Source organism: Gordonia sp. NPDC003424 (genome assembly GCF_053588655.1).
Genome location: NZ_JBSFQJ010000026.1, coordinates 1 through 57,416 on the forward strand (window position 1 = coordinate 1; position 57,416 = coordinate 57,416).

At 66.3% G+C, this 57,416-nt stretch carries 50 protein-coding genes and 1 pseudogene (1 of these 51 running past the window's edge); 24 read left to right on the plus strand and 27 right to left on the minus strand.

The features are described from left to right. Positions 1 to 462: 462 nt before the first annotated feature. Genes ACWDTI_RS25035 through ACWDTI_RS25050 form a run of 4 tightly spaced genes read right to left on the minus strand, consistent with a single transcriptional unit; the run spans position 463 to position 6,480 of the window. Complete coding sequence (locus ACWDTI_RS25035) at positions 463 to 1,734, minus strand: acyl-CoA dehydrogenase family protein (RefSeq protein ID WP_449740839.1); 1,272 nt, start codon at positions 1,732 to 1,734, stop codon at positions 463 to 465. A gap of 14 nt (positions 1,735 to 1,748) precedes the next feature. Further along, positions 1,749 to 3,170, minus strand: a complete 1,422-nt coding sequence (locus ACWDTI_RS25040; protein WP_449740840.1) for a phosphotransferase family protein — start codon at positions 3,168 to 3,170, stop codon at positions 1,749 to 1,751. Between the two features lie 8 nt (positions 3,171 to 3,178). After that, complete coding sequence (locus tag ACWDTI_RS25045) at positions 3,179 to 4,687, minus strand: CoA transferase (protein WP_449740841.1); 1,509 nt, start codon at positions 4,685 to 4,687, stop codon at positions 3,179 to 3,181. Further along, on the minus strand, positions 4,684 to 6,480 hold the full coding sequence (locus ACWDTI_RS25050) for an acyclic terpene utilization AtuA family protein (protein WP_449740842.1): 1,797 nt from the start codon (positions 6,478 to 6,480) through the stop codon (positions 4,684 to 4,686). Before ACWDTI_RS25050 ends, ACWDTI_RS25045 begins: the two co-directional genes overlap by 4 nt. 297 nt (positions 6,481 to 6,777) lie before the next feature. Between ACWDTI_RS25050 and ACWDTI_RS25055 the strand changes: the two genes are divergently transcribed. Beyond that, positions 6,778 to 7,704: a LysR family transcriptional regulator gene (locus ACWDTI_RS25055; protein ID WP_449740843.1), complete on the plus strand. Its 927-nt coding sequence runs from the start codon at positions 6,778 to 6,780 to the stop codon at positions 7,702 to 7,704. Position 7,705: 1 nt separating this feature from the next. Further along, entirely contained in the window at positions 7,706 to 8,683 is a 978-nt protein-coding gene (locus ACWDTI_RS25060; protein WP_449740844.1) for an aldo/keto reductase, read from the plus strand. A gap of 30 nt (positions 8,684 to 8,713) precedes the next feature. Here ACWDTI_RS25060 and ACWDTI_RS25065 read toward each other — a convergent pair whose 3' ends face one another. From ACWDTI_RS25065 to msrB, 3 genes are read right to left on the minus strand one after another with little or no spacing between them, the layout of a single operon-like run. Then, positions 8,714 to 9,577 carry an SDR family NAD(P)-dependent oxidoreductase gene (locus ACWDTI_RS25065; RefSeq protein WP_449740845.1) on the minus strand — a complete coding sequence of 288 codons (864 nt, stop codon included), beginning with the start codon at positions 9,575 to 9,577 and terminating at the stop codon, positions 8,714 to 8,716. 32 nt (positions 9,578 to 9,609) lie between these two features. After that, on the minus strand, positions 9,610 to 10,125 hold the full coding sequence (gene msrA, locus ACWDTI_RS25070) for a peptide-methionine (S)-S-oxide reductase MsrA (RefSeq protein ID WP_449740846.1): 516 nt from the start codon (positions 10,123 to 10,125) through the stop codon (positions 9,610 to 9,612). Next, complete coding sequence (gene msrB / locus ACWDTI_RS25075; RefSeq protein ID WP_449740847.1) at positions 10,122 to 10,595, minus strand: peptide-methionine (R)-S-oxide reductase MsrB; 474 nt, start codon at positions 10,593 to 10,595, stop codon at positions 10,122 to 10,124. The genes msrA and msrB overlap by 4 nt, the downstream gene beginning before the upstream one ends. A gap of 112 nt (positions 10,596 to 10,707) precedes the next feature. On the opposite strand from msrB, the gene ACWDTI_RS25080 reads away from it, so the two are divergent. After that, on the plus strand, positions 10,708 to 11,568 hold the full coding sequence (locus ACWDTI_RS25080; protein WP_449740848.1) for an LLM class F420-dependent oxidoreductase: 861 nt from the start codon (positions 10,708 to 10,710) through the stop codon (positions 11,566 to 11,568). Here the strand turns inward: ACWDTI_RS25080 and ACWDTI_RS25085 are convergent, their stop codons facing one another. Beyond that, the gene (locus tag ACWDTI_RS25085; RefSeq protein WP_449740849.1) at positions 11,569 to 11,982 is read right to left on the minus strand and encodes a (R)-mandelonitrile lyase; all 414 of its coding nucleotides are present in this window, start codon (positions 11,980 to 11,982) and stop codon (positions 11,569 to 11,571) included. 26 nt (positions 11,983 to 12,008) lie between these two features. Then, a complete protein-coding gene (locus ACWDTI_RS25090) occupies positions 12,009 to 13,028 on the minus strand; it encodes a zinc-dependent alcohol dehydrogenase family protein (protein WP_449740850.1) in 1,020 nt (339 codons plus the stop codon). A gap of 106 nt (positions 13,029 to 13,134) precedes the next feature. On the opposite strand from ACWDTI_RS25090, the gene ACWDTI_RS25095 reads away from it, so the two are divergent. The 6 genes from ACWDTI_RS25095 (at position 13,135) to ACWDTI_RS25120 (ending at position 17,534) form a co-directional block, all read left to right on the plus strand. Next, a complete protein-coding gene (locus tag ACWDTI_RS25095) occupies positions 13,135 to 13,668 on the plus strand; it encodes a Uma2 family endonuclease (protein WP_449740851.1) in 534 nt (177 codons plus the stop codon). 100 nt (positions 13,669 to 13,768) lie between these two features. Further along, a complete protein-coding gene (locus ACWDTI_RS25100) occupies positions 13,769 to 14,539 on the plus strand; it encodes an enoyl-CoA hydratase (RefSeq protein WP_449740852.1) in 771 nt (256 codons plus the stop codon). 393 nt (positions 14,540 to 14,932) lie between these two features. After that, a complete protein-coding gene (gene tpx, locus ACWDTI_RS25105; protein WP_449740853.1) occupies positions 14,933 to 15,427 on the plus strand; it encodes a thiol peroxidase in 495 nt (164 codons plus the stop codon). Positions 15,428 to 15,550: 123 nt separating this feature from the next. Continuing rightward, positions 15,551 to 16,195 carry a HEAT repeat domain-containing protein gene (locus tag ACWDTI_RS25110; RefSeq protein WP_449740854.1) on the plus strand — a complete coding sequence of 215 codons (645 nt, stop codon included), beginning with the start codon at positions 15,551 to 15,553 and terminating at the stop codon, positions 16,193 to 16,195. A gap of 20 nt (positions 16,196 to 16,215) precedes the next feature. After that, positions 16,216 to 17,202, plus strand: a complete 987-nt coding sequence (locus ACWDTI_RS25115; protein WP_449740855.1) for a HEAT repeat domain-containing protein — start codon at positions 16,216 to 16,218, stop codon at positions 17,200 to 17,202. A 113-nt stretch (positions 17,203 to 17,315) separates the two neighbouring features. After that, entirely contained in the window at positions 17,316 to 17,534 is a 219-nt protein-coding gene (locus tag ACWDTI_RS25120) for a hypothetical protein (RefSeq protein ID WP_449740856.1), read from the plus strand. An 18-nt stretch (positions 17,535 to 17,552) separates the two neighbouring features. Here the strand turns inward: ACWDTI_RS25120 and ACWDTI_RS25125 are convergent, their stop codons facing one another. Together ACWDTI_RS25125 and ACWDTI_RS25130 are read right to left on the minus strand one after the other, a co-directional pair. Next, positions 17,553 to 20,153, minus strand: a complete 2,601-nt coding sequence (locus ACWDTI_RS25125; protein ID WP_449740857.1) for a LuxR C-terminal-related transcriptional regulator — start codon at positions 20,151 to 20,153, stop codon at positions 17,553 to 17,555. Between the two features lie 306 nt (positions 20,154 to 20,459). Further along, a complete protein-coding gene (locus ACWDTI_RS25130) occupies positions 20,460 to 21,485 on the minus strand; it encodes a PucR family transcriptional regulator (RefSeq protein WP_449740858.1) in 1,026 nt (341 codons plus the stop codon). Between the two features lie 422 nt (positions 21,486 to 21,907). On the opposite strand from ACWDTI_RS25130, the gene ACWDTI_RS25135 reads away from it, so the two are divergent. The 6 genes and pseudogenes from ACWDTI_RS25135 to ACWDTI_RS25160 all read left to right on the plus strand — a co-directional run bounded on the left by ACWDTI_RS25135 (position 21,908) and on the right by ACWDTI_RS25160 (position 28,932). Continuing rightward, positions 21,908 to 23,227, plus strand: a complete 1,320-nt coding sequence (locus ACWDTI_RS25135; RefSeq protein ID WP_449740859.1) for an MFS transporter — start codon at positions 21,908 to 21,910, stop codon at positions 23,225 to 23,227. 70 nt (positions 23,228 to 23,297) lie between these two features. Then, entirely contained in the window at positions 23,298 to 24,077 is a 780-nt protein-coding gene (locus ACWDTI_RS25140) for a class II aldolase/adducin family protein (RefSeq protein WP_449740860.1), read from the plus strand. Positions 24,078 to 24,090: 13 nt separating this feature from the next. Beyond that, on the plus strand, positions 24,091 to 25,362 hold the full coding sequence (locus ACWDTI_RS25145) for a M20 family metallo-hydrolase (protein ID WP_449740861.1): 1,272 nt from the start codon (positions 24,091 to 24,093) through the stop codon (positions 25,360 to 25,362). Beyond that, positions 25,359 to 26,258 (plus strand): 2-hydroxyacid dehydrogenase, encoded by a 900-nt coding sequence (locus ACWDTI_RS25150; RefSeq protein WP_449740862.1) that lies wholly within the window; start codon positions 25,359 to 25,361, stop codon positions 26,256 to 26,258. Before ACWDTI_RS25145 ends, ACWDTI_RS25150 begins: the two co-directional genes overlap by 4 nt. Before the next feature lie 137 nt (positions 26,259 to 26,395). Then, positions 26,396 to 27,013, plus strand: a pseudogene (locus tag ACWDTI_RS25155) (TetR/AcrR family transcriptional regulator C-terminal domain-containing protein); the annotation flags it as partial. A 236-nt stretch (positions 27,014 to 27,249) separates the two neighbouring features. Next, positions 27,250 to 28,932, plus strand: a complete 1,683-nt coding sequence (locus tag ACWDTI_RS25160; RefSeq protein ID WP_449740863.1) for an acyl-CoA dehydrogenase family protein — start codon at positions 27,250 to 27,252, stop codon at positions 28,930 to 28,932. Positions 28,933 to 29,231: 299 nt separating this feature from the next. Here the strand turns inward: ACWDTI_RS25160 and ACWDTI_RS25165 are convergent, their stop codons facing one another. Next, on the minus strand, positions 29,232 to 30,605 hold the full coding sequence (locus tag ACWDTI_RS25165) for an FAD-binding oxidoreductase (protein ID WP_449740864.1): 1,374 nt from the start codon (positions 30,603 to 30,605) through the stop codon (positions 29,232 to 29,234). A 39-nt stretch (positions 30,606 to 30,644) separates the two neighbouring features. On the opposite strand from ACWDTI_RS25165, the gene ACWDTI_RS25170 reads away from it, so the two are divergent. The 3 genes from ACWDTI_RS25170 to ACWDTI_RS25180 all read left to right on the plus strand — a co-directional run bounded on the left by ACWDTI_RS25170 (position 30,645) and on the right by ACWDTI_RS25180 (position 33,729). Beyond that, a complete protein-coding gene (locus ACWDTI_RS25170) occupies positions 30,645 to 31,067 on the plus strand; it encodes a nitroreductase family deazaflavin-dependent oxidoreductase (RefSeq protein WP_449740865.1) in 423 nt (140 codons plus the stop codon). 13 nt (positions 31,068 to 31,080) lie between these two features. Beyond that, positions 31,081 to 32,067 carry a serine/threonine-protein kinase gene (locus ACWDTI_RS25175; protein ID WP_449740866.1) on the plus strand — a complete coding sequence of 329 codons (987 nt, stop codon included), beginning with the start codon at positions 31,081 to 31,083 and terminating at the stop codon, positions 32,065 to 32,067. Positions 32,068 to 32,223: 156 nt separating this feature from the next. After that, a complete protein-coding gene (locus ACWDTI_RS25180; RefSeq protein ID WP_449740867.1) occupies positions 32,224 to 33,729 on the plus strand; it encodes an amino acid permease in 1,506 nt (501 codons plus the stop codon). A 226-nt stretch (positions 33,730 to 33,955) separates the two neighbouring features. On the opposite strand, the gene ACWDTI_RS25185 is transcribed toward ACWDTI_RS25180, so the two are convergent. After that, positions 33,956 to 35,077, minus strand: coding sequence for an amidohydrolase family protein (locus ACWDTI_RS25185; protein ID WP_449740868.1), 1,122 nt, complete (start codon positions 35,075 to 35,077; stop codon positions 33,956 to 33,958). Positions 35,078 to 35,219: 142 nt separating this feature from the next. Between ACWDTI_RS25185 and ACWDTI_RS25190 the strand changes: the two genes are divergently transcribed. Then, positions 35,220 to 36,377, plus strand: coding sequence for an FAD-binding oxidoreductase (locus tag ACWDTI_RS25190; RefSeq protein ID WP_449740897.1), 1,158 nt, complete (start codon positions 35,220 to 35,222; stop codon positions 36,375 to 36,377). 525 nt (positions 36,378 to 36,902) lie between these two features. Here ACWDTI_RS25190 and ACWDTI_RS25195 read toward each other — a convergent pair. The 5 genes from ACWDTI_RS25195 to dnaK all read right to left on the minus strand — a co-directional run bounded on the left by ACWDTI_RS25195 (position 36,903) and on the right by dnaK (position 42,286). Then, positions 36,903 to 37,991, minus strand: coding sequence for a hypothetical protein (locus ACWDTI_RS25195; protein WP_449740869.1), 1,089 nt, complete (start codon positions 37,989 to 37,991; stop codon positions 36,903 to 36,905). Positions 37,992 to 38,058: 67 nt separating this feature from the next. Further along, positions 38,059 to 38,457 (minus strand): heat shock protein transcriptional repressor HspR, encoded by a 399-nt coding sequence (locus ACWDTI_RS25200; protein ID WP_449740870.1) that lies wholly within the window; start codon positions 38,455 to 38,457, stop codon positions 38,059 to 38,061. Positions 38,458 to 38,460: 3 nt separating this feature from the next. After that, entirely contained in the window at positions 38,461 to 39,651 is a 1,191-nt protein-coding gene (gene dnaJ, locus ACWDTI_RS25205; RefSeq protein ID WP_449740871.1) for a molecular chaperone DnaJ, read from the minus strand. A 149-nt stretch (positions 39,652 to 39,800) separates the two neighbouring features. Continuing rightward, positions 39,801 to 40,352, minus strand: coding sequence for a nucleotide exchange factor GrpE (gene grpE, locus ACWDTI_RS25210; RefSeq protein WP_449740898.1), 552 nt, complete (start codon positions 40,350 to 40,352; stop codon positions 39,801 to 39,803). An 83-nt stretch (positions 40,353 to 40,435) separates the two neighbouring features. Continuing rightward, positions 40,436 to 42,286, minus strand: coding sequence for a molecular chaperone DnaK (gene dnaK / locus ACWDTI_RS25215; protein WP_449740872.1), 1,851 nt, complete (start codon positions 42,284 to 42,286; stop codon positions 40,436 to 40,438). A gap of 303 nt (positions 42,287 to 42,589) precedes the next feature. On the opposite strand from dnaK, the gene ACWDTI_RS25220 reads away from it, so the two are divergent. Further along, complete coding sequence (locus ACWDTI_RS25220) at positions 42,590 to 43,216, plus strand: TetR/AcrR family transcriptional regulator (protein ID WP_449740873.1); 627 nt, start codon at positions 42,590 to 42,592, stop codon at positions 43,214 to 43,216. A 63-nt stretch (positions 43,217 to 43,279) separates the two neighbouring features. Here ACWDTI_RS25220 and ACWDTI_RS25225 read toward each other — a convergent pair whose 3' ends face one another. From ACWDTI_RS25225 to ACWDTI_RS25240, 4 genes are all read right to left on the minus strand, one after another. Further along, positions 43,280 to 44,410: an FAD-dependent monooxygenase gene (locus tag ACWDTI_RS25225; RefSeq protein ID WP_449740874.1), complete on the minus strand. Its 1,131-nt coding sequence runs from the start codon at positions 44,408 to 44,410 to the stop codon at positions 43,280 to 43,282. 90 nt (positions 44,411 to 44,500) lie between these two features. Further along, positions 44,501 to 44,773, minus strand: a complete 273-nt coding sequence (locus tag ACWDTI_RS25230) for a hypothetical protein (RefSeq protein WP_449740875.1) — start codon at positions 44,771 to 44,773, stop codon at positions 44,501 to 44,503. A 17-nt stretch (positions 44,774 to 44,790) separates the two neighbouring features. Further along, positions 44,791 to 45,171: a LysR family transcriptional regulator gene (locus ACWDTI_RS25235; RefSeq protein ID WP_449740876.1), complete on the minus strand. Its 381-nt coding sequence runs from the start codon at positions 45,169 to 45,171 to the stop codon at positions 44,791 to 44,793. 49 nt (positions 45,172 to 45,220) lie between these two features. Then, a complete protein-coding gene (locus ACWDTI_RS25240) occupies positions 45,221 to 45,925 on the minus strand; it encodes a TetR/AcrR family transcriptional regulator (protein WP_449740877.1) in 705 nt (234 codons plus the stop codon). Between the two features lie 245 nt (positions 45,926 to 46,170). Between ACWDTI_RS25240 and ACWDTI_RS25245 the strand changes: the two genes are divergently transcribed. The 3 genes from ACWDTI_RS25245 to ACWDTI_RS25255 are packed head-to-tail and all read left to right on the plus strand — an operon-like array spanning position 46,171 to position 49,811. Then, the gene (locus tag ACWDTI_RS25245) at positions 46,171 to 46,935 is read left to right on the plus strand and encodes an SDR family NAD(P)-dependent oxidoreductase (protein ID WP_449740878.1); all 765 of its coding nucleotides are present in this window, start codon (positions 46,171 to 46,173) and stop codon (positions 46,933 to 46,935) included. A gap of 45 nt (positions 46,936 to 46,980) precedes the next feature. Then, a complete protein-coding gene (locus ACWDTI_RS25250) occupies positions 46,981 to 48,594 on the plus strand; it encodes a phytoene desaturase family protein (protein WP_449740879.1) in 1,614 nt (537 codons plus the stop codon). Next, positions 48,591 to 49,811 carry an FAD-dependent oxidoreductase gene (locus ACWDTI_RS25255; RefSeq protein WP_449740880.1) on the plus strand — a complete coding sequence of 407 codons (1,221 nt, stop codon included), beginning with the start codon at positions 48,591 to 48,593 and terminating at the stop codon, positions 49,809 to 49,811. The genes ACWDTI_RS25250 and ACWDTI_RS25255 overlap by 4 nt, the downstream gene beginning before the upstream one ends. A 55-nt stretch (positions 49,812 to 49,866) precedes the next feature. Here ACWDTI_RS25255 and ACWDTI_RS25260 read toward each other — a convergent pair whose 3' ends face one another. Continuing rightward, a complete protein-coding gene (locus tag ACWDTI_RS25260; RefSeq protein ID WP_449740881.1) occupies positions 49,867 to 50,772 on the minus strand; it encodes an extracellular catalytic domain type 1 short-chain-length polyhydroxyalkanoate depolymerase in 906 nt (301 codons plus the stop codon). A 77-nt stretch (positions 50,773 to 50,849) separates the two neighbouring features. Continuing rightward, the gene (locus ACWDTI_RS25265; protein ID WP_449740882.1) at positions 50,850 to 51,212 is read right to left on the minus strand and encodes a hypothetical protein; all 363 of its coding nucleotides are present in this window, start codon (positions 51,210 to 51,212) and stop codon (positions 50,850 to 50,852) included. 135 nt (positions 51,213 to 51,347) lie between these two features. Between ACWDTI_RS25265 and ACWDTI_RS25270 the strand changes: the two genes are divergently transcribed. Continuing rightward, positions 51,348 to 52,199 carry a DUF5995 family protein gene (locus ACWDTI_RS25270; RefSeq protein ID WP_449740883.1) on the plus strand — a complete coding sequence of 284 codons (852 nt, stop codon included), beginning with the start codon at positions 51,348 to 51,350 and terminating at the stop codon, positions 52,197 to 52,199. A gap of 16 nt (positions 52,200 to 52,215) precedes the next feature. On the opposite strand, the gene ACWDTI_RS25275 is transcribed toward ACWDTI_RS25270, so the two are convergent. The 3 genes from ACWDTI_RS25275 to ACWDTI_RS25285 form a co-directional block, all read right to left on the minus strand. Beyond that, positions 52,216 to 53,016 (minus strand): hypothetical protein, encoded by an 801-nt coding sequence (locus ACWDTI_RS25275; RefSeq protein WP_449740884.1) that lies wholly within the window; start codon positions 53,014 to 53,016, stop codon positions 52,216 to 52,218. A gap of 132 nt (positions 53,017 to 53,148) precedes the next feature. Continuing rightward, positions 53,149 to 55,452 carry a hydantoinase B/oxoprolinase family protein gene (locus ACWDTI_RS25280; protein WP_449740885.1) on the minus strand — a complete coding sequence of 768 codons (2,304 nt, stop codon included), beginning with the start codon at positions 55,450 to 55,452 and terminating at the stop codon, positions 53,149 to 53,151. A gap of 43 nt (positions 55,453 to 55,495) precedes the next feature. Continuing rightward, a protein-coding gene (locus ACWDTI_RS25285) for a hydantoinase/oxoprolinase family protein (RefSeq protein ID WP_449740886.1) crosses the window boundary here: on the minus strand, positions 55,496 to 57,416 show its 3' portion. The gene runs 209 nt beyond the window's last position; the window shows 1,921 of its 2,130 coding nt (coding positions 210-2,130); its start codon lies beyond the right edge, outside the window; it ends in the stop codon at positions 55,496 to 55,498.

Here is a 57,416-nt window from a genome sequence, read left to right on the forward strand (position 1 = left end):
AACCCTTGGATTCCGCACTCCCGCACACGAACTCAATGAGCTACTCTTAGCACCGAAACAACACGACGGTGTTGCGTCGACCCCCTGAATTCGCCTAGGCGGTCGATCTCGATGCGGCGCCTCGCTGCGCTCGGGGCCTTACTCCTTGGATCGAGTAAGGGAGGAGCTTGCGACGACCGCATCGAGATCGATCAGCGAAAGGGTGATGCGGCGCTGCGCTCGGAGCCTTACTCGAAGAGTCCCTCCCCGCTGATCGAGTAAGCGAGCGAGCTTGCGAGCCCGCGCATCGAGATCTCCTGCCGCAGTGATCTCGATGCGGCGCCTCGCTCGGAGCCTGGTCCGAGGAGTCCCTCCCCGCTGATCGAGTAAGGGAGGAGCTTGCGACGACCGCATCGAGATCGATCAGCGAAAAGGGCTGCGACGCTTACTAGCTCACGCAGGCGACCCAGATTTCCTACGCGATCAGCGCACCCCCACACCTTTCGGCGCACCTGCGGACATGAACCCGAACAGATACCCGGCAACGCGGCGCATCTGGATCTCGTCGGCTCCCTCGGTGATGCGGTAGCGGCGATGGTGTCGGTAGATGTGTTCGAACGGTTCGTGGCGTGAGTAGCCGCGCCCACCGAACACCTGCATCGCCTGATCGGCCGCCTCGCAGCACAGACGGTTGGCCTGGTAGTTGCACATCGACACTTGCTGAGACGCCTCGAACGGCCCGTATGTGTCCATCTTCCAGGCGGTTTCGCGGATGAGGGCGCGAAGCATCGCGGCTCGGGTGTGCAGATCGACCAACGGGAACTGGATCGCCTGGTTTGTCGACAGCTTCTTCCCGAACGGCGCTCGCTCGTTGGCGTACGCCACCGCCCGGTCGATGCAGTACTGCGCGGCACCGAGACTCGACGCGGCCTGCCGAATCCGGTTCTCGTTGAAGAAATGTTGCACGATCTGCAGGCCGCGGCCCTCCTCGCCGAGGATCGCCGAGTGCGGTACCCGGACCTCCCGTAACGAGATGTGAGCGTGATCGGTGGGCATGTTGAACGTCCACAGGTACTCTTCGACGGCAAATCCCTCGGCCTGGGGATCGACCAGGAATGCGGTGATGCCTCGGGCGTCGCCGGCCTCTCCACTGGTGCGCGCGAAGATGATGTCGCGATGTGCCGCATGGATTCCGGTGTTCCAGGTCTTCTCGCCGTTGATGATCCACGTGTCGCCGTCACGGACCGCGGTGGTCTCCATGTAGGTCGCGTCCGAGCCGTGGTCGGGTTCGGTGATGCCGAACGCGAAGAACCGTTTGCCGGCCGCGAGGTCGTCGACCCACTCGGCCTTCTGGTCCTCCGACCCGTATTCCAGCATCAGCAGCAGTCCGATGTTGTTGCCGACGATCGCGTGCTCGTTCTGCAGGTCGCAGTGCAGACCAAGGCCTTTCGATGCGAGGTGTTCGCGGATGACGGCCATCGACAGATTGGATCCGTCGCGGCCACCGAACTCGGCCGGGAACGGGTACCGGAAATGTCCTGCGGCATCGGCACGACGACGCGCCTCACCCAGCAATGCCTCCCACTCGGGAGTGGGCAATCCGCCTCGCTCCCAATCGGTTCGGGCGTCTTCCCGGCGGTGGTCGAAGAACCGGATGTTGTCGTCGGCCTGCTCGAGCGGTTTGATCTCCGCCTCGATGAACTCGTCGAGTTCGGCCAGGTAGTCGGTCAGCGAGGTCGGTAGTTCGAAGTCCACGTGGAGAAGTCCCCTCAGCAGTCGGGTTGGGACAGGTGACGGGGGTTGGCGACCGTCAGACGATCGATGACCTCGGCGGTCACAGCCGCCTGAACGGCAGGATCGTCGGCACCGAGTGTCCCGGCACGCAGGGCGTCGGCGAGTTGCGCACTGCCGGCGACGCCGAGGTCGGCGAGGCGCTGGCGACTGGCCTGCGCCTGCCGGTCGCCCACCAGAAGTTGCCGTCGAACGGTCGCGAGCACGTTGCCGGCGACACGGGTATGGAAACGCACCTGTGCGCTCACGCCCGGATCGGCCGCCACCTCGTCGCCGAGGTACAGCGTCACCGATTCGAGGAGGTCCAGCATGCTCGGTGACAGGTGCGGGTCCTCGGCCGGTCGGGTGATCGCGTCGTCGGCGAGCGGATCGGGCACCGACATCGGCGTGGCCAGCCCGAGTGCCAGCAATGCGTCGAATTCCTGTTCCGCGCTGCGTCTTCCGATGGCCGCCAACTCCATGGATCGCTCGCTGCCGTCGAGGTACCGGTTGGCCTGCTTGCCGCAGATCAACCCCCACCGCACGGTCGCGTACAGTTCCCACCAGCGCAGCGCCTCGTCGGCTGGCCGCCATCCGGCGACGTCGGCGTAGGCGTCGAGCAGGTCTGATCGCGACCCCATTCCGGCGACCGGTTCGGTGACCCCGAAGCGCCACGCCTTGGCGCACAGCCACCCGAGATCCTCGATGGGATCGCCGAGATGCGCGAGTTCCCAGTCCAACACCGCCGACACGCCGTCCGGTCGGATCAGAAGGTTGCCCAGTCGGAAGTCGCCGTGCACGACGGTCTCCCCCGACGATTCGGGCCGGTTGCGCCGCAGCCAGTCAATCGCCAGGACGAGCCCGGCGGGCGCCTGCTCGTACTCGAGCGGGAACAACGTCTGCAGCGCGTCGAGCGGATCGCCGATGGCATTCAGATCGGTCGCGGACGCGTCCATCGCGTGGATACGTGCGAGGACCGCGCCGGCCTCCCGGGCGAACCCGCGGCGCGCGGGCGCAAATGCCTCATCGCGCAGAACACGTCGGGGAATGGATTCGCCGTCGACGAAACTCATGACGGTGTACGGGAATCCGAGCACCCCGGCATCGTCGACGGAATCGCTGAGGTCGAGGACCTCGGGGACCGGGACCTCGGCCGCGAAGGCTGCCCGCAAGACCTGCACCTCGGCGGTGAGACCACTGGCGCCTGGTTCCGCGGCGGGCGCGGCCCGCACGATGATCGGAGTCGACTCGCCGGTGTCGTTGTCGGCGACGGTCACCGCGTACGTGGTGCGGCTCGCACCGGCCGGCAGCACGCGCGCCTGCTGCACCGAGATCGAACGCCCCCAGAGGCTGCCGAGCCGGTCGGCGATTCGCTTGCCGACCACATCGGGTTCGGTTGACTGACTCACGGTGTCACCCATGGTCGTCATCATGCCTCATCGGTCCAGGCCGGCCGGCACGATCCCTTGGGTACCAGCACGGTCCGATACCGTCCCGGGGTCCGACTCATCGAAACCTGCTCGGTGACACCCTGATAGCGGCCCAGTCCGGTGTCGGCGGTGAAGGTCTCCGGATCGAGGTAGCGGTGCCGCTCGTCGCCGGTGCCGCCGTTGGCGGTCACGGAGGCGTATTCCTTGTCGAAGACGCCCATCCCGACGATCCACAGCGCGGCGCGGGTGAGCGACACATGCACCTTGTAGCTGCCGCCGTCGCGGGCCCGGCGGGTCAGCGCCTCGACGATGCCGGCGGTCATCAGCCAGGAGACGATGTAGTCGTTGACGACGAGGATCGGCGGCAGCTTGGGCTTCTCGCCGCCACCTTCGAGGAGCATCATGCCGGCCAGGCTGCCTGCCGTCTGGTCGAAGCCCACCCACGACGACCAGGGTCCGGTCTCGCCGTTGAGTGACGCGGTGGCATAGATGAGTCCGCGGTGGTCCGCGGCGGCCTCCTCGGGGGACAGGCCGATGTCGGCCAGATATCCGGGGCGGCGGTTCGCGTAGAAGATGTCGGCTCCGCCGAGAAGCCGTCGAATGTGTTGTGCGCCTTCCTCGGTGTACGGACTGAGCGTGGTCGACCGCACACCCACGTTGGCACTGACGTAGGTCGCATCGTGTTCGAGTTCGTTGGGCCGCCACACGTTCAGCGTGTCGGCGCCGTGCAGGGCGAGCGCCCGACCCACCCCGGCCCCGGCGATGACGTGACCCATGCCGAGCGCCCGAACACCGTCGAGCGGCAGATCCCCGTTCGCGGGCAACGGAATCGGGTCGCCATCGGCGATCTTGGTGATCTCGACGAGCGGCATGTCGGCGAGCACGTCGCGGTAGTGCGGTTCGGCGAGTACTTCGGGAACGGTGCGCAGCATGGGCATCACCACACCCGCCTCGGCGCCGGCCGCCTCGAGTTCCGCGCCCTTCCAGGTGGCGATCGCGTCGGCGACCGCCGCCTCGTCGTCGGGCACACCCAACAGCTTCTGCGCACCGACCTTGATCTTCGGGTACGGGTTGAGCGGCATCATCCAGCGGCCGTCGCCGGTGCGGTAGAACCGGAATCCTAACGCATTGGACGGATTCGACGGCGTGCCGGCCGGATACCCGTTGAGCAGTTCCCACTTCCGATCGTAGAACGGGCACAACCGGTGCGGTGCCGTCCGCAGGTCGACGGCGATGTCCTGGCCTTCGCCGGTGCGCAGTCGCCAGAGTTTCGCCACCGCAGCCGATTTCGCGGCCAACGCGATCGTGGCCGAGCCACCCAGCCGCAGCGTGCTGGACACCACCGGGTCGGCGCCGAGGAAGGAGATGCTGCCGCCGGTGTCGGCGGCGGACATGCCGATGCCCGCGAGGACCCCGTCGAGTTCACCCGATATGTCGAACGCGTTGTCGGTGGCCGGGGTTTCGGCAGCCGCCGTGAGCCGTTCGGTCAACGAGGTTGATGGGCTCACCGTGCGTCCTCCAGTTCGTCGTCGATGGCGCCGGTCAGCAGGTCGTCGGGAATCAGGACCTGGCGTGACCGGATGTATTCGCCGATTGCCTTGCCCACCTGATCGATTCGCGTGTTCGACGATCCGCCGGTGCCGAGGAGGCCGCGCAGCACGAAGTGAACGGCGCGCAGATCGGGGAACTCGTGCCGCACGACGTCGAGATCCTTGGCCTCGGGGACAAGTCGTTTGATCTCGTCGGTGGTGAGGAAACGTCTGAGCCACAACCACACTCGCGGATCGTTGGTCCAGATGCCGACGTTGCTGTTGCCGCCCTTGTCGCCGCTGCGGGCGTGCACCACGGTGCCCAGAGGTGCGCGGGTGACCCGGTCGGGCAACGGCGCCTCCTCCGGTTCGCGGTGGAACGGCTGGTCGATCATGGCGCTGTCCGGTGGCACCTCGATGGCGATGCTTCGGGCGTCGTCGAGTACCACCCGATGGTCGAGTGCGGTCATCGGCAGTAGTCCCGGCCAGTAGTCGACGCGCGGGCGCGGCGTGGACGTCAGCCCGGCATGGACGTCGTTGAAGAAGCCGGGAATGCTCTGCAGGTACAGACTGCCGATGCGTTTGGTCATGTCGGCGGCCGCGAGTGCCTTCGCCGATTCGGCGATGGCCATGATCCGCATGGCGACGGTGGCAGCCCACTGCGACTCCGGGTCGTCGGCGGGCACGCCGACCTGGGTCAGGTCGATCCTCACGCCTTCCGGCAGGTCGTGCTCGAGCTGGGCGCGGATCAACGCGATCTTCTCCGCGACGTGCGGGGAGGTGACGTACACGGTGTTGACGACGGTGAAGCCGACCGGCCCGAAGACGGCGACCTTCGTGGTCGGCGGTGGCGGTGCGCCCGTGGTGCCCGACACCTGCACCCGGTCGGGGGCGATCCGGTCGACCCGCACGTGGTCGAGGCGGACGGTGACATCCGGGTTGAGGTAGACCGGTCCCTGGATCTCGTAGACGAGTTGGGCGGTGACGGTGTCGGGCGTGACCGCGCCCTCGTCGCGTGTGTGCTTGGTGATCACGCAGCTGCCGTCGGCGGCGATCTCGGCGATCGGATAGCCGGGGACGATGGCGTGACCGATGTCGAGGAACCCGGAGAAGTTGCCGCCGGTCGCGTGCGGACCGCACTCGATGATGTGCCCGGCCACCACGGCCCCGGCCAGTGCGTCCCAGTCATCGAGGGCCCAGCCGTGCCACCAGGCCGCCGGCCCCACGGTCAACGAGGCGTCGGTGACTCGCCCGCAGACGACGATGTCGGCGCCCTCGCGCAGCGCGGTCGCGACACCCCAGCCGCCGAGGTAGGCGTTGGCGGCGAACGGTTTCGCCACCCAGTCGGACATCGGCGCACCGCCGTCGAGGTTCTCGAACGCGTAACCGTCGTCGGCGAGCCGCGGGAGGTCGGACAGGATGTTGTCGCCTTCGATGTGCGCGACGCGCAGATCTGCTCCGGCAGAGGCAATTTCGTCGCGAAGGACCTGAGCGAGCCGCGCCGGGTGGAAGCCGCCGGCGTTCGTGACGACCTTGATGCCGCGCTCGGCGATCGTCGTCAGGTGTGGCCGTATCTGTTCGACGAAGTACTCGACGTATCCCTTGCCGGGGTCTCTCTGATAGGCCGCCGACAGCGAGGCCAGCGTGATCTCGGCGAGGTAGTCGCCGATCATGGCGTCGACCGGATCTCCGTCCATGACCTCGTCGATCGCGGTCCGGCGGTCGCCGAGATAGCCGGAAAAGTTGGCGATCCTGATCGGTTGACGGCCCACGGGGCACCTCCTTGTGACTCCATCCGTTGTTCGTGAGGCTAGGGACGGCTGCGCGCGAGCACCAGAATCAATCCGCGAACGCGGAGATGACCACAACGGTCATCGCCCACACGGGCAGCACCAGGGCATGTCTCTCAATTCCACTGCGAGGGATTGGCGGAATCGTTGTTTCTCTGGCAAGGCGGAGGAGGGAGCGATAGCGGCAGCCATCGTGACCGACGACAACGCCGCCGGGGGGACAAACGAGCCGCCAAGACCCGCAAAGGGAATTGGGAGACATGCCCTAGGCTGGCCGGTGTGGACGTCCTCCATCTACGCTATTTCGTGGCGGTGGCCGAAGAGCAGAGCTTCAGCCGCGCCGCGCGGCGACTGCACATGGCGGCGTCCCCGCTGAGCCAGCGGATCAAGGACCTCGAACGGGAATTCGGGGCGATGCTGTTCATCCGCGCCCACCACCGCATCGACCTGACCGACGCGGGTGAGGCGCTGTTACCGCGGGCGATCGACATCCTCGACCGCATCGATGCGCTGCCCGACATCGTGCGGGACGCCGACGACCACACTGCGCGGCAGGCGACCGTCGGCATCGCGCCGGAGGTGACGGCGACCGTTCGTGACACGTTCCTCGCCGAGCTCGCCGAGGCACATCCCGACATCCGCCCGCGACTGGTGCCGGCCAGCACGGAGCCGCTGCTGCGTGACCTGCGGGCCGGTCAGATCGACATCGCGCTCGTCCACGGTCCGGTCACCGGTGTGGGGATGGCGAGCAAGTTCCTCGACCGTCAGCCCGTCGGGGTGGCGGTGGGCAGCAAGGCGATCCCCGACGACCGCGCATCCGTGGTGCTGGCGGAACTCGCGGGGCTGCCGTTCGCGTCGATCAGCCACGACTCCGCCCCCGAGATCTACCGCAACATCGATGACCTGTTGAACCGGCACGGTATTCGCAAACGCATCACGCTCACCGGCGACAATTTCGTCGGCCTCGCCCACCTCGTCGCCACCGGGCAGGCGTTCACCTTCGTCGGTCTCGGTAACGGTATGGCCAGCAGACTGTTCCACGACGAGCCGGTGCGAATCCTGCCGCTCGACGGTCTGCACCCGACGATCACCACCGTCGCCGCCTGGCGGACCAACCGGGCCGATTCCGATCGGCTCGTCGCCGATCTCGTGGCGACGGTGTCGGCGATGGACCTCTCGGACAGCCCACGCGCGGAAGGACACTGACATGCGCACACAACGGTTGGGGGTCTCCGGGCTCGCGGTCTCCGAACTCGTCCTCGGCTGCATGAGCTTCGGCGAACCGGACCGCGGAACCCACCCGTGGACGCTCGACGAGGAGGCATCCCGCCCGTTGATCCGGGCCGCACTCGACGCCGGGATCACCACCTTCGACGTCGCCGACATGTACTCCGCGGGCTCGAGTGAGGAGATCGTCGGACGAGCGTTGGCGGAGTTCGCGAATCGCGACGAGATCGTGCTCGCGACGAAGGTCTTCTACCCCACCGGCGAGGGTCCCAACGCAAAGGGGTTGTCACGCAAGCACATCATGAGCGCCATCGACGCCAGTCTGCGCCGGCTGGGCACCGACTACGTCGACCTCTACCAGATTCATCGGTTCGATCCTCTTGTCCCGGTGGAGGAGACGATGGAGGCACTGCACGACGTCGTCAAGGCCGGGAAGGTGCGTTACCTGGGTGCGTCGAGCATGTGGACCTGGCAGTTCGCGAAGTTGCAGTACACCGCCGAGATGCATGGCTGGACGCGGTTCGTCTCGATGCAGGACCAGTACAACCTGATTCAGCGCGAGGAGGAACGCGAGATGCATCCCTTCGCCCGGGATCAGGGCGTGGGGGTGCTGCCGTGGAGCCCGCTGGCCCGCGGTCGGCTCACCCGGCCGCCCGGCGAATCGACCGCGCGCAGCACCAGCGACCATCTGTTGGCACGGATCTACCGGCAGGCCGAGGATGCCGACCGCGCCATCATCGACGCCGTGGCCTCGATCGCCGAAAAGCGTGGTGTGTCACGGGCCCAGGTGGCGCTCGCCTGGGTACGGCAGCAGCCGGCGGTGACCGCACCGATCATCGGTGCCACCAAGCTTGCTCACCTCGACGACGCGGTGGCCTCGCTGTCCCTGGTCCTCGACGAGGATGAGCTCGCGGCCCTGGAGGCGCCGTACACACCCCGCTTGCCGGAAGGTTTCTGACCCACACCGCTCCCTGAGCTTGTCGAAGGGTCACCCGAGACCCACGAGTTCGGCTGACCGCGACCACAATCCGTCGATCAGATCTTGGTCATGCGCCTGCGAGTTCTCCCGCCCGTCGGCCTTGAGTTTGTCGAAGTAGACCCCGTTGATAGATGGGTCGGCACCGCGCTCGGCCAGCGCGATCAGCGGTTCGGCGCCCTTCTCGGGTGTGATGGTCACGAATCGTTTGAGGGGTGTGCGGTAGGCGAGTCCGATGAACCACGAATCCCGTCCGAAGCTGGTGGCGGCCGGGCCGGGATGGACTGCGGCCGAATAGATCTTGTCGTCGGACCAGCGTTGGGCGATGCCGCGGGTGAACATGATGTTCATCAATTTGGCTGTGCCATAGGCCCGCATGGCAATCGCGCGACGCCGGTGCCAGTCGAGGTCGTCGAGATCCACCTGGCCGAACAGGTTGCCGACGCTGGCGGTGTTGAGTACCAACGACGCCTCGGCCGCCGCGAGCCGCTCCCGGAGCAGGTTGGTCAGCAGAAACGGTGCCAGATGGTCGATCTGGAAGTTGGGCTCGTGCCCGTCCGGGGTCCGGTCCCTCGGGTCGAAGGTGCCGCCCGCATTGTTCATCAGCACGTCGATCGAGGTGACCGCGGAGGCGATGTCGTCTGCGAGTTCTCGCACCTCGGACAGGCGCGAGAAGTCGGCGGTGAAGGACCGGGCACCCGTCGCCTCGGCGATCGGCGCGAGTTTGCTCGCGGACCGTCCGACGACGATCAGGTCGACGTCGGGGCCCGCGAGCGCTCGCGCCGCGACGGCTCCGATGCCGTCACTTGCTCCCGTGAGCACAATCGTCTTCGTCGTCGGCACGTGGTCTCCCTGGCTCGTCGGGTCAGTGGTCATACGTCAACCATGCCCGACGAGCCGATCGGCGGCTACTGCGTCGCGGAGTCCTGCCGCTTCGGCAGCACCCACATCGCCCGCGGGAAGTGGCAGGTGTAGCCGGTCGGATACCGGAGCAGGTAATCCTGGTGCTCGGGCTCGGCCTCCCAGAACGGGCCCGCGGGCTCGATCGTGGTGGCGGCCTTGCCCGGCCAGAGTCCGGACGCGTCGACATCGGCGATGGTGTCGCGCGCGATCCGCTCCTGCTCCGGCGTCTGCGGGAAGATCGCGGACCGGTAGCTGGTGCCCACGTCGTTGCCCTGCCGGTTGACCGTCGTCGGATCGTGGATCTGGAAGAAGAACGCCAGAATGTCGCGATACGTCGTCTGCGTCGGGTCGAACACGATCTCGACCGCCTCCGCGTGCCCGGGGTGGTAGCGGTAGGTGGCGTGATCGTTCTGCCCACCCGTGTAGCCGACGCGGGTGTCCAGGACACCCGGCTGCCGGCGGATGAGATCCTCCATGCCCCAGAAGCATCCGCCTGCCAGGACGGCGGTCTCGGTGGTCATCGTGCGTCCTCCTCGGTGGTGGTGGTGGTGTCGAACAGTGCTCGGTACTCGCCGTAGCCTTCGGCTTCGAGCTCGCCGACCGGGATGAACCGCAGCGCCGCCGAGTTCATGCAGTAGCGCTGGCCGCCGGCGTCGGTCGGTCCGTCGTCGAAGACGTGGCCGAGGTGACTGTCGGCGCCCGCGGACCGCACCTCGGTGCGGCGCATGAACAGCTTGCGGTCGGTCTTGGTGGTCACGGCGTCGGAGTCGATCGGCTTGGTGAAGCTCGGCCATCCGGTGCCGCTGTCGTACTTGTCGGTCGAGGAGAAGAGCGGCTGTCCGGAGACGACATCGACGTAGATGCCCGGCTCGTGGTTGTCCCAGTATTCGTTGCGGAAGGCCGGCTCGGTCCCGTCCTGCTGGGTGACCCGGTACTGGGCGTCGGTCAGACCGCGCACGGCGTCCGGGGTCTTGCGGTAACTGTTGGTCACTGTGTCCTCCTTGCTGCGCCGCCCCGATCTGAGCTATGTCGAAGGCGGCGTCACCCTCCACAACAACGCCGTGCCGCGTTTTGGTCCCGGGCCGCCCGGTACCGTCGAAACCATGAATCTCACGGGGGTCGGAATCTGGAGTTCACCACTGCGCTACGGCGACGCCGGGGAGGCCGCCGACGCCGCGGCCGAGCTGGACGAGCTCGGTTTCACCGCGTTGTGGATTCCCGACGTCGGCGGACCGGTGCTCGACGCGGTGGAGAATCTGCTGGGCGCCACACAGAAGGCCGTTGTCGCGGCCGGCATCCTCAACATGTGGATGCATGAGCCGGCCGATGTCGCCGCCACGTTCGCCCGCCTGACCGCCGAACACGGACCGCGTTTCCTCCTCGGCCTCGGCATCAGTCACGCCCCGCTGATCGATGCCGGCGAGCCCGGGCGCTATCGCAAACCTCTGGCGACCACCACGGCGTTCCTCGACGGCCTCGACGCCGCCCCGCAGCCGGTTCCGGCCGACAGCCGGGTGCTGGCCGCGCTCGGCCCGAAGATGCTGGCGCTCGCGGCCGAACGCACCCGCGGCGCCCACCCCTATCTCGTCACACCACAGCACACCGCCGACGCCCGTGCGGCCCTCGGCGAGGGCCCGCTGGTGGCGCCGGAACAGACCGCGATCCTCGCCGCCGACCGCGACGAGGCACGGTCGATCGGCACCAGGTGGTTGCGGGGCTATCTCTCGATGCCCAACTACGCCAACAACCTTCGCCGCCTGGGCTTCACCGACGACGACTTCGAGTCGGTCAGCGACCGGCTGTTCGATGCGATGATCGTGTGGGGTGACGAGGCCGCGGTGCTCGCCCGCATCGACGAGCACCGCGCCGCCGGAGCCGACCACGTGTGCGTCCAGCTCCTGACGGCCGACAAGAAGGCGATGCCGCGTGAGGAGTGGCATCGGCTGGCGGCCGCGCTGGGATGATCAGTCCACGACGGCCGGCGTCCGGCCGTAGTCGTCGTCGCTGACCGGTTCGAGCCATTCGACGGCCGGGTTGTTCTCGTCGGCCTCGTTGATCGCCAGGTGCACCATCAGCCGGTCGGGTGATGCACCGTGCCAGTGCTCTTCGTCGGCCTCGAACAGCACCCGATCGCCCGGCCGAATCACCTCGACCGGCCCGCCGCGACGCTGACACAGCCCGACACCCTCGGTGACGAACACGGTCTGGCTCAGTGCGTGCTTGTGCCAGAAGGTGCGGGCACCGGGCATGAAGTGGACCAGATTGGCCGACATGCGCGAGGGCGGCGGCGCTGCGGCGACCGCGTCGATGTAGACATCGCCGGTGAACCAGTCCGCGGGTCCTTTCACGGTGTCGGTCGAACTCCGCACGATCTGCATGGTGATTCCGCTCTCGATGCCGAATATCAGAGTGTCAGAAGCACTTTGGTGGCGCGACGTTCGTCCATCGCCCGGTATGCCTCGGCGGCGTCGTCGAGCGGCAAGGTCAGGTCGAACACCTTGCCCGGATCGATGGTGCGGTTCCAGATGAGGTCGATCAGTTCGGGGAGGAATCGGCGGACCGGCGCCGGTCCGCCGATCAGATGCACCTCGGCGACGAACAACTCACGGCCCGGCAGCTCCACCCCATGCGCCACGCCGACGAACCCGATGTGTCCGCCGGGTCGCGTGGAGCGGATCGCCTGCATCATCGACTCCTGGGTGCCGACGGCCTCGATGACCGAATGCGCGCCCAGCCCGTTGGTGAGTTCCTTGATCTTGGCGACACCCTCGTCGCCGCGCTCCTCGACGATGTCGGTGGCGCCGAACTCCCGCGCCAGCGCCTGCCGGTCGGCGTGTCGGCTCATCGCGATGATCCGCTGCGCACCAAGCTGTTTGGCGGCCAGAACACCGCACAGTCCGACGGCGCCATCGCCCACCACGACGACCGTCTTGCCCGGGCCGGCGTGTGCCTCGACCGCGGCGAACCAGCCGGTGCCCAGCACGTCGGATGCAGCCAGCAGCGACGGAATGAGCTCCGGGGCAGGCTGTCCCGGGGTCGCGACGAGGGTGCCGTCGGCCCACGGAATCCGGGCGTACTCGGACTGGGTGCCGATCCCGCCCATTCCGACGACGTGCACGCAGCGGGACTGGTAGCCGTCCAGGCAGATCTCGCAGGTGTTGTCCGACGCCATGAAGGAGCCGACGACGAAGTCGCCGACCTTGATGGTGGTGACGGCATCACCGATCTCGGTGACGGTGCCGACGTACTCGTGACCCATCGGCGCATGATCGACGTCCGTGACGCCGCGGTAGGGCCAGAGATCCGATCCGCAGACGCAGGTCGCGGCGAGTTTGATGATGGCGTCGGTGGGCTCGACAATCGTCGGGTCGTCGCGTTCGCCGACGCGCACATCACCGGGGGCGTACATGGTCACTCCACGCATGAGGTTCTCTCCTACTGTCAATGTGCTCGTCCTCCACGTAACCGTATTCCTCATGCGGGTGCTCGACGATCCCCGACTGTCAGCGGCGGCCGATAGAATGTCGACCATGACAGCTGCCCACGCCCGTCCCGAGCTTCTCTCGCTCGCGGACTGGCGTGCCCTTCCTGAGGACGAGAACTCGCGCATCGAACTCCAGGAAGGTCTTCTCGTCGTGCAGCCAAGCCCTACCAAGGTCCACGCGCTGATCGTGGCGAAACTGATGTTGCAGTTGCAGTTGCAGTTGCCGAACGGGGTAGTGGCGCTCACCGACCTCGAGGTGGTGGTCGATCCAGAAACACCGGCCACCGTCCGAATCCCGGATGTGGTCGTCTGCCCAGACACGCCGAGCGCGCGACTCGACCTCGCCGATGTCTTTCTGGTCGTCGAAGTCCTCTCCCCGGGCACCCGTCGCACCGATCTGGTGACCAAGCGCAGCGAATACGCCGATGCCGGCATCGTGCACTACTGGATCGTCGACCCCCGAGATCGATCACTCACGGCACTCGAACTCGGTTCGAACGGTTACGAGGGGCACACGCAGACCGGCGAGTTCTCGACCCAGCGACCGTTCCCGGTCACGATCGACCTCGACGCTCGGTGAGTGACCTCAGCCCGCTGCCGTGAGACCCCGATATGCGGCGAGCGCCGCGCAATGAGGTCATGCTTTGACACCATCCGGCAACGGGCGCTACCACTTGATCATGAGTGATCCGGTGCTGGTCGAGGTGGACGATGCGATGGCGATCGTGACGTTGAACCGGCCGGAGGCCCGCAACTCGCTGAGCGTCGAGTTGGTCGAGGAGCTGAGCTCGGCACTGCGTGACCTGGATGAGACCAGCACCGTACGCGCGATCGTCCTCACCGGTGCCGATCCGGCGTTCTGCGCCGGCCTTGATCTCAAAGCTCTTGCGGCGGATGGTCAGCGCTACCTCGAGCGGTATCGGGAGTCGGACTGTATCTCGCTGATCGGCAGACTTGCCACACCAATCGTCGGCGCGATCAACGGGGCGACGTTCACCGGCGGCCTGGAGATCGCGCTTGGCTGCGACTTCCTCATCGCCAGCGAACGAGCCCTGTTCGCCGACACCCATGTCCGTGTCGGCGTCCTCCCCGGCGGAGGGCTGACGGCGCGACTGCCCGATCGGGTCGGCAGTGGATGGGCACGCCGCATGTCGTTCACCGGCGAGATCGTCGACGCCGCCCTCGCGTGCCGGATCGGCCTGGTCACCGAGGTGGTGCCCCACGACCGGTTGCTGCGCCGCGCCCGCGAACTGGCCGGCCGGATTGCGGATGCCGAGCGCGACAGTCTCCGTGCGCTGAAGCAGGTCTACGCGCAAGGCTGGGCGGCGGGCCCGGGCCGCGGCCTGGAGCTGGAATCGCAACTGGCTGCGGCCACGCCACCCGACTGGGGTCAGCTCGAGTCGAACCGTCAGCAGGTGTTGGCGCGCAACAGGTCTCAGCTGGGCGGTTGAGACTCTGCTCCCTCCGTTTGCGGTTGCGTTCCTGGCGTCTGCGGGCATGTTTGTCCGCACCCGACTCCGTGAGCGGGTGGGAGGCGTCGGCCGTTCGGCCACCTGCGGGAGCCGGTCCCGCAGGGCGACCGCACGCCGCAGGAACTGTTCGGCCTCGCGCTGGGAGATCGCCTTCGACTGCGCGATCCGCACCGCGCAGTCGGCGAACCCGTCCACCAACACCAAGTCAATCCACGAGGGCCGGATCTGGCCGCCCCACGACGATGCGCCGGAGAATGCTCCGTGTAGCAAGACCAGGGGCTCTCCGTCGCCGTGGACTTCTTGCCGGACGCGAGAGTCGAATCAAGTGGACTTCTTGCCACCGTCGCCTCGTCTGTTTGGCAGACTGTGGACATGGCACAAATCATTCTGGGCGGAAATCCGATCAACACCGTTGGCGAACTCCCTGCAGTCGGCTCCCCGGCTCCCGAGTTCACATTGACCGGCGGCGACCTGTCCCCGGTCGTCAGCAGCAGCTACAAGTCGCAAGCCCTGCTGCTGAACATCTTTCCGTCCATCGACACCGGAGTCTGCGCCGCGAGTGTGCGGACCTTCAATCAGCGCGCCGCCGAAACCGGCGCCACCGTGCTGTGCGTGTCCAACGACCTCCCCTTCGCCCAACAGCGCTTCTGTGGCGCCGAGGGCATCGAGAACGTCACGGCGGCTTCCGCATTCCGGGACTCGTTCGGCAAGGACTACGGCGTCACCATCGTCGATGGTCCGATGGCCGGACTCCTGGCACGTGCGGTCGTGGTGATCGCGGCCGACGGCACTGTGGCGTACACGGAATTGGTCCCCGAGATCGGCAAGGAGCCGAACTATGACGCAGCGATGGAGTTCATGAAGTAGGTGTTGCGGCAGATCGTCGCCACCGATCGCCACTGATCGCAGGGGCCGACTGGATTCCGATCCTCTGCGTTTGACCTTGTCATCGTGACAAGCTGTCTACTGGTCGGTGAGGAGGTGGTTCGAATGAACACCGTTGACCGACACGAGTCCGATACTCGTCTCACCCTTGCGCTGACCTGTGATGATCCGTCGACCCGTCTGCGTGCCGCGCTGGCTATCGGCTCTGTCGCGGACGCCGGAACGGTCGAACTGCTCATCGGCCGGTGCGGCGTCGAAGCGGACTTCTTCGTCCGTGACATGCTCACCTGGGCGTTGTGCCGCGCGCCGGCCGATCTCACCGTGCCGCGACTGCTGGTCGAGCTCGACGCCGAGAACCCGCAGGCGAGAAGCCAAGCGCTGCATACCTTGTCGAAAATCGGCGACCCGCGGGCGTGGCCTGCGGTCTCCCGGATGGTGCACGATACGAACGACGAGGTCGCCCGCGCCGCGTGGCGGTCCGCGATCGCACTCGTGCCGACCCAGAGCGAGGGGGATCTGGCCGTCGAGCTGGCACGGGAATTGGGTCGCGGTGACGAGGACCTGCAACGCAGCCTGAGTCGGGCGTTGATCGCCCTCGGCGATGTCGGCGTCGGGGCGACGACCGCCGGGCTGGACAGTCCCGATCCCCGGATCCGGGCACACGCCCACGCCACCAAGAGGCTGCACGAGTACCCGGATTCCGGTTTCGCGGTGTCGCTGTTCCTGGCCACCGGCGGGTCGACGGGCTAGATGCACGATGGCAGGCGGCCATGTTGATCGGTGAGGTATCGCGGCGGTCGGGGGTCAGCGCCCGCATGCTGCGGCATTATGACCGGCTCGGGCTGGTGACCCCGACCGGCCGCACCTCGGGTGGTTACCGCGAGTACAGTGCCGACGACATCCGCCGACTGTTCCACGTCGAGAGTCTGCGAACCCTTGGCCTCACCCTCCCGGAGGTCAAGGGCGCGCTCGACGATCCGGACTTCTCACCGTCGAGGATGGTCGCCGATCTCATCGACCGCACCCGGCAACGGATCGCCGACGAACGGGAGCTCCTGGCCCGGCTGGAACGCGTCGATTCCTCATCCCCCGCCGGGTGGGAGGATGTACTCAGGGTGCTCACGCAGTTGCGGGCGCTGGAGTCGTCGTCGGCGGCCCGACGCCAACAGGTCGTTCTGTCCCAGACCGCCGACGACCCAATCCCCGTCGATGAGCTGGTGAAAGCTCTTCTGTCCGAGGATGATCCCAACGTGGCCGGGGCATTGCGCTGGTCGTTGGCGCGCGCCGACGAGCGGGCGTTGCCGGCATTGAGCGAGGGCCTGGATTCGCCCGATGTCGTGGTGCGGCGCCGGGCCGCCGACGCGATCGCCGACCTCGACGCGGATGGGGTGACCCGACTGCTGCGTGGTGCGGTGTCGGACACGGACGACACCGTGCGTGACCGAGCCGCGCTGGCCCTTGCGGCCCGCGGCGACCGCCACGGTTTCGATGTCCTGGTCGACATGGTGGTCACCGGTCGTCACGATGTGGAGGCGGCCGAGGCGCTCGGCCGGGTCGGCGGAGCCGATGCCGTTGCGGCGCTCGGAGAAAGGCTCGGCACCGCAGACCCGGCGACACGACTGCGAATCGTGCAGGCGCTCGCCGAGATTCCCCATCAGGCCGCCCGGAGTGTGCTCACCGATCTCACCGAGGATGCCGACCACACCGTCGCGGCCACCGCCGCAGCGGTTCTCGCATCGGGCCCTTCCCCGAGCTGAGTGCGCCTCACTCCATCGAGATGAGAGGTGGGTTCCGAATTCATCCGGTCGAAGCCGCGACGCGGTACGCCAACTGTGAGTTGATCGCCCACGGTTTCGGCGAGACGCGCCGCATGGAAGTACTGACGGCACAATCAGTCTCGGTCTTCGGAGCAATCGAGAAGACGGTTGTCTCGTCCAACACCGCCGCTCACCATCGTCGACGATCCGATGTCGAACTCCTGTCACGTGCAGTCGTGGTGATCGCGGCCGACGGTATGGTGGCGTCCACGGAATCGGTCCCCGAGATCGGCAAGGTGCCGAACGATGACGCAGCGATGGAGTCGGTGTAGCCGAGTTCGCTGTCGGCGCTAAGACCCCTTCAACAGGAAAGCGGCGAGTTGTTCTCGGTCTGCCACATCGAGTTTGGTGCAGGCTCGGTAGATGTGGCCTTCGACCGTCCGTATCGAGAGGTGCAGGCGCTCGGCTACTTGGCGATTGGAGAGCCCTGCCGCGACGAGGTTGGAGATCTCGCGTTCGCGGACGGTCAACGGAAGCGGTTCGGCGGCCGCACGGATCGCAGGCGTGTCCGCCCCACCGCACAGCGCAGCGAGTCTGTTCGCGATTGCCGCCGACGCGGCGGTTCGTCGCCGATCATCGTGATGATGGTGCGCACTCGCCGCTTGGGCTGCCGCATCGGCCGCGGACAACAAGGCGCCACGCTTCTCGAATTCAGTTGCACAGCAATCGAGTTCGCAACCGTTATCCGCGACGACAGCGGCGGCGTGGCGCGCATAGAGCGGGGCCAGCGGCCCGTCGATTTGTCCGGCGAGTTCGGCCAGGCGAGATGCACCGTTACGATCGCCGAACCTTGCGGCCGCGTGTAATGCGTCCGCCTCGATGGCGAACTGGTGGGAATCAGCGGCGGCCTGCGCGGCCGCATGTGCGAGTTCGATTGCGCGGGTCGGTGTGCCTTCCGCGGCGGCCATCCACGCCTCCGCAACTTGTATCTGCGGTTGAAAGACGGCGTGACGCCGGCCGAGCCTATCCCGGGCCACCGCGATGACCGACTCGGCGTCGGCGGAGCGGCCGAGCGCAGCGTGAGCTTTGCACAGTGCGATCCGTGCCGGAAAACTCCATGCCGGAGTGGAATCAGACAGTAGCGCTGCGACCGAGGCCTCGAGAGTGTCCACCGCATGACCGAACTTGCCTTGAGCCACTTCGACCCAGCCGAGCATGGTGCTTGCCATACCCCATGCAAGGTACTGCCCCGACGTCGAGAATCCACCGAACTCGGCAGCCCTGCTCTCCGCGCCCGCGAACCGACCTGTCTGCGTGAGTGCTTGGACTTCACCGAATTCGGCGAGGTGGACGAGCAGTCTGTCCACGCGACTCTTGACCGGTTCGAGCCTGGCGGCGACCTCATCGATTTCGTTGCCACGCCCAATAGGTCCGAGTGTCAGGCTGACGGTCAGCACTGCCCAGGCGATCGCCCACGACGGCGCGGCCGGCAGCGCAAGAAGTCGCCGGCCGATGGCCAACGCATCGTCGAGTCGGTTCTGGTAGAAGGCCGACGCGGATTCGAGACCTTCGACGATCAGCGCGAGTGGAGGCTCGGAGATCCTCGACTTCAAGACTGCGAGGATGGGGTCACCTTCCTCCGCATTCCCAACGGAGAAATACAGATTCGAGCACCGAGTCGATCCCCATCGCAACAGAGAGGGATCATCGAGTTGGTCCGGATCGAACTTGATCATCAGCTCCTCGACCTGCTGCGCGCGCCCCTGCCACAGCAGTGCGCGGGCAAGGAGGTCCGCGGCTTCGAGGCCGCCGCCGCGTTGCACCGCCGCGCGGGCGAACCGTTCACCCGCAGCGACGTCGCTCAACGCGACGGCCGCGAGTGCGGCATCAACGAGGAGGTCGACGTCGACGGGTTGATCGCTTCCGAGAGCAAGGTCGGCGAGACGAATGCGATCCGATTCGCGGCCCCTTTCTCGTGCCCGCATGACCTTGACGAGTTGGCCACGCAGCCGCCGGGATGTCGTCACGCCCAGCCGTCGGCGGATCACCTCACCGAACAGTGGGTGGGTGAACCGCGCGATGAATCGATCCCCGTCTTGCGAGACGTGGATGAGGCCACGCGCCTCGGCCTCCTCGACGGTTTCGGTTCCCGCTAGTTCACCGAGGACATCCAGGTTGATCGGTTCGCACAGACTCAGGATCTTCAGCGCATCGATGACATTGTCCGGGAGGCGTTCGATGCGCCCCTCCAACAGCACGGCGAGTTCGTTGGTGATCGTCGCACGTCCGCGGAGCTGCCACACCCCGCGAACCTTGCGCAGCCGTCCGGCGTCGAGCGCACCCTCGACGAGGTGCCGCAGAAAGAGTGCGTTGCCTCCGGACGCTTCCCACATGAGGTCTGCCGAGAGCCCCTCGAGGTGTCCTCCGAGCGCTGACTCGACCAACTCGATGCTTTGCTTCTTGGTGAACGGGCTCAAGTCCAGACGGGTCAGGTAACCGTCCTTCCACAGCGACGTGACGGCGTCGGGCACGTTCTCGCCGCTGCGTACCGTCGCGATGATGTGAGCGGTCTGGTCGATGGCGAGTTGGTGGAGCAGTGTGGCGGAGAGCTGGTCGAGCAGGTGCGCATCATCGACGCCGAGCACGAGCGGACCGTCGGCGAGTAGCGCGTCGCGGACAGCCGAAAGGATCAAGACCGGGTCGCGCAGAGTTCCGGGGCTGATCAGATGTCCGAATGCGCCGAGCGGAATGCTGCGTGCCGATTCCGTGCCAGCCACCCACCGCACAGCACTGTCGACAGACTCGGTCACGCAACGCGCAAGGGTGGTCTTGCCGACTCCGGCCGGACCGGTGAGCAGCACACCGCATCCGATGCCGCGCTCTGGTCTCAACGCTGCCCGGATCGCGTCGAACTCGCGTGGGCGTTCGACGAGCGGCCACGCTCCTGTCATGAACCGAGCCTAATCTTCCATGTGTCGGAATTTGGCGTTTCCGGCAGTGGTGGGAGGATTCGAGTAGCACTAGATCTCCAGTGCATTTCGACGGCGTGAACTGTGATTTTCCGTCCAGGCATCGAGCCGTCTGTCCGTCAATTCGCGTCCACATCAAGAATCTTGCAGTCGCGTCAACCATGACCATTGACCCGACGCCGGACCGCGCCGGGCACCGATGAGCTGCAACAAGAACGGGTAGGCGCCGGCCGCGTCGACCACGAATCACAACGTCGCCGGATTGGACCTGACGACGCCTGACAGGGCTCAGGAGAGAACGAGTACCGCCAGCGCCGCTTGGCGCGGAATCGTGACGTCGAGACCGGTCAGCGCCCGGAACCGAGCGAGGCGATTGAGGACGGTATTACGGTGACAGTACTGGGTTTTCGCGGTGACACTGATACTGCCGCACTCCAGGTAAGCGGCAACGGCGGCGACGACAGGTTCACGCTCGACGTCTGGTAACCGATTCAACGAATCGAGGACGTCGGACGTGAACTCCTGTCCGAGATCGAGGTGAGCCTTGCTCATCCGCGCCCACGCTTCTTCGGCGGTGAGCAACCGTTGCTCATTCGGCTGCAGCGCCGCAAGAAGTTCACACGCCGCCGAAGCTGCTTTGGGCACGCCGCTGAGGCCATGAACGCGGGGAACAAGACCCGCTGCCATTCCCGCCAGTGACCGGGTTTGAATTTCCGTGGCGTGATCACGCAGTTTGTTGCCGACCGGCCAGAGGGCCAATACGGCGTCACCGTGTCTGATCGCGAACATCTTCGCGCCGGTAGCGGTCACGGTTTGGACGGCCCGGTACGCGTCGTGAGTGGCATGTCTCTCGAGTGCGGCGACTCGAAAATCGCCGTCGGCGTCCACGTCGAGCGCCCGAGCGATTCGCGTGAGGCGGCCTGGCACTGTTGCCGCAGGTTCGAACAGTTCCGCCAGGAAGATTTGTTGTTCGTCGTGGGCGGACCTGGCCATGGCGGCGCGTTCGTCGAGGTAACTGTGCTGCACGCTGCGCGCATACTCGTCGATCACCGTCCACAACTCGTCCACGTGCAGCGCCAGCACCATCATGTCGGCGTGCGTTGCACGCCAGAGAAGTCCCGACCAGATGACCTGGAAGTCGAGGCGAACCGCGGCCACCAGATCCTCGACGGGCACGCCACGACGGGCACGCTCGCGGCCCAGTTGCCCGGTGAAGCCACTCAATGTCGACGCACTGGTCTGTTTGCTGACCGCCTCAAGGATGAGCGCGATCGATTCGTGCGCGGTCTCGCGCAGATGAGCCTCGTCGAGCACACCGCTCCGATACGTCGGGATGGCGCCGACCTCGGTGATGAACGAACTCACCAAATCGTCCAACTCGCGCCCGGTCGCGGCCACCAGTTCCAGCCAACGAGGCAGGCTGTCCGCGCGCCGTTCCGCAAGGTTTCGCATCAGCGGCTCCGTTTCGGCCTATTACGTCTGTGTCACGTGCAGTTGTCGCGGATAGGTCGGGTGCTGACGTCCGATCGCGGCCGGTACGGGTCGTGAGCTGGCGCTTTGTGCTGTGGCACCGGTGACGGGGCAGCCTCCCCGACTCCTCACTCTATGTGCATTTGCACAAGCACGTCGAATGATTGAGGGGCAAATCGGCCTATCGGCGACCCTTGGCGAGGCGGTTTCATGAATTCAGGAACGACGAGGTTCTCCCCCGTACATTTCGACTTCCGAGGTTAGTTATGACACCGACCACCACCGGCGACACCGTCGCACCCACCGCTGGCGTAGAGACTGCGCGCCGTGTCGCGCTGGCCGCATTCGTCGGCACCGCGATGGAGTGGTACGACTTCTTTCTCTTCACGACGGCTGCCGCGTTGGTCTTCAACGCCCAGTTCTTCGTATCTGACAATGCACTCGCTGCCACGTTGGCATCGTTCGCGACGCTGGCTGTGGGATTCATCGCCCGCCCGTTCGGTGGCCTGCTGTTCGGCTGGCTCGGGGACAAAATCGGTCGCCGTAAGGTTCTGCTGACCACGATCGTCATGATCGGCGTCGCGACCGTGCTGATCGGACTGTTACCGAACTACTTCTCCATCGGTGCGATCGCTCCGATTGCGCTGGTCACCTTGCGAATCCTGCAGGGGCTGGCCGTGGGAGGTGAGTGGAGCGGGGCGGTGACACTCACCACCGAGAACACACCCCCGGCGCATCGCGCGAAGTTCGCCGCCATCCCGCAGCTGGGTTCGCCGGTCGGCACCATTCTGTCCTCAGGTGCTTTCTTCGTGACCTCAGCACTGGTGTCGGAAGACAACTTCAAGGACTGGGGATGGCGCATCCCGTTCCTTCTCGCATTGCCGCTGCTCGTCTTCTGCGTGATGCTGCGTCGACGACTCGAAGAGTCGCCTGCCTTCCTGGAGCTGCAGGAGGAGGGTGAGGTGGCCAGCGCCCCCCTCAAGCAGGTCTTCGTCAAGCATTGGCGGCAGATCCTGGCCGGTGCGGCAGTGGGATTGCTGGGCGTTGCCGGCTTCTACATCGTCACGACGTTCATCATCAGCTACGGAAAACGCGTTCTCGGCCTGAGTCCCACCCTGCTGCTGGCCGCGACCTTCATCGCAGCGACCTTCGAGCTGGCGGTGATCTGGACCGGAGGCCGTCTCGGGCAACGGTTCGGCTCGACAGCCGTGTCGATCTGGTCCGGCGTCGGTTCGGCGGTGCTGGCCGTACCGGTCTTCTGGCTCATCGGCACCGGAAACCCGTTGTGGGTTGTGATCGCGATGACGATTGGCGTCTGCGCCCTGTCGTATGCGTACTCGGTCCAGGGGGCCATCGTCACCAGCTTGTTCCCGGCCAAGGTCCGTTACAGTGGGGTTGCGGTGTGCTCCAATCTTTCCGGAGTAGTCGGTGGGCTGGTTCCACTGCTCGCGACGGCCGTCCTGACTGTGACCGGCGACGTCCTGTGGCCGAGTGCCCTCATGCTCGTAGTCCTTGCGATGATCACCGTGGGTGGAGCCATCTGGGCTCGCAGGCTGTGCATCCCCGAAGCGGGACTCAAGCACTGACGCCTCGTCGACCGTTCACCGAGACACGATCATGCCCACAACATCATCCTCCACATTCAGGGAGTATCCGATGACCAACGCCATAGCGCTCGATGAGCGCACCGAAACCGAACTGCGCGAAGAACTTGCGGCCGTGTACCGGCTCGTCGCCCACTATCGCATGACCGACCTCATCTTCACTCACATCTCGCAGCGACTGCCCGGGGCCGAGCCACGGTTTCTGATCAATCCGTACGGGCTGCTATTCCACGAGATCACCGCGTCGAGCCTTGTCGAGGTGGATCTGAACGGGAATCTGTTGTCCCCCTCAGAGCTTCGTGTCAACCCCGCCGGCTTCGTCATTCACAGCGCCATCCATCAGGCACGGACGGACGCGCACTGCGTGCTGCACACGCACACGAAGGCCGGCTGCGCGGTGGCCGCGCAGTCCGATGGGCTGCTGCCCTACAACCAGACAGCGATGGAGTTCTACGGCCGCGTGGCCTATCACGATTACGAGGGTGTTGCTCTCGATGATGCCGAAAAGGCGCGACTGGTAGACGATCTGGGCGACAACAACGCTCTGATCTTGCGTAACCATGGGCTACTCACGACCGGTGACAGCGCGGCGCGAGCCTTCCTTCGGATGTTCTATCTCGAGCGCGCCTGCGAGATTCAGGTCGCGGCACAGTCGACCGGGGTCGACCTGATCATCCCGGATGCAGCGGTATGCGAGAGGACGGCCCGACAACTCAACAACGAACGGCCCGTCGGCGCCACCAATGACCGTGACAATAGCGACAACTGGGATCTCGCATGGAGCGCGCTGTTGCGCGAGGTCGAGAGCTTCGCGCCGGATTACCGCAACTGAGACTGGAGTGATCATGAATACGACGACCATTCAAACATCCCCCGCGCAGACGTTCTTGACAGATTTCGCAACGATGTCGACCTTCGGCGCCACCGAGCGTGGTGGTGTCGACCGACAAGCGGCAACAGAATCTGATGGTGCGCAACGCTCTTGGCTGAAGAGCTGGCTCACCGACCACGGATTTGAAACCGGCTACGACAGCGTCGGGAACCAATTCGGTCTACTGACACCGCATCCTGGCGCACCCTACATCCTGACCGGCTCCCACATGGACAGCCAACCCCGCGGAGGTCGATTCGACGGCGCGTACGGCGTGCTCGCGTCCGCTCATGCGGCCGTCCGCGCCCTCGCGCGATGGTCAGAATCGAACGAGGTGCCACAATTCAATGTGGCAGTTGTGAATTGGTTCAACGAAGAGGGTTGTCGCTTCGTGCCGAGCATGATGGGCAGCTCGGTGTTCTCCGGCAAGATGAGCGGCGAGGACGCGCTGTCGACCACCGATCTGAACGGCGTGAGCGTTCGCGAAGCTTTGGCCGAGGTAGGCACCGTCGGCGACTTTGTCATGCCTGCCGTGTCCGGCTATGCCGAGATTCACATCGAACAAGGTCGCTCTCTGGAAAACAGCAACACCACAATCGGATTGGTGTCGGCCACCTGGGGAGCCCGCAAACTTGCCCTGACGGTGACCGGCGACCAATCGCATACCGGGTCGACCCTGATGAGCGACCGGCGCGACGCACTACTCGGCGCGTCGATGGTTGTGGTCCTCGCAAGAGAACTTGCCGAGGAGTTCGCGGACGCTCCCCTCCACACATCCGTGAGTCAGATGGTCATCGAGCCCAACTCCCCGGTCGTCGTGGCGCGAGAGGTCCGCTTCAACCTCGACATGCGGTCTCCCGACGAATCCACGCTCCGCGCGGCCGAAGCCTCTCTGAGAAAGCGTCTTTCGAGTATCGAAGACCGGGCGCAGGTTTCCATCGCGGTCGAATGCACGCACGAATGGGGGCAGAACCCCTTCCCCCAGGAAGGGGTGGCATTGGCCCGCAAGGCCGCCGAGCATCTCGGCCTGACCAATGCCGAGGTGCTCACGGTGGCCGGGCATGATTCGGTGAACATCAAGGAAATGGTGCCGTCCGTCATGCTGTTCGTACCGAGCGTCGACGGCGTCTCGCACAACGAGGGCGAGTTCACCCGCAACGAGGATTCGTGCGCCGGGGTCGATATGCTGACCGAGGTGCTCTACCGGATGATGGCAGGCGATCTCGACGGGGATGGTCCTCGATGACATTCCGCGCGGTCATCGTCGATCCGGCACGCTTTCTCGAGCCGCCGCCACAGGGGTGGCCGGACGGGTGGTCGGTGCAGTTCACCACCGAAATCCCCAGCAGCCCAGGAATTCATGCGATGAGCGTAAGCCCTGACGCCGGACGGATCGGTGCGGAGATGCTCGACGCCCTGCCAGATCTTCGCGTGCTCGGCGCCACCTCGGTGGGCGTCGACCACCTTGACGTCGATGCCGCGGCCGCACGCGGGATCGCCGTCGTCAACACCCTGGACTACTGCACCGACGAGGTTGCCGAGCACACGCTGGCGTTCATACTCATGCTGAGTCGGGCCATCCCCGGGTCGGACCGGGCGGTGCGCGACGGTTCGTGGGAACTTCCACACCGGCGTCCGAGGCCTTTCTCCCAGACGACGCTCGGGCTCTGGGGCTTCGGCGCAATCGGTTCTGCCGTCGCGAAACGCGCACAACTCCTGGGCTTTGACGTCCAGGTGTGTGCGCGGCGTTGCATCACGGCCGATACCGGGGTGCGCCAGGTCGACTGGGATCAGTTGGTGGGCACCAGTGATGTTCTGTCCGTTCATGTTCCACTCACATTCGACACCGTGGGCGCCATCGACGGACCCGTCCTGGCCGCGATGCGATCAGGAGCGTTGCTGGTCAACATGTCCCGCGGCGGCATTGTTGACGAGCACGCCGTCGCCGCCGCGCTCCGGTCCGGCCATCTCGGTGGCGCCGCGTTCGATGTCCTGGCCGCCGAGCCTCCGCTGCCGGACAACCCGCTGCTCAGTGCCCCGAACACGGTCATCACACCGCACGCCGCGTGGTACTCGACGAGAAGTGTGGAGCGTCCGGCCAGCCAGTTCGCCGAAGTGCTGAGCAATCTCAGTGCTGCGTAGTCCCCGAACGCATCGAGGGCGCCCGCCACTCACCTGAGCAGCTGGCACGCTGCGGATCCATCTGCCGGTGCAGTGGTGGTGGTTGTCAAGCGCACTCACCTCAGTTATTGTTTGTCATACAAACACTTGAGGAGATGATGACCACCAAAGGGCGAGCCACCCGCGACGCCGGCAAGGCAACGCGACAGTCATTGCTGCGCGCCGCCACCGAGGTGTTCACCGAGCACGGCGAGACCGCCTCGGTCGCTCAGATCTGCCAACGGGCCGACGCCTACCCGAATCAGGTCACCTACTACTTTGGCTCCAAAGAGCAGATGTTCGTCGAAGTGGCTTGCGCCGCGGTCCTTCGTGCCGGTCGGCACGCCGAGGAATCCGCCGCGCGGACTACCACCGTTCGCGACTACACCAGCACACTGGTCACAAGCCTCCTCGGGGACCATGGCCGCGACATCGAACTCTTCACCACCGCAATGCTTCTCGTCGCACGACGGACCGACTTGCGCGAGACGATCACCGAAACCCTGCGCACCCTGCATGAGCGCGGCGAACAGGCACTGGTGAACACGCTCGTCCGGACCGGTTGGCAGTTGCGCGCCGACATCGACGTCGAAGCCAAGGCCTTCTGGACCGCGATCTTCGGGATCGCAGTCCAAAAGGCAGCCACCGGAAGGGAATTCGACTCCTCGCTCGAGGACGCCGTGACCATCGTGTTCACCAACCTGCAGATCCCGGAGCATGTGCTGGACCGGAAGATCCATCGCGGCGGAGGTGGTTTCGACGACGCCCCCTCGGCTAGCGCCTCGGTGGCTGCTCAACCAGCGAGAGGTGACGCACCCTCGGGAATCGCTTCGCAGGGTGCTCAACCAGCGAGAGGTGACGCACCCTCGGGAATCGCTTCGCAGGGTGCTCAACCAGCGAGGAAAGACGCACCCTCGGGCATGGCCTCGGAAACTACTCACCCAGCGAAAGCAAAGTCCGGAAGGAACCGATCGTGACCCAGTCCACTACCCACGCCCACCCGCAGCCGCACACCACGCACGAGGTGTTCAACCAGTCGGCGCCACGCGTCAACGTCAACGAGTACGAGCTCAATACCGTTCTCGTCGAAGCGGTCCGGCGTCACGACGGCGGTTGGGCCGACGACGAGCTCCGCGAGATCGGCGCACTCGTCGGCACCGAACAGTTCCAGCACGACGCGCAACTGGCCAACACCATCACCCCCGAACTGCACACCTTCAACCGCTGGGGCCATCGCATCGACGAGGTCGAGTACCACCCGTCGTATCACCGGATCATCTCGGCGTCGGTCGCCCACGGCGCCCACACGCGATGCTGGGCCGACCCCCAGTCCGGCTCGCACGTGGTGCGCGCCGCCGCATTCATGCTGTTCGGGCAGATCGAACCGGGACACGCCTGCCCGGTGTCGATGACGCACGCGGTCATCCCGTCACTCGAGGTGCAGCCCGACGTCGCCGCGCTCTGGGTGCCGAAAGCTTTGTCGCGCAGCTACTCCCCCGACCTGTCGGCCGACAAGCAGTCGGCGATCTTCGGCATGTCGATGACCGAGAAGCAGGGCGGGTCGGATGTCCGCGCCAACACCACCGTCGCCACACCGGTCGGGGCCGGCGGCCCGGGCGCGGAGTACCTGCTGACCGGACACAAGTGGTTCTGCTCGGCTCCGATGTCGGACGCCTTCCTCGTCCTCGCACAGGCGCAAGGCGCTGCGGGCGAAGGACTTTCGTGCTTCCTGCTGCCGCGTGTCCTCCCCGACGGCACCCGCAACGTGTTCAAGATCCAGCGCCTGAAGAACAAGCTGGGCAACAAGTCCAACGCGTCGAGCGAGATCGAACTCGACGGCACCGTCGCGGTGATGATCGGTGAACCCGGCCGCGGGGTCCGGACGATCATCGAGATGGTCTCCCAGACTCGCCTCGACTGCCTGCTCGGCAGTGCAGCCGGCATGCGACAGTCCGTCGCCGAAGCCGTCTGGCACGCCCGGCACCGCGCCGCTTTCGGTGCGACACTGGCCGATCAGCCCGCGATGGCGGCGGTACTCGCCGACCTCGCCCTGGAATCCGAGGCAGCGACCGTCACAGGTATCCGACTGGCGCGGGCACACGACGAGGATGCCGACGATCAGGAACGCTCCTTCCGACGCCTCGCCGTCGCGGTGGCGAAGTACTGGATCTGCAAACGGGGACCGCACCACTCGTACGAGGCGCTGGAATGCCTGGGCGGCAACGGTTATACCGAGGACTTCCCTCTGGCGATGCGCTACCGCGAGCAACCGGTGATGGCCGTGTGGGAGGGATCGGGCAACGTGATCGCCCTCGACGTGCTGCGGGCGATGACCCGAGAACCGGAGTCGGTGGCTGCGTTCGACGCCGAGGTCCACCTCGCGCGCGGCAGCAACGCAACGCTCGACGCCCACCTCGACCGGTTGCGCATCGATCTCGGGGAGCTTCACAGAGACGGCGCACAGGCAGCACAGCGACGTGCCCGTGCGGTCGTTGAGTCGATGGCGCTGGCGCTGGAAGCCTCACTGCTGGTGCGGTTCTCGCCGACTCCGGTCGCTGACGCATTCATCGCCGCACGGCTGGGTGAGGACCGGAACTTCGAGTACGGCGCGCTGCCGGCGGGTGCGGACCTCGCCGCGATTCTGGAGCGGCACTGACACCAGCCACCGCTGTGGGAGGGTCTTGTGTGCACTGTGCACGCAAGACCCCTCTGTGGGTGTGGCTCATGTCGGCGGGTGTCCCTTCGACACGCCCACTCGTTCCTCGCGGGCTGCTCAGGGAGCAAAGACGGGGACACCCGTTCCTCGCGCGCTGCTCAGGGAGCGAACACGGGGACAACCGTTCCTCGCGCTGCTCAGGGAGCGAAGACGGGGACACCCGTTCCTCGCGGGCTGCTCAGGGAGCAAAAGCGAGGATACCCACCCGTTCCTTGCCGGATGCCCAGGGAGCGAAGGGACTACAGGATCACGCCGGGATTGAGCAGGCCCTGCGGATCGAGCGCGTCCTTGATCCGTTGGGTCAGGTCCATCACGTCGGGGCCCACCTGAGCGGGCAGCCAGCCCTTCTTGAGCCGGCCGACGCCGTGCTCACCGGTGATGGTGCCGCCCAACTCGATTGCCAGATCCATGACCTGCCCGAACGCGGACTGTGCGCGTGCGGACTCGTCGGCGTCGTCGGGGTTGAACACGATCAGCGGGTGGGTGTTGCCGTCGCCGGCGTGCGCGATCACCGAGATCATCACGTCGTTGTCGGAGGCGATCTTGCCCACCCCGTCGATCAGCGCAGGCAACGCCGGCAGTGGTACGCCAACATCCTCGAGAAGCAGCGAACCCAAGCGCTCGACGGCGGGAATCGCCGCACGCCGGGCGGCGGTGAACGCCTCGCCCTCCTCCGGGTCGTCGGTGGAGAACACCTCGTCGGCGCCGTTGGCCTCGAACGCCTGCTGAATGATCTCGACCTCGGCGATGCCCGCGGGGCCCGGCGCGTCGGACTGTGCGACGAGCAACGCACCTGCCTCGCGGTCGAGATCCATGTGCAGCATGTCCTCGACAGCGTTGATCGACACCTTGTCCATGAACTCGAGCATCGCGGGCCGGATCTTCGAGGTGATCGCCAGCACGGCTTCGGAGGCATCGTGGACCGACGAGAAGGTGCCGACCACCGTGCAGGCCGGTGCCTGCGGCGGCAGCAGCCGCAGCGTGGCCTCGGTGATGATGCCGAGTAGGCCCTCGCTGCCGACGAAGAGTTTGGTCAGGGGCAGGCCGGCGGAATCCTTGAGCTGTTTGCCGCCGAGTCGCACGGCCCGTCCGTCGGCCAGGACGACCTGCAGTCCGAGCACGTAGTCGGTGGTCACCCCGTACTTCACGCAGCACAATCCGCCGGCGTTGGTCGCGACGTTCCCGCCGATCGAGCAGATCTCGAAGGACGACGGATCCGGCGGATACCAGAGCCCTTCTGCCGCGGCGGCGGCCTTGACCTCGGAATTGAACAGGCCCGGCTGTGCCACCGCGGTGCGCGTCGCGGTGTCGATGGTGAGGTCCCGCATCTTCTCCGTCGAGAGCATCACCGCCCCGTCGACCGCCGTCGATCCGCCCGACAGGCTCGTGCCCGCGCCGCGCGTGATGATCTTGACGTCGTTGTCGGCGCACCACCGCACCACCGTCTGCACCTCGGCAGTGGTCGTGGGCCGGATCAGCACCAGCGGTGTGCCCGCATCGGGATCCTGTGCCCGGTCCTGGCGATATCCGGCGAGAATGTCGGGATCGGTCACCACCATCCCGTCCGGGAGTGCTGCGGCCAGAGAACCTGTGTCGACGGTGGTGACGCTCATGCGACCACGATATCCACCTCCGCCCGGCACAATGAAGACGTGAGCGACTTCAACAGCCAGATCATCGACGAGTTCCGGACCAACAACGGGCACGTGACGACGGCCGGCTTCGGCGACAACCTGATCCTCGTCCACACCGTCGGCGCAAAATCTGGCGAACCTCGCGTCAATCCCCTGCTCGCTCTGCCCGCCGACGACGGCTGGCTGGTCGTCGGATCGGCCGGCGGCTCGCCCGCGACGCCGGCGTGGGTGCACAACATCCGTGCCATGTCGGAGGTGACCATCGAGACGCCCACGTCCGGCGGGGTGACCGAGCGTCGAGCCCGCGTCTCCGAGATTCCGGACAGCGACTGGAACGACGCGTGGCAGCGTTTCCTGGACAAGTCCGACGGCTTCCGCAAGTACACCGAGACCGCGCAGGGCCGCCGGTTCCCGATTTTCCGCCTCACCCCGACGGCCTGAACCCGGCCCGCCGATGGTCGCTTTCGACAGGTACACCACCACCCCCGCAGTCCAGACGGCGGGCAGTTTGTCGGCGGGCCACATCGTGGCCGACTACGCCATCGACACCTATCTCGGCAGCGGCGCCAGCGCCGACGTCTACCGCGCGCACCGCACCGACGGGTCGGGCGGACCGATCGCCCTCAAGGTTCTGCACCCGACCACCGCCGACCAGGCGCGGGTGCGGGACCGGTTCGAGCGTGAGTTCACCATCGCGTCTCTGCTGCATCACCCCAACATCGTTCAGATGATTGCCCGGGGCGAGATCCCGCCGCCCGACTCCGGCGAAAATGACAGGGCGGCAACCGTTCTGTGGATGGCAATGGAGTATGTCGACGGATCGTCGGCGGCGTCGCTGATCCCGTTCGGCTTTCGTGAACCCGACACCGCCCGGATCACCGCCGTGGGTGACCAGATCGGCGCGGCCCTCGACTACGCCCACGAACAGGAAGTGCTGCACCGGGATGTCAAGCCGACCAACATGATCGTCGAGTCACCGGCAGGTCAGACGCGTGCAGTGTTGACCGACTTCGGCATTGCGCAACTCGTCGAGGACACCCGACCGCTGGCCCGCAACGGGCGCGTCCAAGGATCCGTCGCCTATGCCGCCCCCGAATTACTGACGGCACAACGCCTTTCCCCGCAGACCGATGGTTATGCATTGGCGGCCAGCATGTTCGAACTGCTCGTCGGATCACCTCCGTTCCCACGGCCCACGGCCTTCGCGGTCACCCAGGCACACCTTCACGATCCGGTTCCGTCCCTGACGCGGCACCGGCCGTGGTTGCCGTCGTCGCTGAATGCGGTGTTCGCCAAGGCACTTGCGAAGCACGCGGGTGATCGATACGACACCTGCAGCGAGTTCACCGGCATCATCACTCGAACACTGCGGGATGTGCCGGTACCGCCGCCGTCCATTCCGCGGTTCCGCGGCGGCTGGCGACGTATGTCCGATTCGTGACGACTGTGATTCGGTGACAAAGATTTAACGTTCCCCGAGATGCCGGTGATCATGAGAATCGCTAACGTTGATGATCGTTGTGCCTGAAATCGCGACCGGGGTCACGCGATCCGTGAACCCCGCTCATCAACCGCCACACCCGACACCGAGGGAATCATGACGGCCGAATCGCCGACGACATATGACAATTCCGCACTCGCCCACGAGGACGAGGGCTACCACAAGAGTCTCAAACCCCGACAAATCCAGATGATCGCGATCGGCGGCGCCATCGGCACCGGCCTGTTCATGGGTGCGGGCAGCCGCCTGCACGACGCCGGGCCCGGCCTTTTCCTGGTCTACGCCGTCTGCGGTGTGTTCGTGTTCTTCATCCTGCGTGCGCTCGGCGAGCTGGTCCTGCATCGCCCGTCATCCGGGTCGTTCGTCTCCTATGCACGTGAATTCTTTGGGGAGAAAACAGCTTTCGTCACAGGCTGGCTCTACTTCTTCAACTGGGCGGCCACCGCGATCGTGGACGTCACCGCGGTGGCGCTCTACGTCCACTACTGGGGAATGTTCGAGGCGATCCCCCAGTGGCTGATCGCATTGATCGCGCTGTGCATCGTCCTCACCATGAACGTCATCTCCGTGAAGTTGTTCGGCGAGATGGAGTTCTGGGCGTCGATCGTCAAGGTCACCGCGCTGATCACGTTCCTGGTGGTCGGAATCGTCTTCCTCGCCGGCCGTTTCGAGATCGACGGGCAGCCCACCGGCATCAGCGTCATCACCGACAACGGCGGCCTGTTCCCGGAGGGCATCTTCCCGCTGTGCATCGTCACGTCCGGTGTGATCTTCGCTTACGCGGCAGTCGAATTGGTCGGCATCGCGGCGGGTGAGACGGCCGATCCGCCGAAAGTCATGCCGCGCGCCATCAATTCGGTGATCGTGCGTATCGCCGTGTTCTACGTCGGTTCGGTGCTGCTTCTCGCACTTCTGTTGCCCTACACCGCATACCACAAGGGCGAGAGCCCGTTCGTGACCTTCTTCTCCAAGGTCGGCATGCCTGCTGCCGGCGGCATCATGAACCTGGTGGTGCTGACCGCTGCGCTGTCGAGCCTCAACGCCGGCCTCTACTCCACCGGCCGCATCCTGCGTTCGATGGCGATGAATGGCAGCGGTCCCGCGTTCACCGCCAAGATGAACCGCAACGGCGTGCCCTTCGGCGGCATCGCCCTCACCGGCGCCCTGACGCTGCTGGGCATCGTCCTCAATCTCTTTGTGCCCGAAGATGCGTTCAACATCGCCCTCGACCTGTCCGCGCTGGGCATCATCTCGACGTGGGCGATGATCGTGGCATGCCAGATCCAGCTCTACCGGTGGGCACAGAAGGGCGTCGTCACCCGACCGGCCTTCCGGCTGCCCGGCACGCCGTGGACGAGCTATGCGACGCTCGTGTTCCTCGCCGCCGTGACCGTGCTGATGTGCTACGAAAACTATTGGAACGCAATCGCCATCGGCGTCATGATCCCGCTACTCGTCGGCGGATGGTATGCCGTGCGCGGCAAGGTGATGACGATCGCGACGCAGCGTCAGGGTTACACCGGCGAGTACCCTGTGGTACCGCAACCGCCGGTGCCGGAGGGGCCGCATCACCATGAGCGGGAGGGTGATTCGGAGGAGTAGCTGAGACGGGGTGGTCTCGATGCGGCGCCTCGCTGCGCTCGGAGCCTTACTCGACCAGCGAGAGATGCGGTCGTCGCAAGGTCCTCCCTTACTCGACCAGCGAGAGGGATACGGTCGTCGCAGGCTCCTCCCTCACTCGACCAGCGAGAGCGACGCGGTCGTCGCAAGGTCCTCCCTTACTCGACCAACGAGATCGACGCGGTCGCCGGGGAATGCATCACCCGCGTCAAATCGTGTACACCCGCATCGCCGTCTCGCGAAAGACGTTACGTAGCACGTAATCACCACGGGCGGCGAGGAGGTCGATGAGTGCGCCCACGAGCATGTCCAGGGCGGCGTTGGGTTTGTCGATGGGGAAGTTCGAGCCGAACATCACGCGGTCAGAACCGAAGTGCCACATGACATGTTCGACGAGCGGGCCGATCATCTCCGCGAGGGTGGACCGGCTGCCGACGTTGCCCCACCGCTCACGGCCGTAGCCGAGGATCGGTAGCGCCAGGCCCGACAGTTTCACCTTCACGTTGGGATAGGCGGCGAGGGTGACCATTCGTTCGCGCCACAGCCGCAAGATGTCGGCCCGGGCGCTGGCCGTGGTTCCGGTCCGGGCACCGACCGGGCCGAACACGCCGACGGGGGCGCCGATGTGGTCGATGACGATCGTCACCTCCGGATACTCGCGCGCGACGGTGGCGACGTCGTAGAGCTGATGCGAGTAGACGAACGCGTCGAACACCAGACCACGGCGCGCCACATCCTCGAAGCCACGAAGAAAGGGCGGCGACGCCAGGATGCCGTCGGCGTCGACGCCGTCGCGCACCTTCGGATCCGGATGACGGGTGGCGATCCACCGCACGCCTCGCAGGCGGTCGGTGATTGCGGCATGCTCGTCGAGCAGGTCGCCGAAACGCTCGGCACGCGGATCCGCGTGCGCGACAACTGCACCAAGCCGCGGGGCCTGTCCCACACCGAACGGCAGGCTCGCCACGTACCGGGTCTCCTCGGCCGCCGAGTCCCCCAGCGGGGTGTGAGTCGTGCCGGCCGCCGCGTCACTCCGCCAGTGGGACTCCATGTGGACGACGGTGTCGATACGTACCCCCGCGATGGTGGGCACAGCGGCGGCATCGGCCAGGTACTGCAGTGGCTCGTAGATCCGTCCGACCGTGCTGGGCGTGAGAACGTACTCGCGGTCGGACTGCGAGACCACCATGGGGAAGATGCGCTCGCCGAAGGCGGGCACGAACCGGTACAGCTTCGACAGCCGGTTGGCCGCCCACGGAGTTCTACGCGGATTCCACTGGTGGAGATGGGCATCGACGATGCCCGGCAGCAGCCCGTCCAGCGTGGTCACGCACTGAGCGTGCCACATGGCGCGGCCACACCGGCATCGATTGTCCGATCGAAAGTCACCGGCGCAGCCCCACTAGTCTCGATAGTCTGGGCGGGGCCCGGGTCGGTTGACGCAGACGGTGGTCGAGGAGGTGAACGACGCAGTGGCGAATCATTCGCAGCACACATTGCACCTGCTCCGCGCGTTGATCAATCGAGACCCGGACCGATTCTCGGCGAACGTCTACAGCCGGATGTTCGCGATCGACCCCGATCTGCGTGATCTGTTCCCCGCGCTGATGGCCGGGCAGCGGGATGCGTTCTTCCGGGTGATCGACCACGTCCTCGAGGTCATTCCGGGCGAGTCGGGGCACGCCGAATTGGTGGAGTTCCTGGCCCAGCTCGGTCGCGACCACCGGAAGTTCGGCGTGCAGCCCCGGTACTACGAGGTGATCTTCCGGGCGCTGACCGACGAGTTCGCGGCGGTCCTGGGCGATCAGTGGGACAGCGAAGCCGAACGCACCGTGATCCAGGCGATGATGCTGACGACGGGCGTGATGCGCGGCGCAGCCGAGACCGCGCCGCTGCCGGCATTGTGGACGGCGGAGGTCGTCGAGAAGTTCCGCATCACCCGGGATCTGGCCGTCGTCCGGCTGGTCAGTTCGGCACCACAACGGTTCGCCGCCGGTCAGTATCTGGAGGTCCACATCCCACAGCGCCCCCGGTTGTGGCGGAATTTCTCGCCCGCGATCCCACCCAATCCGGCGGGTGAACTCGAGTTTCACATCCGCGCCATCCCGGGTGGATCGATGAGCGGCGCGGTGGTCGCCGAAACCCGGCCCGGCGACGTCTGGACGTTTTCCCAGATGCACGGAACACTTCACGTCGATCCGGACCGCCCGGTGCTGATGGTGGCCGGCGGAACCGGTCTGGCCCCGCTGCGAGCCCTGCTGATCGAGATGTCCAAACGTGCGGACTCGCCGTCGACGCACATCTTCTACGGCATGCGCTACCCCGGCGAGCTCTACGACCTCGCGGTGTTGCGGCGCATCGCGGCGACCAACCCGTGGCTGCACGTGACCGCGGTGTCGGAGGAGACCACCGACCCGTGGTGGATCAGATCGTCGGCGACACCCGAGTCGCTCGGCATCGAGCACCGCATCGGCACGCTCGCCGACGTTGTCGCTGCAGGTGGATGGCATGAATGGGAGGGCCATCAGGTGCTGATCGCCGGGTCGGCCGACATGATCGAGGCGACGCGCCGACGCCTGCTGATCGCGGGTGTGCCGGGCGAGGTGATCCAGCACGACCCCGTGCACTGACCCTTCGAGAGGCCGGCTCGTTCCTCGCCGGCTCCTCAGGGAACGGGGAGACGCTCTCGTTCCTCGCCGGCTCCTCAGGTGGGTCTCGATGCGTTCCCTCGCTAGCGCTCGGTCACTTACTCGACCAGCGAAAAAATCGACCACATCCCGGCCAGCCACCCACCCGACCAACGAAAAAATCGACCACGCCCCAGCCAGCCACCCACCCGACCAACAAAAAAAGTCGGCCACGTCCCGGGCCAGCCACCCACCCGACCAACGAAAAAATCGGCCACGCCCCGGCCAGCCACCCACCCGACCAACGAAAAAATCGGCCACGCCCCGGCCAGCCACCCACCCGACCAACGAAAAAGTCGACCACGCCCCGACCAGCCACCCACCCGACCAACGAAAAAGTCGACCACATCCCGACCAGTCACCCACCCGACCAACGAAAAAATCGGCCACGTCCCGGCCAGTCACCCACCCGACCAGCGAAAAAATCGACCACGTCCCGGCCGGTCACCTACTCGACCAGCGAGAATGCTACGGCGCGGGGCTTTGGCCGCCGAAGCCGCCGTCGGCCGTCTCGGTGACGGTGACGGTGACCGTCGACGGTTCGGCGGTCTCGGTCTGCGTCTCCGTGTTGGTGACGGTCGTCGTGCTCGGGGCAGGGGCGGGCGCGCTGACGGTCGCCGTCTCACGCTCGGTGCGGGTCTCGGTGACCGGTTCGGCGGTACGGACCACGGTGGTCGTCGACGCCGGCTGAGTGATGGTCGTGGTGGTCGCCGGCACGGCGTCGTCGCGTTCGGAATCGACGCCCGCGAACACGGCCGATGCGGCGATCGCACCGAGAGCGAGAGCCCCGGCCAGCGCCGCTCCGATCAGCCACCAGCGGCGATTGGACGTTCCGCGATGTACGCCGGGTGGCTTCGCCGCGATGATCGCCGCGCCCGCCGCCGGTGCGAGTGCCGGCTGATCGACGACGGTGACGGGGCGGGCCAGTGCGTATTCGAGGGCCGGTGCGGCACCTGCGACCTCAGCGCCGGGGCCGGTGCACACGATCGATGTCACCGATGACCCGCCGGGAGCCGACGTCAGGGCGTCGGCGACCTCCCGGGCGCAGGTCGGGTCGGTGACGGGTCCGGGCGTGCCGTAGGCGAACTCGGCGGTCCCGAGTACCTCGCCGGTGGCGGAATCGAGCGTGACGACCGATGAGCCCGGCGAGGGGATCGCCGATCGGTCGAGATCGATCGCGGCGATGATGCCTCGGTTGGGTAGTTCGGCGCGGGCCGCCTCGGCGAGCGCCGCCGGCAGGTCGGTGACCGACACCTTGCTGTACCAGCCGGGCCGCCCGCCGGCCGGCGACAGGTTCGCCTGCAGATAGTTCTGGGTGGCCGGGCGTGCGCAGGCGATGCCGATGCGGTCGATCTCGTACGGCACCGACTCGACGAGTTCCCTGATCGCGGTCTGCGCGCTCTGTGCCGACGGGTCGGGCAGGTCCACCAGATTGCTGGCGATGACGGATCCGTCGGCGGCCCGGACCACCGATGCCACCTGGTCCTCGACCACGGAAATGCCGAGGACCGAACCGGCCGACGAGCCGCCCATCGGGGCGGCTGTGGTGTCGGCCATGTTCGGTCCTGTCGTCGGTGGCTGGCTGGTCGCGGTGCTCAGGGTAGCGAAGCCACCTGAGCGTCGATCAGTCGGCGGTGCGCTTGCGCCGCGGCTGCCAGACCACGAGTGCGCTGGTCCGCGGCACCGGGACGAGTTCGCCGCTGCGGCGCTGTGTCGCCTGCTCGAGCTGCGCCTGCAGTTCACGGAGTCGCGACTGGAGCGCGTCGACCTGGTTCTCGAGGTCGATGATCCGTTTGATGCCGGCGAGGTTGACGCCCTCGTCCTGCGACAGACGCTGGATCTCGCGCAGGAGTTCGACGTCGCGCGACGAGTATCGCCGTCCGCCACCGCTGGCGCGTTGCGGCGTCACCAGGCCCAACCGGTCATAGGTGCGCAGCGTCTGCGCGTGCATGCCGGCGAGTTCGGCGGCCACCGAGATCATGAACGTCGCGGCGGACTCACGGTCGTTGTCGTGGGCTGCCATGATTCATCGCCCCCATCCCGCGCGAGGATCGAATCCGCTGGCCTTCTCCGCGTCGGCATAGGCGCGCATCGCGTCGACGGCTGCGTCGTCGAGTTTCGGCGGCACCGCCACCTTGACGGTGACGAGCAGGTCGCCGGCGCCACCCGACCGCTTGGGCACACCACGGCCACGCACCCGCAGGGTGCGGCCGTCGGTGGTGTTGGCCGGGATCTTGACCCCGACCGAGCCCTCCAGCGTCGGCACGGACACCGTGGCGCCGAGGATGAGTTCTGAAATGCTCACCGGCAGTTGTACTTTGAGGTCGTTGCCGCTGCGCGTGAACACCTTGTCGGCGGTCACGTGCACGACCACGTACAGGTCGCCCGACGGCGCGCCTCGCCGTCCGGCCTCACCTTGGCCGGCCAGCCGGATACGCTGACCATCCTCGACGCCGGACGGGATACGGACGTTGATCGTGCGGGCCCGGACCTTGACGCCGGTGCCGTCGCAATCGGAGCACGGGTCGTCGATCCGCGATCCGGTCCCCTGGCAGTCCTGGCACGGCTCACTGAAGCCGAACGCCCCCTGGTTGCGGCTGATGAAGCCGGAACCGTTGCAGCTCGGGCAGACTCGCGGGCTGGTGCCGGGCTTGGCACCACTGCCGTGGCACGTGGTGCAGGGCGCCGGGCTGGTCACGCGGAGTTGTACGGTCGTACCGAGAGCGGCGTCTTTGAAGCTGAGGCTCGTCTCGGTCTCGAGGTCGTTGCCACGCTTGGGCCGACTCGCCGTCGACGTGCGCTGGCCGCGTCCGCCGGTGAACAGATCACCGAACAGATCGCCGAGTCCGCCACCGTCGCCGCCGCCCCCACCGAACAGGTCGCCGATGTTGAAGTCGCCACCGGTGGTGGTGTAAGTCGTTCCCCCGCCCGGGAATCCCCCGGGAAATCCGTTGCCCCCGCCGCGGAATCGTCCGCCGGCGAACATGGCGCGGGTCTCGTCGTACTCTTTGCGCTTCTCTGCATCGGACAGCACGCTGTGGGCTTCGGACACCCGCTTGAAGCGCTCCTCGGCCGCCGAGTCCCCCGGATTGGCGTCGGGGTGCAGCTCGCGTGCGAGCTTGCGGTAGGCCTTCTTGATCTCTTCAGCCGAAGCGTCAGAAGCAACGCCGAGGTCCTTGTAGAAGTCTTGTTCCAACCACTCACGTTGTGGAGCCACCAGACGTCACCTCCTTCGGTATCTCAGTTGTCTGGATGAAGTTGTCGTTGTGAAGTTGTGGTGTTGCGCTCCCTGTGCGACGAGCCACGAAGACCCTTCGTGGCTCGTCGCCGGCGCTCCGCGCACCTCAGGGAGCGGGAGGGTTGCGCTTATTGTGCACCAGACTCTTCGGGTTGCGGTTGTGCCGCCGGTACCGGATCGGTGACGGTCACCATCGCGGTGCGGATCACCTTCTCGCCGAGCCGATAGCCGCTGCGATAGACCTGCCCGAGGACGGGCTGCGCACCGTCACCGTCGTGCTGGACGGCCTCGTGGAGTTCCGGGTCGAACGAGTCGCCCGACTCTCCGAACTTGGCCAGTCCCTCGCCGGCGAGCGTGGTGCCGAGCTTGTCGGCGATCGCCCGCAGCGGCCCGCTCTCGAGGTCGCCGTGCTCGCGGGCACGGTCGAGATCGTCGAGCAGCGGGAGCAGTTTCTCGATGAGCACCTGCTTGCCGAAGGCGACCGATCCCTGCTTCTCCTCGGCGGCACGCCGCTTGAAGTTCGCGAACTGGGCTCGCTCCCGCTGGAGTGCGGCGGTCAGTTCGGCGATCTCCTCGTCGGCGACCGAGCTGGGGGTCACCTCTTCGGCGCCGGGTGCCGGCCGGCGCACCTCTCCCGTCTCGGGATCGATGACGCGGCGGTCGGTCACCGTGATCGGCATGTCGACTTCCTGGTCGGGGTCGACCGGACCCAGCTCGGGTTCGCTCGCGGCGTTCCCGACGCCGGATCCGGTCCCGTCCTGGGTCACTTGTTGTCCCCGGAGGTCGGCTCGTCGACGACCTCGGCGTCGACGACGTCGCTGTCGGCGGCCTGCTCACCGGTGGGTGCCGAACCGTTGGGCGACTCGGCAGCCGAGGCGGCGTAGATCGCCTGGCCCATCTCCTGGGACTCGGCCGAGAGCTTCTCGATCGCGGACTTGATGGCCGCGATGTCGTTGCCCTTCAGTGACTCGTTGGCCTCCGCGATGGCCGCGTTGACCTTGTCCTTGACCTCGCCGGGAACCTTGTCCTCGTTGTCCTTGAGGAACTTCTCGGTGTGGTTGACCAGGGACTCGGCCTGGTTGCGGGTCTCGGCCTCCTCACGACGCTTGCGGTCCTCGTCGGCGTGCGCCTCGGCGTCCTTGATCATCCGGTCGATCTCGTCCTTGCTCAGGCCGGAACCGTCCTGGATACGGATGCTGTTCTCCTTGCCGGTGCCCTTGTCCTTCGCGGTGACGTGCACGATGCCGTTGGCGTCGATGTCGAAGGTCACCTCGATCTGGGGGACACCCTGCGGCGCCGGAGCGATGCCGCCGAGCTCGAAGGAGCCGAGCAGCTTGTTGTGCGACGCGATCTCGCGCTCACCCTGATAGACCTGGATCTGCACCGACGGCTGATTGTCCTCGGCCGTGGTGTAGGTCTCGCTGCGCTTGGTCGGGATGGTGGTGTTGCGCTCGATCAGCTTGTGCATCACGCCGCCCTTGGTCTCGATACCGAGGGAGAGCGGGGTGACGTCGAGCAGCAGCACGTCCTTGACCTCGCCGCGCAGGACGCCGGCCTGCAGGGCGGCGCCGACGGCGACGACCTCGTCCGGGTTGACGCCCTTGTTGGGCTCCTGGCCACCGGTCAGTTCCTTGACCAGATCCGAGACCGCGGGCATACGGGTCGATCCACCGACGAGCACGACATGGTCGATGTCGCCGACGGCGATCCCGGCGTCCTTGATGACGGCCTGGAACGGCGCGCGGGTGCGCTCGAGCAGATCGCTCGTGATCTTCTGGAACTCGCTGCGCGAGAGCTGCTCGTCGAGGAACAGCGGATTCTTGTCGGCGTCGACGGTGATGTAGGGCAGGTTGATCGAGGTGCTCTGCGATGCAGACAGTTCGATCTTGGCCTTCTCGGCAGCCTCACGCAGACGCTGCATGGCCATCTTGTCCTTGGTCAGGTCGATACCGTTCTGGGCCTTGAACTTCTCGACGAGCCAGTCGACGATGCGCTGATCCCAGTCGTCACCACCGAGGTGGTTGTCACCCGAGGTGGCACGGACCTCGACGACGCCGTCGCCGATCTCCAGCAGCGAGACGTCGAAGGTGCCGCCACCGAGGTCGAAGACCAGGATGGTCTGCTCCTTCTCGCCCTTGTCCAGGCCGTAGGCCAGGGCGGCCGCGGTGGGCTCGTTGACGATGCGCAGCACGTTGAGGCCCGCGATCTGTCCGGCCTCCTTGGTGGCCTGACGCTGCGAGTCGTTGAAGTAGGCCGGCACGGTGATCACGGCGTCGGAGACGTCCTCACCCAGGTAGGCCTCGGCGTCGCGCTTGAGCTTCATCAGCGTGCGCGCGCTGATCTCCTGCGGGGTGTACTTCTTGTCGTCGATCTCGACGGACCAGTCGCCCTCGCCCATGTGGCGCTTGACGGACCGGATGGTGCGGTCGACGTTGGTGACCGCCTGGTTCTTTGCCGGCTGTCCGACCAGGACCTCGCCGTTGCGCGCGAACGCGACCACCGACGGGGTCGTACGGGAGCCTTCGGCGTTGGCGATGACGGCGGGCTCGCCGCCTTCGAGCACCGACACCACCGAGTTGGTGGTGCCGAGGTCGATTCCAACTGCACGGGACATGTGTTTCCTCCTAGTCATGGGTCTGCACCGAGGTGGTGTGACACCTTGTACGTCTGTCGAAACCTGAACTTCAGTGCAACCGACTCATGTCTTACTGAATCGAAGACGATGAGTCAAACCGACTTGAGTCTATCTCACTCAGGTTTCTCGAAGTGTCCAACGGGGAGGCCGGCCGTATTGTTCCCGGTTTCGCCGAAAAAGTTGAGTCGGAGTGACTCAATGTCCGCGGCTGTCGCCCATCGGCCTCTTTCTGACCGCGGTCCGTTTACACTCTCCACCACAGACTGTGAGGCGGGGGGCTTCGTGAGCAAGAACGCGGCGGGTAGCGGTCACGATGCCCCGGATCGGCGCACGCGATTCGCGCGGGCGACGCTGGAGATCATCTCGACCCGCGGGCTCCACGCGGTGACGCATCGGTCCGTCGACGAGGCCGCCGGACTCCCGGCGGGTTCGGTCAACTACTACGCGCCGACCCGGTCGAAGCTGCTGTCGCTGGCCATCGAGGCCGCGCACGCCGTGATGTGGGATGTGGCGATGCGGTCGTTCGCGCCGATGCTCGCCGGCGACGATGCGACACCGGAGCTGGTGCTCGACTGCACCACCGACTTCGTCATGGCGATGTGCACCGAGGGCGAAGGGTTCGTCAAGGCGCACTTCGCGATTCTGGTGGAGGCCCAGTTCGACGACGATCTGCGCGAGCAGGTGCTGCGCAACCGCGCGGTGTTCATCGATTTCACCGAGCCGTTCGTCTCGCGCTACGAACCCAACCGGCCCGAGCGCACCGCCGAACTGATCGTCGCGCTGCTCGAAGGGTTGATCCAGCAGCAGACGCTGGTGGCCACGGAGATGTTCCCGCGCTTCATCATCAAGGGCACCATCGCCCGTATCTTCGGCTTCCCGGGCGGCGAGCTCGAACCCGCCCCGGCCTGAATCCCCTCACCACCGATCCGCCGGCCACCGATCCGCCACGGTGATGGCGCGGTCGCGGCGCGGTCACGGTGCGGTCATCACCAGTTTCGCGATCCTGCCCATCACTGCCGGCACGTCGCCTTGCTCGCGGTCCACCTGCCACCCGGCGATCAGATTGGACGCCTCTACCACCGCGCGCACCCGGTCCAGCCGTCGATCGGCGAACTCCGCCCACAACCGGTCGTCGATCCGCTCGCTCCCGGTCAGCAGTTCGGCGAGCACGACGGCGTCCTCGAGTCCCATCGCCGCGCCCTGCGCGATGGTCGGCGGACAGGTGTGCACCGCGTCGCCGATGAGGACCACCCGCCCCCGATTCCACGGCCCGTCGAGCAGATGGGTCTCGGCGTGCGTGTAGTGCACGACTGCGGAATCCTCGATCGCCGCGCGAATCGCATCCCAGGGTCCGTGGTAGGCCGACGACAGCTCGCGCACCACCTCGACTCGCTCGGCGGCCGTGAGTGCGGACCGGTCGCACGCGTCTTCGGTGAGATGCGCGTACAGCGTGGTCTCCGAGGTCGGCGTGAAACCCGAATAGAGGCAGCGGCCTCCGTAATACAGCCCCGCATGATCGAGTTCGGCCGGGCGCCGGGCGAACACTCGCCAGATGCCGAGGCCGATCGGGCGCGTCTGGAGATCAATCCCGAGCATCTTGCGCGTGGCCGACCGGATCCCGTCGGCACCGATCACCACGTCGTAGCGTGCTGCGGACCGGTCGGAGAACACGACATCGACACCGTCGTCGTCGGCACACAGCTCGGTCACGGTGGTCGCGAACCGGGTCTTCACCCCGACCTCCTCGGCCCGGTCCATCAGGATGCCGGCCAGGTCGGGCCGGTACATACCCATCGTGGGCGGAACGTCGGGCCCACCGGTCGGCGCGCTGGGCACCTCGGCGAGCACCGCCGCCTCGGCATCGGTCGCGTAGATGTGCAACGTCGTGAACGGCTGTCCGGCGGCGATACACCGGTCGAGCACACCGAGCTGGTCGAACACGCGAAGAGAATTGCCCTGCAGGGTGATTCCCGATCCCAGCGCGGTCACGTCCGCGTTGATCTCGACGAGGTCGACGGCGACGCCGGCTCGGGCGAGTTCGATGGAGACGGCGGCACCGGACACCCCGGCGCCGATCACGAGAGCATTGTGGACGGCAGGCATTGTTCGAATTCTCCTGTGGGGCTGAATGAATCGGAAATGTCGGGACACGTGGACGGCCTGGCACCCGGGAACAGGTGCCATGACGCCTCGTCAGGGGAGCCGTAAGAGCTTGCGCGCGTTGTGCTCCACGTCGACGGACAGACCGTCGAGCTCGGTGGGCGACGAGGAGTCCCATCCCCCGAAGTTCGTGCCGAGGACCAGCCGGGTGGGATCGGCGACCTCGGCGAGCAGCTGCGCCGACGACTCGGCATGCACGTGGGTGTCGAACCAGAGGCGCGCATAGTCGCGGTCGAACTGCGCCACCGTGATCGGGGAGGCGCCGGTCCCCACCCACGAGCGCACCCGGCCCAGCAGGAACGGCATCGCTCCCCCGCCGTGGCTCAGGCAGATGTCGAGCCGCGGATGTCGTTGGTCATCGCGTAGGCGGACGCGGTCACGGTGAACCGGCGGGTGCTGGTTGCCGCGTCGAATCCGCCGCCCTCGCTCCACACCTCGTCGAGCGCCTGGACGGCCAGCGCCACGGTGGCCTGGAGCCGGGTGGCCAGGGGGGTCAGCTGATACGAGCCACCGACCCGCACGAGGAGTTCGTCGTCGAAGTGCCGCCGGAGCCGCCCGAGCGCCGCGGACACCGCGGGCTGGCTGAGATGGATGCGCTCGGCGGCCTTCGACACGTGTCGGACCTCGAGCAGCGCATGTAGCGGCACGAGCAGGTTCTGGTCGATTCGTCCCAGCTGTGCGTCCTGGGTTTCTGCGGCACCCACGACCTGGACTGTACCTCCCGGCGATGCGACGCCGACGAGTTCCGGCAGGTCAGGAGCCGGACGTTCCGGGCAGCAGGTAGGCGACGACCATGTCGGTCAGCCGCTCGGTCAGCGCCTCGTTGTCCCCCACGTCGGTCGCATAGTCGGCGCCGTAGGAGGTACGGATCATGACCGTGGAGAACACCGTCGCGAAACACAGATCCAGCACCATCTCGTCGGCGACGACGGTGTCGCCGCCGTCACCGCCACCGGCATGGCTCAGGGCGTGGCGCAGGGATGCGATGAACGTGCTGCGCAGGCCGCGGGTGTAGAAGCGGCCGCGGTCCAGCAGCAGCGGGTGCGTCGCGGACATGTGGATGACCGCGCGCAGGAAGCTCTCGTGGCCGGCGAACAGCGCGATCACCGAACCGACCGCATGGTGAATCGTCTCGACGGGCCCGCGGCGGTCCGTCCGGTTCTCGTCGAACAGTTCCGCCTGATCGGCGACGATGGTGCCCATCTTGTACTCGTAGACGGCCGCGAAGAGTTCGTCCTTGCCGTCGACGCGCTCATAGACCGCACGCGGCGCCACCTCCGCACGTTCGCACACGCGCGGCACCGTGAAGGCCGACAGGCCGCCCTCCTCGATCAGCTCGATACCGGCCGCGAGAATCCGCGCCCAGGCCTCCCGGCTGCGTTGTTGCCGGGGCGGGCGCGCGGCCAACAGATCGGAGGCCGTCCACTCGTCGAACCTGCTGGACCCAGACGCGTTCACGGTTCCGATTGAACCAGTCTTCGGCCACCACCGACCGCCGCGGCGCGGATCGGGGGTTGACAGGACGTGATGCGTGTTACACACTCAAGAAACCGTAATCGGGATTACGGTTTCACGGAAGGCCATCCGCCCGAGCGAATCTTCTTCCGCGCCAAGTACATACATCGGCTCATCCCCACATCAGCAGGGTTCGCGGTGTCTCACCACCCGACCGGCGTGGCCGATCATCACCTCAGGAGAGTTCCGTGGGACAAACACATCTGGACCGCATCGCCATCGTGACCGGCGCTGCCGGCGGCATCGGGGCGGCCATCGCCGCCGGACTCGCGGCACGCGGTGCGAGCGTCGGCATCGTCGATGTCGCCGACGCCGCGGACACCGTCGAGGCGATCAAGCAGGCCGGTGGCCGCGCTCACGCGGTCCGCGCGAACATCGCCGATCCCGACGCCGCCGAGGCGGCGGTCACCACCATCGCCGATGCCCTCGGCCCGGTGGACATCCTCGTCAACAACGCCGCGATCGGGCGTCTGGGCGCGGTTGACGAGATCGACATCGATTCCTGGAGAACGGTTCTCGACGTCAACGTGACGGGCACCTTCGCGATGTCACGGGCCGTGGTGCCGGGCATGAAGGAACTCGGTCACGGACGCATCGTCAGCGTCGCGTCGACCTCGATCTACACCAACACCCCGCGCATGGTCGCCTACATGACCAGCAAGGCCGCCATCCTCGGCCTGACCAGCTCGCTCGCCGCCGATCTCGGCCCGGCCGGGATCACCGTGAACGCCGTGTCGCCCGGCTTCACCCACACGCCGATGGTGGAGGAGCAGATCCGGGCCGGTGCGATGCCGCCGAATATCGCCGACATCATGCGCGGCATGCAGGCACTGCCCCGGACGACATCGGTCGAGGACGTCGTCGGTGCAGTCGCCTACCTCACCGGCCCGGATGCCGGCATGGTCACCGGTCAGTTCCTCGCCGCCGATGGCGGCCTGACGCGTCACTTCTGAAAACCCAACCTCTGCAATCGCTTTCCCCCCCGAAAGGAAACACTGATGACCGACACCGATTACGACGTCGTGGTCGTGGGCTCCGGACACAACGGACTCATCGCCGCCGGCTACCTCGCCAAGTCCGGCCGGAAGGTACTGGTACTCGAACGCATGCACTACGCGGGCGGCGGGGTCGCCACCCTCGAGATGGCCGAACCCGGCTTCTGGAGCGAGCGGCACAGTGCGCTGCACGTTCTCATCCAGGCCAACCCCCTGATCACCGACGACGAGCTCGGCCTGCTCGGCAAGCACGGCCTCGAGTACATCAGCATGGACCACCCCTACGCCGCCATCTTCGACGACGGCACGTTCCTGCCCATCTACCGCGACACCGAACGCACGGTCGCCGAGATCGAGCGGTTCTCGGCCGCCGACGCCAACGCCTACCGGAAGTTCGTCGACGCGGCCGTCGAGATCACCGATCTGATCCTGCCCGGGTTCTTCGTCCCACCGGTGGACCCGGCAACCGCCGGTGCCGCGCTCGCCGCGGCGCCATACGGTCCGGAAACGCTGCGCGCCATGGGAATGAGCGTGTCGGACGTGTTCGGTGAGTGGTTCTCCGACGAGCGGGTGCTGGTCGCGTTGAACCGTCTGGCCTCGGAGATCATCACATCGCACCCCGACGACAAGAACACCGGCATCTTCGCGTACGCTGCGATCGGCATCGTCGCCAAGTACGGGATCTCGGTGCCGCGCGGCGGCGGCGTGAACTTCACCAACGCCTGCATCCGGGCACTGCAGGCGGGTGGCGGCGACATCCGCCTCAACACCGAGGTGGATCAGATCATCGTGGAGAACGGCCGTGCCGTCGGCGTTCGGACCACCACCGGGGAGACTATCCGCGCACGGGAGGCCGTTCTCGGATCGATCCACCCGCACCTGCTCGCGTCGTTCCTCGGCGACAACCTCGATCCGGCGATCGCGGCGGCCGCCGAGCACACCGAGCTCAGCAAGTTCACCGGCTTCGTCGTCCATGCGGCACTCAACGAGCCCTTGCGCTACAAGTGTTCTCCGGACATCAACAACTTCGTGATGAACACGCTGACCCACGGCGGCTTCACCGACATGCTCGACACCTTCGACACGTTGCGGCGCGGCCGGTTCCCCGAGTTCCCGCTCGTGGGCGCCGGATGTCCGTCGGTGGCCGACCCGTCGCGTGCTCCCGAGGGCAATGCCGTCCTGCACCTGTTCTGCCTGACCACCTACGACCTCGAGGACGGTGGGCCGCAGCGGTGGGAGGAGATCAAGGAGGACTACGCCAAGTTCCTGATCGAGTACACGGCGACGTTCTACGAGAATCTCGACGCCGACAACATCCGCGATTACGAGATCGTGAGCCCGCTCGACCACGAGAAGGACACCCCGAGCTTCCGGCACGGCGACATCAACGGCATCGCGATGCTCACCAACCAGCTCGGAGCCGCGCGGCCCACACCGGCACTGGCCGATTACACCGTGCCCGGCGTCGAGGGCCTGTATCTCGTGGGCCCGTTCCAGCATCCCGGCGGCGGCGTGGTCGGCGGCGGACGGCCGGTCGCCATTCGGATGCTCGCCGACCTCGACCCGGCATCCGATCACGCCGCGGTCTTCTCGGCGACCCAGCCCGAACTCGCATGAGCGCCGCCGGAGGTCACATCGCGGTGATCGGCGCGGGGCCGGGCGGTCTGGCGACCGCGCTCGCCATGGCCCAGGCCGGCCACCGGGTCTCGCTGTACGAGAAGGCATCTCAGGTACGGTCGAGCGGCAACATCCTCAATCTGTGGCCTCCGCCGGTCAAGGCGCTCGGCTATCTCGGCGTCGACACCGAGGACCTCGGGTATCCGTGTACGAGCAGCGCACGTCGAGCGGACGGACACCTGCGAATGGTGATACCCCTGCCCCAGGACATCAAGGACGAGTACGAGGGCGGATTCATCGGCCTGCTCCGCCCCGAGTTGTTCGCGCGCATGACCGCAGCGCTGCCGGAATCCGTCACGGTGCACACCGACCACGAGTTGACGGCCCTGCACGACCATGGCGACGGCGTGACGCTGACGTTCGGGAACGGTGCCCGGTCCGAGGCCGATCTCGTGGTCGGCGCCGACGGGATCCACTCCACGGTCCGTCGGCAACTCTGGGGTGATGCGCCGCTGCGCATGCACCGTCTGCACTGCTTCGGCGGCTTCACCTTCGAGCCGATCCCCGGGGCCAAGCACGGCACGTGCGTGATGACGTTCAGCAAGGACAAGCAGGGCTCGTGGAGTTCGATCAAGAGCTACGGCAAGGTCGGGTTCCAGTGGTGGATCACCAGCCCATGGGATCCGGGCACCGCGTTCACCGGCGATATGTGGGAAACGGCTCTCGCCCAGGCATCTTCGGAGTTCCACTGGCCGCTGCCCCAGATGGTCGAGGCCACGGATCCGGCGGATGTCACCCGTTGGGAGATCCGTGACCGGCCACCCCTTCCGCAATGGTCGCGGGGTCGGGTCACGCTCATCGGCGACGCCGCGCACCCGACCTCACCGTATGCGGCGTACGGCGCCGGAATGTCGATCGAGGACGGCTATTTCCTGGGCCGGGAGATCAGCCGGGTCGACCTCGACGACACGGCGGCACTCGCAAGGGCGCTCGCCGCCTTCGAGGAACCGCGGCGAGCGCACACCTCGAAGATGTCCGGCGCCGCCTACTCGCAGGGCAAGCTCTTTCATCATGCGCCGCCCGGCGTGCGACACCTGCGCGACTTCGTGTTCGACCACACGCCCGTCTTGCAGAAGGCGATCGCCGACCGCATTCCCGCCGACATCTACAAGATGCTCGACGAGATCGACGGGCCGATCGAACCGGCGACAGCGTAGGGCGCGGATCAGGAGTCGAGTCGTTGCCTCACGCGTGCCGACCTTCGACGCCGTGTCAGCGAGGGTGTGCGGCGAAGAAGGTCCAGATGGTCGACGTCGCATCCACCGACACCGACGGCGCGAGCAGTCCCAATGCCGTGAGGACCGGATTACGTTGTGCGCCGGGCCATTGATGACCGGCCCCCGCGATGCTGATCAGGTCGACCGACCGTGCCTGCGGGCAGGATGCGATCGACGTCGTCACGTCGCCCGACCTGGTGACTTTCGGCGGTCCGCAGTGGTTGATCCGCCGGAACAGCGCGTTGTCGGCGGGTATCGACGGTCCGTCGACGCGCGCGGTGCCGTTGAGGTTGAACGCCTTACCCGGCCCGCCACCGTAGGGCACCCGGTCGTCGGCGGTGCCGTGAATGGCCAGCAGCGAGATCGGCGCGGCACCGGCACAGGGCACCATGATCGTGCCGGCAACCGGTGCAGCCGCGGCGAACAATCTTGTCTCGCAGGCCATTCGGTAGGCCATCATCGCGCCGTTGGACATGCCGGTGACGTAGATGCGTGACGGGTCGATGGGCATCCGCGCCGCCACCGATGCCACCACCCGACGGATGAATGTCACGTCGTCGACACGTCGCTGTTGTGCGGGGCCGCAACATGTCCCGGCATTCCACGAGCGCCCCACACCGTTGGGGAAGACGGCGACGAAGCGACCGCGGTCGGCCTGCGCGTCCCAGTGGTAGCTGCGTTCGGCCTGGCGTCCGTCACCGTAGCCACCGTGCAGTACGACGACCAGCGGAACCGGGCCGGACAGTCCCGCGGGACGATACATCTCGAAGGTCCGGGTGCCGACCCGCTCGGTGGTGTGACCGGCCGACGGCGCCGACGATGCCGATCCCGGCGCAGCCAGCGCAGCGCACGCGGCCACCAGTACCGACAGGACGATCAAGCCGATGGCACGGGGCGTCATGTACTCATCGTCGGTGACCGGACGCGGCCGGGCAACGCTGCCCAACGGACTCTCACCGGATTCTCATCGGTGAGCCTTCATGATTCGTCCGGCTCCGGCGGGAGAGCGTCGCCGGGGAACCCTCGGGCCGGATGCACGTCGTAGACGAAGACCTCTCCCCGCACGCCGGGGTCGTCGTTCATGATCGCCGTGGTGGCCTCGACGTCGCGGTCGAAGATGCCGACACCACAGATACCGGAGTCGTCGGTGACCGGCAGCACCACCGACAACGCACCCGCGGCGCGCAGCGCCATGTTGCGGCGGCCGTGCTCCCAGATGATCGATGCCGCTTCGGGTGTCCCGTATTTCGGCCCGGTCCGGAGAATGACGACCGAATACGGTTGGGCGTACTGCAGGATGGTCTGCATCTCGTCGTCGGTGATGGTGGGTAGATCGGACATCGGGCAGCCTCCCAGTGGACAAACGAACGACCCGGACACAACCCATCATCACCCTCAAACGGTGCGCTGCACCCTACCGGTCGGTAGCTTTGCGAAACAGAGTCGGATTTGCACCGATGTGAATACAGTCACCCTATGCGGACACTCAAGTCTCTTGGCGTGATCTTCACCCTGTCGGCCCTGATTTTCGGCACGATCACCGTTGCTGCACCTGCCGCGTCGGCAGCGCCGACACCGGTCTCCGCGTGCATCCCGGTCGAGACACCGAAGCAGAAACAGGACCTCGCCAAACTCACCGACCCGACGACCATCGTCACCTACGACGATGCACAGAAGAAGATCGCCGCGCTCAGGAAGGCGCTGTCGAAGCACAACGACTACCGGGGCACCTTCCCGATCGCCTTCGACGAGATCCTGAAACTCGTCGGCCCGAGTATCAAATCGGGTATCTACGAGGACCCGGTGTGGGCGACCAACCTGGCCATCGAGGTCGTCCGCCTCTATGTCAGTGCGCTGCATGAGTTCGTCACCGGCGGCAAACCCCCCGCCCATTGGGCGCAGGCACTGCGGCTCACCACCCACTGCGACCGCAGTCCCGGGCGCGTCCTGATGGGGCAGATCTTTGCCCACCTCATCATCGACTTCCCGAACGCACTCGTGACGGTCAAGTCGAAGCCCAAGAACACCAAGGACTTCTACACCTTCGGCGGTGCCCTCGTCGACGCCACCCCGGCGATCATCAAGTCGTTCAAGACCACCTACGGCGTCAATCTCGAACCGCTGTTCACCGCATGGTTCGTCGGCGACATCATCGGCGACAAGGCCGCCACCACGGTGTTGTTCCAGTCGACCCGAACCGCCGCGTGGGTCAACAACTTCGGGCTGCAGAACCCGGCGACACACGACGCCACCGTGGCCGAGATGTGGGTGCTGTACGAGAACGCGACCGTGTTCATGAACATCCTCGAGCGGTTGGGGCAGATCTGATTCGATCCGCTGCGGCTCAGGTGAGCCGGCGGAGTTTGTCCAGCACCGCCTCCGGCGAAGACGCCGGCGGAATGGTGGTGAAAGCAACTGCACCCAAGTCTGTTTCGATGTCCTCGGTTTCGATGTCCTCGGTCCAGAACTCAGAGTCGACCACCACGGCGTGCACGTCCTCGGTCGTGTCGATCCGGTCGTCCCCGCGCATGGCGACAGACCAACCGAGGTGCTCGACCACATTGAGCACAGAGGTGTAGTCGCCGAGTACCTCGGCGCACTCGGGTGGGGCGGGCCGCGTATCGAGCACGACGATCTCGATCGGGAGCGGGCCGAGTTGCCCGAGCCATTCGGCCACATACATCGATGCGCTGTCGGCGGCGTCGAAATCGACGTCGTCGAGCTGATTGCCGGCCACCTCGTGCGCCCATGCCACCCATGCGGCCGGTGATGGGATGTGCAGGACGATGCCGCGGCGGGTGGCGTCGGCGATCGTGGTGAGCGTCTTGCGGAAGGTGTCGAGCAGTCCCTGATGTCCGAGGAGGGTGCGCAGCGGGTAGCCCGTCCGGCTGCGCGCACCCATGTCACCGATCACCGCGGGTTGGGCGTCGAGATGTGCTTGCTGCCAACGCTGCACGTCGACCCACGCGGCGTCGGAGCCGAGCAGCGACTGGACCTGGCCGTAGTGCCCGGCCAGGGCTGCGAGGTCGGTCCAAGGGATGGGAGCGCCTTGCCGGATGACGGCGGCGGAGTAGTCGGTGTCCTCGATGAGCAGTGGCCGACCGCGCCCGCTCGGGGGCGCGCCGATGAGGGTGGAGAAGGTCATGGGGTTTCCTTGCGGCGACGGAATCAGTGTGGGGAATGTGTGGGGAGACAGCGCTGGTGGATCAGGGATGACATGCGGGTGGGCCGAACCGGGGCGGGACGCGGTGTCGCCCGCCCCGGTTCGGGTGTTCGGTCAGGTCCGCCGGCTCACGACCTCACCGTGCTTGTCCTCGAGCTCGGCGATGCGTTGCTCGAGTTTGGCGATCTTGACCTCTCGGCGGTCGGGGATGTTGATGATCGGCAGATCGGCCAGTGGCGCGGTCACCCGCTCGGGACCGTCGATGCCGAAGACCGTCGCCGTCAGCTCGTCCGTGTCCGATCCCCAGGAGCCGTAGTACAGGAGATCCTTCGGCGGCTCGGGGGTGACGAATTCTTCGCAGAACTCGGCAAACGGCTTGCCACGCTCGAGGCGGTCGGCGCGGGCCTTCGCCCGGGCCTGCTCGGTCGCCTCGACGTCGATCCGGAAGGTTTCCGGGTCGTAGTGCACGGCGAAGATGTCCTGCGCCACCTTCTGGCTGATCCGGCCCAGTTCGGCATCGGCCACCACCGATTCGGGCTGCCGCTCCAACGGATCACCGTAGCCGCCGCCGGCGCCCTGGCTGATCATGTACAGCTCGCCGTCCTTGGCCAGATCGAACTGCAGGCCCATGTGGTAGGTCGAGTACCGGCCGTCGGCGAAGGGACGTTCGTTCATGATCTTCTCGATGGACAGATCGAACGTCTTGTTGTCGCGGCGGAAGTGCTCGTACACGTTGGTGCCCTTCACCATCGCCAACGGATAGGTGCCGCAGCCGTATCCGCCGTACATGCCGTAGATCGACGAGAACTTGGCGCCGGAGGTGACCGTCATGAATCCCCACTGCGGGGTGCCCTCGGCGGCCACGATCATCTCGTAACCCATACCGCCGGTGAACTTTCCGAAGCCCATGTTGTCGCGGACCAGGCGCTTGGCGACGAGTTGCATGAACGGCACCTCTTCCTCCATCACCTCCTGCTCGGCGGTGTCGGCCATCGCGCAGAACAGCGGCGAGACCGCATCCTCGCCGTCGCGGAAGGGTTTTGCGCCCCCGGGCATGCCGTTCAGATCGGCACACAGGTTGCCGACCATGTCGCCGTGCTGGGTCACGCCACCCCACAAGAAGGTGTTGATCTGGTTGAACCAGTTCGCCACCACGTTGCTGTACTTGTGCGGGGTGGAGAACGACATCCGACTGTAGAGCGCCTGCATCATCGAGAAGCCGCGGAACGAGGCCTGCAACGACTGACCCATCGGGGCGTCGTAGGAGGCATCCGCCCAGGTCCCCTCGTCGGAGATGATCTCGATACAGCTCATCGCCGCGGTGCAGCGCGGCAGATCGGGCCACCAGAACGCCAGGATCGCCTGCATCATCATCGATTTCACCGAGCACAGCGGCGAGTTGATGGCCCGGTTGAGGATCTCCGGTCCGGTGCCGCGCAGATCCACCGTCATGTGATCACCCTTGACGGTGATCTTGCAGGCGACCTTGATGAGGATGTTCTCTTTCAGGGTGGAGTCCATGAACTGGTCGAAACGGTATGTACCGTCCGGCAATTCGGCGATGCGGCGACGCACTTCGACGTCGACGTCCTCGACGGTGGTGCGCAGTGCACCGATGAAGGTGTCGACACCGACCTCGTCGATCACCGCGTTGATGCGTTCCATGATCTTGTTGACCGCGGTGATCTTCACCTTCAGGTCGGCGAGTTGGAGTTTGGGGTCGCGCACCGAATGCTGCAGGAAGGTCAACAGATCTCGACGCAGGTGACCGCGCTCGACGATCTTGAACGGGCTCATCCGCAGCCCGTCGTCGAAGGCGGTCTCCGAGCCCGACGGCATGCCGCCCGGCTCGCACGCACCGTTCTCACCCTCGTGGATGGTGGCGGCCACCCACGCGATGATCTCGTCGTTACGGATGATCGGCATGATCATCGACTGGTCGGTGTTGTGCACGTTGCCGAACCGGGCGTCGTTGTGGATGAAGCCGTCGCCCTCGTGGATACCGACGGTCGGCTCGTCCTTCCAGTACTTCATGATGTAGCGGATCGGGTGGTGCAGGATCGCGCTGAACGCGATCACGCCGTGGCAGGACAGGTAGGAGACGTCGCCGGCGGCGGTGTAGATGGCGGTGGTGAGGTCGCCCCATTTGGCGCCGGGCGCGGCGCCCTGCGCCTCGCACATCTCGTAGCCCTCGTCGAGGGCGCCGGCGATCCGCTTACGGATGCGTTCCACCTCGATCCGGTCGACGCCGGCGGCGATGGCCAGCTCCTCGTGATCGGTGCGCTCGGAAATGCTGTGGCTGCGCATGATCTCGCGGTCGGGACCGAGGAACAGGGTGGTCTCGTCCATGAACTTGTCCACCCACTCCTGCTCCTCGGAGGTGAGCGGTTTGGCGGTGCGGTCGTTGATTGCGGTCATTGTTCGATGTCCTTCGTCGTCGGGGTCGGGTGTGATGGCACGGTCAGTCGCGGAGGAACCACACCGCCCCCTGTTCGGTCGGTTCCAGGCGCCACTGCGGCTCGACCAGGAATGTGGTGGTCTCGGTGGTCACGATGGCCGGACCGGTGATCACGTGTTCGGCGGTCAGCGCTTCCTGGTCGTAGAACGGGGTGTCGATCGGCTTGTCGACGCCGATGAAGTACGCCTTGCGGTGCCCGACCGGCGCCGGCGCGCGGCGGTCGCCCCCGGATTCCAGGGTCTCGAAGTTGACGACGTCACCGTCGACGTAGGACGCCACCCGGACCGTGCTGCAACGGATTCCGGCTTCAGGCGCCGCCGACGACGCACCGAATCGGTGGCTGTAGACGTCGCCGAAGATCTTGATGATCTCCAGGATGTCGCCGACGCCGCCGACCCGGGAGATGTCGGGCAATGTCACCGCCTGGGTGAGCAGTTGGTTGCCGTATCGCATGTCCATCTCGAGGCGGTGCCGGACGTCGTCGCCGGAGAAGCCTTGGCGGATCAGGTCTTCGCGGCCGCGGTACTCGAGTTCGGCGATCACCGAATTGAGTTCGTCGTAGTCGTCGAAGAGCGAACGGGTGGTCGCGTTGTACATGGTGATGTGCACGCCACGCTCATGGAAGTGCAGTTGCTTCATGTTCCCGGCGCCGCAGGCGGAGAACACCGACGAGAACGGCGGTGCCAGAACCCTGGTGATTCCGGCGTGGCGGGCGATTCCGCAGGCGTGCAGGGGCCCGTTGCCACCGTAGGCGAGCATGGTGAAGTCCTCGGGCAGATACCCGCGGACCCGCAGTTCCTTGCCGATGCCGATGGCCATCTGCTCGTCGACACCGTCCTTGATCACGCGTGCCGCCTCGATCACGCCGATGTCGAGGTGATCGCACAGGCTTTCCTCGATGGCGAACTTCGCACGCCGCGGGTTGAGCTTGATGTACCCGTTGGCGTAGTTGTCGGGGTCGAGATAGCCGAGCAGCAGATCGGCGTCGGTGACCGTGGGCTTGAGGCCACCCCGGTCGTAGCAGGCGGGTCCGGGGTTGGAACCCGCGGACTGCGGACCGATCTTGACCGAGTTGTGGATGCGGTCGTAACTGGCGATGGAACCGCCACCGGCACCGAGCGTGTCGAGGTGCACCATGGGCACCGACACCAACCAGCGGTCGATGGTGGGCAGGAAGTCGTAGTGCTTGACCCCGCCCTCGGGCACCAGGCCGATGTCGAACGAGGTGCCGCCCATGTCGGTGGAGATCAGGTGTCCGATCCCGGTTTCGTTCGAGAGATGCTCGGCCGCACCGACTCCCGCGATCGGCCCGGAGTGGATGGTCTGCAGAGCATCGGTCGAGTTCATCTGTGCCATGCCACCGGAGTTGTGGATGACCAGCATGGGCCGGTCGTAGCCGAAGTCACGCAGGTTGTTCGACAGCTGTGAGAGCGCGTGGAACATGATGGAGTGCAGATAGCCGTCGACGATCGTCGACGTGGCCCGCACGTATTCACCCTTGCGGCCGGAGACCTGGTGGCCCAGCAGTACCGGGATCGCGCCGAGTTCGTGGGGCGGGAACTCGTCGAGGATGATCTCCTGGATCGCCAACTCGTGCTCGGGGTTCTCGGTCGCGTTGGTCAGCGACACCACGATCGCCTCGGCACCGGCATCGACGAGTTCTCGCACCACCGAACGGACGTCGTCCGGGTCCAACCGCGCCACGACCTTGCCGGCGGAGTTGATCCGTTCCTTGACCGAACGGATCAGGCTGCGCGGCACGAGCGGTTCGGGGCGTTCGGCGGCAGGGAGGTTCTGCTGCATCGAATAGTCCAGTCCCTCACCGTAACCGCGGCCGCGGGAGAGGGGGATGGTGTCCTCGAATCCGTGGGTCACGATCGCGGCGACCTCGGGTCCGTTGCGTTCGATGAGCGCGTTGGTGCCC

Bases quoted from the DNA above. Each gene is read 5' to 3' on its own strand.
- ACWDTI_RS25040 (WP_449740840.1), bottom strand. From the start codon at position 3,170: ATGGGTGACACCGTGAGTCAGTCAACCGAACCCGATGTGGTCGGCAAG.
- ACWDTI_RS25060 (WP_449740844.1), top strand. From the start codon at position 7,706: ATGCGCACACAACGGTTGGGGGTCTCCGGGCTCGCGGTCTCCGAACTC.
- ACWDTI_RS25065 (WP_449740845.1), bottom strand. From the start codon at position 9,577: ATGACCACTGACCCGACGAGCCAGGGAGACCACGTGCCGACGACGAAG.
- msrA (WP_449740846.1), bottom strand. From the start codon at position 10,125: ATGACCACCGAGACCGCCGTCCTGGCAGGCGGATGCTTCTGGGGCATG.
- ACWDTI_RS25080 (WP_449740848.1), top strand. From the start codon at position 10,708: ATGAATCTCACGGGGGTCGGAATCTGGAGTTCACCACTGCGCTACGGC.
- ACWDTI_RS25085 (WP_449740849.1), bottom strand. From the start codon at position 11,982: ATGCAGATCGTGCGGAGTTCGACCGACACCGTGAAAGGACCCGCGGAC.
- ACWDTI_RS25090 (WP_449740850.1), bottom strand. From the start codon at position 13,028: ATGCGTGGAGTGACCATGTACGCCCCCGGTGATGTGCGCGTCGGCGAA.
- ACWDTI_RS25095 (WP_449740851.1), top strand. From the start codon at position 13,135: ATGACAGCTGCCCACGCCCGTCCCGAGCTTCTCTCGCTCGCGGACTGG.
- ACWDTI_RS25100 (WP_449740852.1), top strand. From the start codon at position 13,769: ATGAGTGATCCGGTGCTGGTCGAGGTGGACGATGCGATGGCGATCGTG.
- tpx (WP_449740853.1), top strand. From the start codon at position 14,933: ATGGCACAAATCATTCTGGGCGGAAATCCGATCAACACCGTTGGCGAA.
- ACWDTI_RS25110 (WP_449740854.1), top strand. From the start codon at position 15,551: ATGAACACCGTTGACCGACACGAGTCCGATACTCGTCTCACCCTTGCG.
- ACWDTI_RS25115 (WP_449740855.1), top strand. From the start codon at position 16,216: ATGTTGATCGGTGAGGTATCGCGGCGGTCGGGGGTCAGCGCCCGCATG.
- ACWDTI_RS25120 (WP_449740856.1), top strand. From the start codon at position 17,316: ATGGAAGTACTGACGGCACAATCAGTCTCGGTCTTCGGAGCAATCGAG.
- ACWDTI_RS25125 (WP_449740857.1), bottom strand. From the start codon at position 20,153: ATGACAGGAGCGTGGCCGCTCGTCGAACGCCCACGCGAGTTCGACGCG.
- ACWDTI_RS25135 (WP_449740859.1), top strand. From the start codon at position 21,908: ATGACACCGACCACCACCGGCGACACCGTCGCACCCACCGCTGGCGTA.
- ACWDTI_RS25140 (WP_449740860.1), top strand. From the start codon at position 23,298: ATGACCAACGCCATAGCGCTCGATGAGCGCACCGAAACCGAACTGCGC.
- ACWDTI_RS25145 (WP_449740861.1), top strand. From the start codon at position 24,091: ATGAATACGACGACCATTCAAACATCCCCCGCGCAGACGTTCTTGACA.
- ACWDTI_RS25150 (WP_449740862.1), top strand. From the start codon at position 25,359: ATGACATTCCGCGCGGTCATCGTCGATCCGGCACGCTTTCTCGAGCCG.
- ACWDTI_RS25165 (WP_449740864.1), bottom strand. From the start codon at position 30,605: ATGAGCGTCACCACCGTCGACACAGGTTCTCTGGCCGCAGCACTCCCG.
- ACWDTI_RS25175 (WP_449740866.1), top strand. From the start codon at position 31,081: ATGGTCGCTTTCGACAGGTACACCACCACCCCCGCAGTCCAGACGGCG.
- ACWDTI_RS25180 (WP_449740867.1), top strand. From the start codon at position 32,224: ATGACGGCCGAATCGCCGACGACATATGACAATTCCGCACTCGCCCAC.
- ACWDTI_RS25195 (WP_449740869.1), bottom strand. From the start codon at position 37,991: ATGGCCGACACCACAGCCGCCCCGATGGGCGGCTCGTCGGCCGGTTCG.
- ACWDTI_RS25200 (WP_449740870.1), bottom strand. From the start codon at position 38,457: ATGGCAGCCCACGACAACGACCGTGAGTCCGCCGCGACGTTCATGATC.
- grpE (WP_449740898.1), bottom strand. From the start codon at position 40,352: ATGCCGATCACGGTGACCGACCGCCGCGTCATCGATCCCGAGACGGGA.
- dnaK (WP_449740872.1), bottom strand. From the start codon at position 42,286: ATGTCCCGTGCAGTTGGAATCGACCTCGGCACCACCAACTCGGTGGTG.
- ACWDTI_RS25225 (WP_449740874.1), bottom strand. From the start codon at position 44,410: ATGCCTGCCGTCCACAATGCTCTCGTGATCGGCGCCGGGGTGTCCGGT.
- ACWDTI_RS25230 (WP_449740875.1), bottom strand. From the start codon at position 44,773: ATGCCGTTCCTGCTGGGCCGGGTGCGCTCGTGGGTGGGGACCGGCGCC.
- ACWDTI_RS25250 (WP_449740879.1), top strand. From the start codon at position 46,981: ATGACCGACACCGATTACGACGTCGTGGTCGTGGGCTCCGGACACAAC.
- ACWDTI_RS25255 (WP_449740880.1), top strand. From the start codon at position 48,591: ATGAGCGCCGCCGGAGGTCACATCGCGGTGATCGGCGCGGGGCCGGGC.
- ACWDTI_RS25260 (WP_449740881.1), bottom strand. From the start codon at position 50,772: ATGACGCCCCGTGCCATCGGCTTGATCGTCCTGTCGGTACTGGTGGCC.
- ACWDTI_RS25265 (WP_449740882.1), bottom strand. From the start codon at position 51,212: ATGTCCGATCTACCCACCATCACCGACGACGAGATGCAGACCATCCTG.
- ACWDTI_RS25270 (WP_449740883.1), top strand. From the start codon at position 51,348: ATGCGGACACTCAAGTCTCTTGGCGTGATCTTCACCCTGTCGGCCCTG.
- ACWDTI_RS25275 (WP_449740884.1), bottom strand. From the start codon at position 53,016: ATGACCTTCTCCACCCTCATCGGCGCGCCCCCGAGCGGGCGCGGTCGG.
- ACWDTI_RS25280 (WP_449740885.1), bottom strand. From the start codon at position 55,452: ATGACCGCAATCAACGACCGCACCGCCAAACCGCTCACCTCCGAGGAG.